This window comes from Vulcaniibacterium thermophilum (assembly GCF_007923255.1).
GTDB classification, from domain to species: Bacteria; Pseudomonadota; Gammaproteobacteria; order Xanthomonadales; family Xanthomonadaceae; genus Lysobacter_F; species Lysobacter_F thermophilum.
In genome coordinates, this window is sequence record NZ_VOHJ01000002.1 from 1 (window position 1) to 54,626 (window position 54,626).

The 54,626-nt window shown below is 71.3% G+C and carries 56 protein-coding genes and 4 tRNA genes (1 of these 60 running past the window's edge); 27 read left to right on the forward strand and 33 right to left on the reverse strand.

The window, feature by feature from the left end; translation table 11 throughout:
- Positions 1-283 precede the first annotated feature (283 nt).
- Positions 284-850, forward strand: a complete 567-nt coding sequence (gene yeiP, locus FQY64_RS01065; protein ID WP_146471858.1) for an elongation factor P-like protein YeiP — start codon at positions 284-286, stop codon at positions 848-850.
- A 15-nt stretch (positions 851-865) separates the two neighbouring features.
- On the opposite strand, the gene FQY64_RS01070 is transcribed toward yeiP, so the two are convergent.
- Entirely contained in the window at positions 866-1,420 is a 555-nt protein-coding gene (locus tag FQY64_RS01070) for an NUDIX hydrolase (protein ID WP_146471859.1), read from the reverse strand.
- Positions 1,421-1,576: 156 nt separating this feature from the next.
- Between FQY64_RS01070 and FQY64_RS01075 the strand changes: the two genes are divergently transcribed.
- From FQY64_RS01075 to mtnC, 4 genes are all read left to right on the forward strand, one after another.
- The gene (locus FQY64_RS01075; RefSeq protein WP_146471860.1) at positions 1,577-3,115 is read left to right on the forward strand and encodes an amino acid permease; all 1,539 of its coding nucleotides are present in this window, start codon (positions 1,577-1,579) and stop codon (positions 3,113-3,115) included.
- 99 nt (positions 3,116-3,214) lie between these two features.
- Positions 3,215-3,850, forward strand: coding sequence for a methylthioribulose 1-phosphate dehydratase (locus FQY64_RS01080; RefSeq protein WP_146471861.1), 636 nt, complete (start codon positions 3,215-3,217; stop codon positions 3,848-3,850).
- Complete coding sequence (locus tag FQY64_RS01085) at positions 3,847-4,404, forward strand: 1,2-dihydroxy-3-keto-5-methylthiopentene dioxygenase (protein WP_146471862.1); 558 nt, start codon at positions 3,847-3,849, stop codon at positions 4,402-4,404. Before FQY64_RS01080 ends, FQY64_RS01085 begins: the two co-directional genes overlap by 4 nt.
- 82 nt (positions 4,405-4,486) lie before the next feature.
- Positions 4,487-5,197, forward strand: coding sequence for an acireductone synthase (gene mtnC / locus FQY64_RS01090; protein WP_146471863.1), 711 nt, complete (start codon positions 4,487-4,489; stop codon positions 5,195-5,197).
- A gap of 265 nt (positions 5,198-5,462) precedes the next feature.
- Here the strand turns inward: mtnC and FQY64_RS01095 are convergent, their stop codons facing one another.
- The 10 genes from FQY64_RS01095 to FQY64_RS01140 all read right to left on the reverse strand — a co-directional run bounded on the left by FQY64_RS01095 (position 5,463) and on the right by FQY64_RS01140 (position 14,700).
- Positions 5,463-7,004, reverse strand: a complete 1,542-nt coding sequence (locus FQY64_RS01095) for a calcineurin-like phosphoesterase C-terminal domain-containing protein (protein ID WP_146471864.1) — start codon at positions 7,002-7,004, stop codon at positions 5,463-5,465.
- Positions 7,005-7,270: 266 nt separating this feature from the next.
- On the reverse strand, positions 7,271-7,897 hold the full coding sequence (gene hisIE, locus FQY64_RS01100; RefSeq protein ID WP_386112561.1) for a bifunctional phosphoribosyl-AMP cyclohydrolase/phosphoribosyl-ATP diphosphatase HisIE: 627 nt from the start codon (positions 7,895-7,897) through the stop codon (positions 7,271-7,273).
- Positions 7,879-8,667, reverse strand: coding sequence for an imidazole glycerol phosphate synthase subunit HisF (gene hisF, locus FQY64_RS01105; RefSeq protein WP_146471866.1), 789 nt, complete (start codon positions 8,665-8,667; stop codon positions 7,879-7,881). Before hisF ends, hisIE begins: the two co-directional genes overlap by 19 nt.
- Positions 8,664-9,401, reverse strand: a complete 738-nt coding sequence (gene hisA / locus FQY64_RS01110) for a 1-(5-phosphoribosyl)-5-[(5-phosphoribosylamino)methylideneamino]imidazole-4-carboxamide isomerase (RefSeq protein ID WP_146471867.1) — start codon at positions 9,399-9,401, stop codon at positions 8,664-8,666. The genes hisF and hisA overlap by 4 nt, the downstream gene beginning before the upstream one ends.
- On the reverse strand, positions 9,398-9,997 hold the full coding sequence (gene hisH / locus FQY64_RS01115) for an imidazole glycerol phosphate synthase subunit HisH (RefSeq protein WP_146471868.1): 600 nt from the start codon (positions 9,995-9,997) through the stop codon (positions 9,398-9,400). Before hisH ends, hisA begins: the two co-directional genes overlap by 4 nt.
- A complete protein-coding gene (hisB, locus tag FQY64_RS01120) occupies positions 9,994-11,070 on the reverse strand; it encodes a bifunctional histidinol-phosphatase/imidazoleglycerol-phosphate dehydratase HisB (RefSeq protein ID WP_146471869.1) in 1,077 nt (358 codons plus the stop codon). The genes hisH and hisB overlap by 4 nt, the downstream gene beginning before the upstream one ends.
- A complete protein-coding gene (gene hisC / locus FQY64_RS01125; RefSeq protein ID WP_146471870.1) occupies positions 11,067-12,158 on the reverse strand; it encodes a histidinol-phosphate transaminase in 1,092 nt (363 codons plus the stop codon). Before hisC ends, hisB begins: the two co-directional genes overlap by 4 nt.
- Positions 12,155-13,456, reverse strand: a complete 1,302-nt coding sequence (gene hisD, locus FQY64_RS01130) for a histidinol dehydrogenase (protein ID WP_146471871.1) — start codon at positions 13,454-13,456, stop codon at positions 12,155-12,157. The genes hisC and hisD overlap by 4 nt, the downstream gene beginning before the upstream one ends.
- The gene (hisG, locus tag FQY64_RS01135; RefSeq protein WP_146471872.1) at positions 13,453-14,367 is read right to left on the reverse strand and encodes an ATP phosphoribosyltransferase; all 915 of its coding nucleotides are present in this window, start codon (positions 14,365-14,367) and stop codon (positions 13,453-13,455) included. The genes hisD and hisG overlap by 4 nt, the downstream gene beginning before the upstream one ends.
- Positions 14,368-14,394: 27 nt before the next feature.
- Positions 14,395-14,700 carry a YerC/YecD family TrpR-related protein gene (locus tag FQY64_RS01140; protein WP_146471873.1) on the reverse strand — a complete coding sequence of 102 codons (306 nt, stop codon included), beginning with the start codon at positions 14,698-14,700 and terminating at the stop codon, positions 14,395-14,397.
- Positions 14,701-14,916: 216 nt separating this feature from the next.
- Between FQY64_RS01140 and FQY64_RS01145 the strand changes: the two genes are divergently transcribed.
- Positions 14,917-16,734: a sensor domain-containing diguanylate cyclase gene (locus tag FQY64_RS01145; RefSeq protein WP_186760819.1), complete on the forward strand. Its 1,818-nt coding sequence runs from the start codon at positions 14,917-14,919 to the stop codon at positions 16,732-16,734.
- Positions 16,735-16,743: 9 nt separating this feature from the next.
- On the opposite strand, the gene FQY64_RS01150 is transcribed toward FQY64_RS01145, so the two are convergent.
- Entirely contained in the window at positions 16,744-18,636 is a 1,893-nt protein-coding gene (locus FQY64_RS01150; RefSeq protein ID WP_146471875.1) for an HAL/PAL/TAL family ammonia-lyase, read from the reverse strand.
- A 10-nt stretch (positions 18,637-18,646) separates the two neighbouring features.
- Positions 18,647-20,032: a histidine--tRNA ligase gene (hisS, locus tag FQY64_RS01155; RefSeq protein WP_146471876.1), complete on the reverse strand. Its 1,386-nt coding sequence runs from the start codon at positions 20,030-20,032 to the stop codon at positions 18,647-18,649.
- A 116-nt stretch (positions 20,033-20,148) separates the two neighbouring features.
- On the opposite strand from hisS, the gene FQY64_RS01160 reads away from it, so the two are divergent.
- The 3 genes from FQY64_RS01160 to FQY64_RS01170 all read left to right on the forward strand — a co-directional run bounded on the left by FQY64_RS01160 (position 20,149) and on the right by FQY64_RS01170 (position 22,654).
- A tRNA-Pro gene (locus FQY64_RS01160) sits at positions 20,149-20,225 on the forward strand.
- 240 nt (positions 20,226-20,465) lie between these two features.
- The gene (locus FQY64_RS01165) at positions 20,466-21,770 is read left to right on the forward strand and encodes a glycosyltransferase family 2 protein (protein WP_229814933.1); all 1,305 of its coding nucleotides are present in this window, start codon (positions 20,466-20,468) and stop codon (positions 21,768-21,770) included.
- The gene (locus FQY64_RS01170; RefSeq protein WP_146471878.1) at positions 21,767-22,654 is read left to right on the forward strand and encodes a hypothetical protein; all 888 of its coding nucleotides are present in this window, start codon (positions 21,767-21,769) and stop codon (positions 22,652-22,654) included. Before FQY64_RS01165 ends, FQY64_RS01170 begins: the two co-directional genes overlap by 4 nt.
- A gap of 10 nt (positions 22,655-22,664) precedes the next feature.
- Here FQY64_RS01170 and FQY64_RS01175 read toward each other — a convergent pair whose 3' ends face one another.
- Together FQY64_RS01175 and FQY64_RS01180 are read right to left on the reverse strand one after the other, a co-directional pair.
- A complete protein-coding gene (locus FQY64_RS01175) occupies positions 22,665-23,249 on the reverse strand; it encodes a glutathione S-transferase family protein (RefSeq protein ID WP_146471879.1) in 585 nt (194 codons plus the stop codon).
- Positions 23,250-23,349: 100 nt separating this feature from the next.
- Complete coding sequence (locus tag FQY64_RS01180; protein WP_146471880.1) at positions 23,350-23,691, reverse strand: HesB/IscA family protein; 342 nt, start codon at positions 23,689-23,691, stop codon at positions 23,350-23,352.
- A gap of 103 nt (positions 23,692-23,794) precedes the next feature.
- On the opposite strand from FQY64_RS01180, the gene asnS reads away from it, so the two are divergent.
- From asnS to FQY64_RS01265, 17 genes are all read left to right on the forward strand, one after another.
- Complete coding sequence (gene asnS, locus FQY64_RS01185; RefSeq protein ID WP_146471881.1) at positions 23,795-25,195, forward strand: asparagine--tRNA ligase; 1,401 nt, start codon at positions 23,795-23,797, stop codon at positions 25,193-25,195.
- Between the two features lie 58 nt (positions 25,196-25,253).
- Positions 25,254-25,559, forward strand: coding sequence for a hypothetical protein (locus FQY64_RS01190; protein ID WP_146471882.1), 306 nt, complete (start codon positions 25,254-25,256; stop codon positions 25,557-25,559).
- Positions 25,556-25,861, forward strand: coding sequence for a hypothetical protein (locus FQY64_RS01195; RefSeq protein WP_146471883.1), 306 nt, complete (start codon positions 25,556-25,558; stop codon positions 25,859-25,861). The genes FQY64_RS01190 and FQY64_RS01195 overlap by 4 nt, the downstream gene beginning before the upstream one ends.
- On the forward strand, positions 25,861-26,481 hold the full coding sequence (locus FQY64_RS01200) for an FMN-binding negative transcriptional regulator (RefSeq protein ID WP_146471884.1): 621 nt from the start codon (positions 25,861-25,863) through the stop codon (positions 26,479-26,481). Before FQY64_RS01195 ends, FQY64_RS01200 begins: the two co-directional genes overlap by 1 nt.
- Before the next feature lie 38 nt (positions 26,482-26,519).
- Entirely contained in the window at positions 26,520-27,305 is a 786-nt protein-coding gene (locus FQY64_RS01205; RefSeq protein ID WP_146471885.1) for an SDR family oxidoreductase, read from the forward strand.
- 199 nt (positions 27,306-27,504) lie between these two features.
- Entirely contained in the window at positions 27,505-28,923 is a 1,419-nt protein-coding gene (locus FQY64_RS01210; protein ID WP_146471886.1) for an aldehyde dehydrogenase, read from the forward strand.
- On the forward strand, positions 28,920-29,582 hold the full coding sequence (gene can / locus FQY64_RS01215; RefSeq protein ID WP_146471887.1) for a carbonate dehydratase: 663 nt from the start codon (positions 28,920-28,922) through the stop codon (positions 29,580-29,582). Before FQY64_RS01210 ends, can begins: the two co-directional genes overlap by 4 nt.
- Positions 29,579-30,004 (forward strand): RidA family protein, encoded by a 426-nt coding sequence (locus FQY64_RS01220; RefSeq protein WP_146471888.1) that lies wholly within the window; start codon positions 29,579-29,581, stop codon positions 30,002-30,004. The genes can and FQY64_RS01220 overlap by 4 nt, the downstream gene beginning before the upstream one ends.
- A gap of 2 nt (positions 30,005-30,006) precedes the next feature.
- Positions 30,007-30,537 carry a 3-hydroxyanthranilate 3,4-dioxygenase gene (locus tag FQY64_RS01225; RefSeq protein WP_146471889.1) on the forward strand — a complete coding sequence of 177 codons (531 nt, stop codon included), beginning with the start codon at positions 30,007-30,009 and terminating at the stop codon, positions 30,535-30,537.
- A gap of 117 nt (positions 30,538-30,654) precedes the next feature.
- A complete protein-coding gene (locus FQY64_RS01230) occupies positions 30,655-30,867 on the forward strand; it encodes a hypothetical protein (RefSeq protein ID WP_146471890.1) in 213 nt (70 codons plus the stop codon).
- 142 nt (positions 30,868-31,009) lie between these two features.
- Positions 31,010-32,020: an amidohydrolase family protein gene (locus FQY64_RS01235; RefSeq protein ID WP_146471891.1), complete on the forward strand. Its 1,011-nt coding sequence runs from the start codon at positions 31,010-31,012 to the stop codon at positions 32,018-32,020.
- 115 nt (positions 32,021-32,135) lie between these two features.
- Positions 32,136-33,413, forward strand: a complete 1,278-nt coding sequence (gene kynU, locus FQY64_RS01240) for a kynureninase (RefSeq protein WP_146471892.1) — start codon at positions 32,136-32,138, stop codon at positions 33,411-33,413.
- Positions 33,414-33,643: 230 nt separating this feature from the next.
- Positions 33,644-35,029 (forward strand): FAD-dependent oxidoreductase, encoded by a 1,386-nt coding sequence (locus tag FQY64_RS01245; RefSeq protein WP_146471893.1) that lies wholly within the window; start codon positions 33,644-33,646, stop codon positions 35,027-35,029.
- Positions 35,030-35,475: 446 nt separating this feature from the next.
- Positions 35,476-36,957 (forward strand): exodeoxyribonuclease I, encoded by a 1,482-nt coding sequence (sbcB, locus tag FQY64_RS01250; protein ID WP_146471894.1) that lies wholly within the window; start codon positions 35,476-35,478, stop codon positions 36,955-36,957.
- A 160-nt stretch (positions 36,958-37,117) separates the two neighbouring features.
- Positions 37,118-37,804 (forward strand): DUF2461 domain-containing protein, encoded by a 687-nt coding sequence (locus FQY64_RS01255; RefSeq protein WP_146471895.1) that lies wholly within the window; start codon positions 37,118-37,120, stop codon positions 37,802-37,804.
- Between the two features lie 89 nt (positions 37,805-37,893).
- Positions 37,894-38,451, forward strand: a complete 558-nt coding sequence (locus FQY64_RS01260; protein WP_146471896.1) for a DUF2939 domain-containing protein — start codon at positions 37,894-37,896, stop codon at positions 38,449-38,451.
- Between the two features lie 98 nt (positions 38,452-38,549).
- Positions 38,550-39,056, forward strand: a complete 507-nt coding sequence (locus FQY64_RS01265; RefSeq protein ID WP_146471897.1) for a CHRD domain-containing protein — start codon at positions 38,550-38,552, stop codon at positions 39,054-39,056.
- Here the strand turns inward: FQY64_RS01265 and FQY64_RS01270 are convergent.
- The 6 genes from FQY64_RS01270 to rpsF all read right to left on the reverse strand — a co-directional run bounded on the left by FQY64_RS01270 (position 39,053) and on the right by rpsF (position 43,291).
- Complete coding sequence (locus FQY64_RS01270) at positions 39,053-39,961, reverse strand: 5'-nucleotidase (RefSeq protein ID WP_146471898.1); 909 nt, start codon at positions 39,959-39,961, stop codon at positions 39,053-39,055. The genes FQY64_RS01265 and FQY64_RS01270 overlap by 4 nt on opposite strands.
- A gap of 42 nt (positions 39,962-40,003) precedes the next feature.
- A complete protein-coding gene (locus FQY64_RS01275; RefSeq protein WP_146471899.1) occupies positions 40,004-40,219 on the reverse strand; it encodes a KTSC domain-containing protein in 216 nt (71 codons plus the stop codon).
- A 218-nt stretch (positions 40,220-40,437) separates the two neighbouring features.
- Positions 40,438-41,850 carry a replicative DNA helicase gene (locus tag FQY64_RS01280; protein WP_146471900.1) on the reverse strand — a complete coding sequence of 471 codons (1,413 nt, stop codon included), beginning with the start codon at positions 41,848-41,850 and terminating at the stop codon, positions 40,438-40,440.
- A 220-nt stretch (positions 41,851-42,070) separates the two neighbouring features.
- On the reverse strand, positions 42,071-42,523 hold the full coding sequence (gene rplI, locus FQY64_RS01285) for a 50S ribosomal protein L9 (protein WP_146471901.1): 453 nt from the start codon (positions 42,521-42,523) through the stop codon (positions 42,071-42,073).
- A 109-nt stretch (positions 42,524-42,632) separates the two neighbouring features.
- Complete coding sequence (rpsR, locus tag FQY64_RS01290; RefSeq protein ID WP_146471902.1) at positions 42,633-42,863, reverse strand: 30S ribosomal protein S18; 231 nt, start codon at positions 42,861-42,863, stop codon at positions 42,633-42,635.
- An 11-nt stretch (positions 42,864-42,874) separates the two neighbouring features.
- Entirely contained in the window at positions 42,875-43,291 is a 417-nt protein-coding gene (gene rpsF, locus FQY64_RS01295) for a 30S ribosomal protein S6 (RefSeq protein ID WP_146471903.1), read from the reverse strand.
- 190 nt (positions 43,292-43,481) lie between these two features.
- Between rpsF and FQY64_RS01300 the strand changes: the two genes are divergently transcribed.
- The gene (locus FQY64_RS01300) at positions 43,482-43,850 is read left to right on the forward strand and encodes a hypothetical protein (RefSeq protein WP_146471904.1); all 369 of its coding nucleotides are present in this window, start codon (positions 43,482-43,484) and stop codon (positions 43,848-43,850) included.
- Positions 43,851-43,964: 114 nt separating this feature from the next.
- Here the strand turns inward: FQY64_RS01300 and FQY64_RS01305 are convergent.
- From FQY64_RS01305 to FQY64_RS01360, 12 genes are all read right to left on the reverse strand, one after another.
- A tRNA-Leu gene (locus FQY64_RS01305) sits at positions 43,965-44,051 on the reverse strand.
- A gap of 101 nt (positions 44,052-44,152) precedes the next feature.
- A tRNA-Cys gene (locus FQY64_RS01310) sits at positions 44,153-44,226 on the reverse strand.
- Between the two features lie 111 nt (positions 44,227-44,337).
- Positions 44,338-44,413: transfer RNA gene (locus tag FQY64_RS01315), tRNA-Gly, on the reverse strand.
- A 61-nt stretch (positions 44,414-44,474) separates the two neighbouring features.
- Positions 44,475-45,047, reverse strand: coding sequence for a CDP-diacylglycerol--glycerol-3-phosphate 3-phosphatidyltransferase (gene pgsA, locus FQY64_RS01320; protein WP_146471905.1), 573 nt, complete (start codon positions 45,045-45,047; stop codon positions 44,475-44,477).
- Positions 45,044-46,903 carry an excinuclease ABC subunit UvrC gene (gene uvrC / locus FQY64_RS01325; RefSeq protein ID WP_146471906.1) on the reverse strand — a complete coding sequence of 620 codons (1,860 nt, stop codon included), beginning with the start codon at positions 46,901-46,903 and terminating at the stop codon, positions 45,044-45,046. Before uvrC ends, pgsA begins: the two co-directional genes overlap by 4 nt.
- A 146-nt stretch (positions 46,904-47,049) precedes the next feature.
- Entirely contained in the window at positions 47,050-47,532 is a 483-nt protein-coding gene (locus FQY64_RS01330; RefSeq protein ID WP_146472004.1) for a low molecular weight protein-tyrosine-phosphatase, read from the reverse strand.
- A gap of 10 nt (positions 47,533-47,542) precedes the next feature.
- Positions 47,543-48,307, reverse strand: coding sequence for a 3-deoxy-manno-octulosonate cytidylyltransferase (gene kdsB, locus FQY64_RS01335; RefSeq protein ID WP_146471907.1), 765 nt, complete (start codon positions 48,305-48,307; stop codon positions 47,543-47,545).
- A 56-nt stretch (positions 48,308-48,363) separates the two neighbouring features.
- Complete coding sequence (gene lpxK / locus FQY64_RS01340; RefSeq protein ID WP_146471908.1) at positions 48,364-49,386, reverse strand: tetraacyldisaccharide 4'-kinase; 1,023 nt, start codon at positions 49,384-49,386, stop codon at positions 48,364-48,366.
- On the reverse strand, positions 49,383-51,140 hold the full coding sequence (gene msbA, locus FQY64_RS01345; RefSeq protein WP_146471909.1) for a lipid A export permease/ATP-binding protein MsbA: 1,758 nt from the start codon (positions 51,138-51,140) through the stop codon (positions 49,383-49,385). The genes lpxK and msbA overlap by 4 nt, the downstream gene beginning before the upstream one ends.
- Complete coding sequence (locus FQY64_RS01350) at positions 51,137-51,574, reverse strand: ExbD/TolR family protein (protein ID WP_146471910.1); 438 nt, start codon at positions 51,572-51,574, stop codon at positions 51,137-51,139. Before FQY64_RS01350 ends, msbA begins: the two co-directional genes overlap by 4 nt.
- 3 nt (positions 51,575-51,577) lie before the next feature.
- Complete coding sequence (locus FQY64_RS01355; RefSeq protein ID WP_146471911.1) at positions 51,578-52,228, reverse strand: MotA/TolQ/ExbB proton channel family protein; 651 nt, start codon at positions 52,226-52,228, stop codon at positions 51,578-51,580.
- A gap of 120 nt (positions 52,229-52,348) precedes the next feature.
- A protein-coding gene (locus FQY64_RS01360; protein WP_146471912.1) for a DNA internalization-related competence protein ComEC/Rec2 crosses the window boundary here: on the reverse strand, positions 52,349-54,626 show its 3' portion. It continues 71 nt past the right edge of the window; the window shows 2,278 of its 2,349 coding nt (coding positions 72-2,349); the start codon falls outside the window, past its right edge — the gene reads right to left on this strand; it ends in the stop codon at positions 52,349-52,351.

A 54,626-nucleotide genomic window follows, 5' to 3' on the forward strand; every position in this document is an offset into this window, starting at 1 on the left:
CTCCCGACTCCCGACTCCCGACTCCCGACTCCCGACTCCCGACTCCCGACTCCCGACTCCCGACTCCCGACTCCCGACTCCCGATTCCCGATTCCCGATTCCCGATTCCCGATTCCCGATTCCCGATTCCCGATTCCCGACTCCCGACTCCCGACTCCCGACTCCCGATTCCCGATTCCCGATTCCCGATTCCCGATTCCCGACTCCCGACTCCCGACTCCCGATTCCCGATTCCCGATTCCCGATTCCCGATTCCCGCCCCCCATTCCCGATTCCCACCCCCATGCGCGCCTCCGAAATCAAGAAAGGCAACGTCGTCGAGCACAACGGCGCCGTCTACCAGATCCGCGACATCGAACGCAGCGCGCCGCAGGGGCGCGGCGGCAACGTGCGCTTCCGCTTCACCATGTACAGCGTGCCGGGCGGCAACAAGCTCGATGCCAGCTTCGATGCCGATGACGAGCTGCGCGAGGTCGATCTCACCCGCCGGCAGGCGACGTTCTCGTACAAGGACGGCGACGCGTTCGTGTTCCTCGACGACGAGGACTACACGCCGTACGCGCTCGATCCGGACGCGGTGGGCGATGCGGCGGGCTACATCGTCGACGGCCTGGGCGGCTGCTATGTGGCGCTGATCGACGATGCGCCGGTGGCGGTGCAGCTTCCCGCGAGCGTGGCGATCGAGGTCGTGGACACGCCGCCCGAGCTGAAGGGCGGCACCGCCACCAAGCGTCCGAAGCCGGCGCGGCTGGCGACCGGTATCGAGATCATGGTGCCGGAGTACATCCGCACCGGCGAGCGCGTGCTGGTGAACACCACCACCGGCGAGTACGCCGGACGCGCCGACTGAGCGCGCGGCGCGTCCTCAGCGGCGCGCCCGCCACTTCAGCGCCATGCGGCGGATCGAGGCGTCGATCGCCGGATCGTCCGGCAACGAGGCGATCGGCCGCCAGGCGAGCGCGTGCGACTCGTCGCTGACGGCGAACGCATCGCCGCCGAGCGCGCGCACCACGTAGCGCACGTCGTAATGCCAATGCCCGGGCACGCCCTTGTGCTCGGGAATCCAGTGGCGGTCCAGATCGAAGATCACCGGTTCCACCACCAGGCCCTGCAGACCCGATTCCTCCTCGGCCTCGCGCAGCGCCACCCGCGCCAGATCGCGGTCGCCGTCGGCATGGCCGCCCAACTGCAGCCAGCGGTCGAGCTTGCGGTGATGCGTCATCAGCAGGCGCTCGCCTTCCGCATCCACCAGCCACGCCGAGGCGGTGAAGTGGCCGCCGAGCCGCTCACGCACGAACGGATCCTGCGCATCGCGCAGCAGTGCGGCGAACTCGCAGGCGAGCGGGCTTTCCTCCGGCCAGCGCAGTCCGTATTCGCGCAGCGCCTCGGCGAGCGGTTGGACGTGTGCGAGCGTGGTCATTTGTGCGGCGCACCAGCGAGGAAGGGGGCGCATTATCGCCTCCGCCACCCATCGCGCGGCGCTTGTGCGTCCGTCGCCCAGCGGGGTAAGGTCGCGCGGTTGCACTGGCGGCCGCCCGGCCGTCGCCCGCCCGCGTTTCCCCTGGGGAGAGACTCAATGCTGTTCTGGCGCGTCAAGCCGCTCGAAAAGATCCTGGAAACCGCCGAGAAGAAGTCGCTCAAGCGCCAGCTCGGCGCGTTGCAGCTTACGCTGCTCGGCATCGGCGCCATCATCGGCACCGGCATCTTCGTGCTGACCGCGGAGGCGGGCCAGAAGGCCGGTCCGGCGATGATGGTGTCGTTCGTCATCGCCGCGGTGGTGTGCGCGCTGGCCGCGCTGGCCTATGCGGAACTGGCGTCGATGCTGCCGGTGTCCGGCTCCGCCTATACCTATACGTACGGCGTGCTCGGCGAAGGCCTCGCCTGGGTGGTGGGCTGGGCGCTGGTGCTGGAGTACGCGATCGCCGCGGGCGCGGTATCGGTGGGCTGGTCGGGCTACATGAACGGTCTGCTCGCCAGTGCGGGCCTCGAGCTCCCCGGCGCGCTCAAGGCCGGTCCGATGGACGGCGGCAGGTTCAATCTGCTCGCGTTCCTCATCGCGCTGGTGATCACCGCGCTGCTGGTGATCGGCACCTCGAAGTCGGCCAAGGTCAACGCGATCCTGGTGGCGATCAAGGTCGCGGCGCTGACCGCCTTCATCGCGCTGGCCATCCCGGCCGTGCAGGACGAGAACTTCAAGCCGTTCTTCCCGACCGGCTGGGGCAGCCCGCTCGGCGGCGTCGGCGTGCTCGGCGCGGCGGCGTCGATCTTCTTCGCCTACGTCGGCTTCGACGCGGTCTCCACCGCCGCCGAGGAAACCAAGAACCCGAACCGCAACATCCCGATCGGCCTGATCGGCTCGCTCGGCGTGTGCACGCTGTTCTACCTGCTGGTCAGCTACGCCGCGGTCGGCGCGATGGGCTCGCAGCCGATGCTGGGCCCGGACGGCATGGCGCTGCATCCGGGCACCCCGGAGCTGGCGGCCGCGTGCAAGGGCAGCGAAGCCCTGGTCTGCAGCCGCGAGCCGCTCGCGCACGTGCTGCGCGTGATCGGCTGGGAGTGGTGGGGCAACATCATCGGCCTGGCTGCGGCGCTCGCGCTGCCGTCGGTGATCCTGATGATGATCTTCGGGCAGACCCGCATCTTCTTCACCATGTCGCGCGACGGTCTGCTGCCGGAGTTCCTGTCGAAGGTGCATCCGCGCTTCCACACCCCGCACGTCATCACCATCATCACCGGCCTGTTCGTCGCCGCCTTCGCCGCGCTGTTCCCGGTCGGCATCCTGGCGGACATCTCCAACTCGGGCACGCTGTTCGCGTTCGTCGCGGTGGCCTTCGCGGTGATGGTGCTGCGCGTGCAGCAGCCGAACCGGCCGCGCCCGTTCCGCACGCCGCTGGTCTGGATCGTCTGCCCGCTCGCCGTGCTCGGCTGCCTGCTGCTGTTCCTGAACCTGTCGATGTACACGCTGAGCATGTTCCTCGGCTGGACGGTGATCGGCCTGCTGCTCTACGCGGTGTACGGCTACCGCCGCAGCCACATGGCGCCCGGCAACCAGCCGACGCCGCCGGCGCCGAAGATCGAACCGGAGCCGCGCTTCCACGAAGGCCCGCAGGCCTGAGACCGAGGCCCGGTGGTCCCCGGACGGCGCGCTTCGGCGCGCCGTCTGCGTTTCGGCGGCGTGCATGATCGGCCTGCCGCGATCCGATAGACTGCGGCCATGACTTCCCTCCCCTTCGACCCGCAGCGCCTCGCGCACTGCGCCGGCGAGATCATCGTGAGCGTGCGCGAACTCGCGGCGCGCGGCTGGACGCCGGCCACGAGCAGCAACTTCTCGATGCGGCTGGACGATGCGCACGCGGCGATCACCGTGTCCGGGCGCGACAAGGGCCGCCTGACCGAGGGCGACATCATGGTGGTCGACCTCGACGGCCGGCCGGTGGCCACCGAGCATCGCCCGTCCGCGGAGACGCTGCTGCACACCCAGCTCTACCGCCGCTTTCCGCAGATCGGCTGCGTGCTGCACACGCACTCGCTCAACCAGACCGTCGCTTCGCGCCTGTACGCCGGCGTCGGCCACGTGCGGCTGGAAGGCTACGAACTGCTGAAGGCGTTCGCCGGCCAGACCACGCACGAAACCGCGATCGACCTGCCGGTGCTGCCGAACAGCCAGGACATGCGCACGCTCGCCGCGCAGGTCGATGCACTGCTCGACCGCCAGCCGATGTGGGGCTATCTGATCGACGGCCACGGCCTGTACGCCTGGGGCCGCGACATGGCCGAGGCGCGTCGTCATCTGGAGGCGTTCGACTTCCTGCTCGCCTGCGAACTTGAACTCAGGAGACTGGCGCGATGAGCCGACTGCGCATCTTCAACGACAGCGACCCCGCAGCCCCGCTGCTGGCCACCGAGGACGGCGAGGCGATCGCGCGCGAGCTGGCGCGCATCGGCGTGACGTTCGAGCGCTGGCAGGCGGCCCAACCCGTGGTGCCCGGCGATCCGCCGGAGAAGATCATGGCCGCGTATCGCGCCGACATCGATCGGCTGGTGGCCGAGCGCGGCTTCCGCACCGTCGACGTGGTCAGCATCGCGCCCGACAATCCGAACCGCGAGGAGATGCGGAAGAAGTTCCTCGACGAGCACTTCCACAAGGAGGACGAGGTGCGGTTCTTCGTCGCCGGCTCGGGCCTGTTCACCCTGCACGTCGGCGACAAGGTGTACGAGATCAAGTGCGAGCAGGGCGATCTGATCGCCGTGCCGGACGGCACCACGCACTGGTTCGACATGGGTCCGGAACCGAACTTCGTCGCGATCCGCTTCTTCACCGAACCGGACGGCTGGGTCGGCCACTTCACCGGCACCGACATCGCGCAGAAGTTTCCGCGCTACGAGCCCGGCCAGGCCGGCTGAATCGCCGGAGCGGCATCGGCCGCGCTCCGGGTCCATCGAAACCGATCCGTCGCGGCTGAAGCCGCTCCCCCAGGCGACGTTCCTGTCCATGCCCATCCGCGCCATCGTCACCGACATCGAAGGCACCACCAGCAGCATCTCGTTCGTCAAGGACGTGCTGTTTCCCTACGCGCGGCGTGCGCTGCCGGCGTTCGTGAAGGCGCGCGGCCAGGAGCCGGCGGTACGGCGCTGGCTCGATGCGGTGGCGACCGAAGTCGGCGGCGCGTGCAGCGATGCGACCGTCGTCGAGGTGCTGCAGGGCTGGATCGACCAGGACCGCAAGCACACCGCGCTGAAGGCGCTGCAGGGCATGATCTGGGCCGAAGGCTACCGCCACGCCGACTTCACCGCGCACATCTATCCGGATGCCGCCGCCGCGCTGCGCCGCTGGCGCGACGCCGGCCTCCCGCTGTACGTGTATTCCTCCGGCAGCGTGCCGGCGCAGCGTCTGTTCTTCGGCCACAGCGACGCCGGCGATCTGACGCCGCTGTTCTCCGGCTGGTTCGACACCGAGATCGGCGGCAAGCGCGAGGCCTCGAGCTACGCGCACATCGCCGAGGCGATCGGCCTGCCGTCGGAACGGATCCTGTTCCTGTCCGACGTGATCGAGGAGCTCGACGCCGCGCGCGACGCGGGCCTGCATACCACCCTGGTCGACCGTCGCGAGGATTACCCGCAACCGCGCCTCGGCGAGGCGACGCACGGGCATCCGCGGGTGGAGTCGTTCGCCGATGTGGCGCTGGCGCGCGACTGAGTCGCGCCGGAGGTGCGAAGCCCCGGCGTCCTTCGCCCGCCGCAGAAGCGGCTTTGCCGCGACATCGATGGCGGGATCGCGGGTCGCGGCTGGAGCCGCTTGTGTCTTTCGATCCCGCTAGATTTCCAAGGTGAGAGCGGAGTGCGGCAGGTCGCTAAGCCGCGGTGCCGCGAGCACGAGCAGGAGCATGGACCGCCGCACTCCGTGCTCTCGCCCCAAGCCCGAACAGTTGATCGAGTCGGAGCTCCTGCACCTGCGCCTGCGCTTACGGCGCCGCTTCCTGCAGGCGGTACACCGCGCTCGCGCGCTGCTCGCCATGCCAGCGGTCGAACGCGCGCACCTCGATGCGATGCTCGCCGGGCGCCAGGTCGGTCGGCAGCGCGCCGCGCCAGAGATGGGCGGACGGCGCGGCCTCCGGCGAGCGGTCGTATCCGCGCAGCGCGTCGGCCTCGTCGTCGCGGACGTTCTCGGCGAGCACGCGCGGATCGGGCCGCTCGACGCGGCGCATCGGCTGCCACGCGCCGTCGTCGATGCGGTACTCCACGCGGGTGTCGTCCATGCCCATGAACACGTTCGCGTACACGCCGTACGCCGGATAGGCGCCGCGCCGCAGCACCTTCGGCGCGTGCAGCGCCATAGCGGCGGTGAACGCGGGATCGCCCGGCGGCAGGCGCGCGGGGTGCCAGGCCAACGCGTAGCCGCCCTCGCGCGGCAGGCGCAGCGTGGCGTGGCCGTTCGGCGTGCCGTCGCTCATCGTCGCATCCGGCATTCCCTCGGCGTCCTTCACACCCGACCAGAACGCGCCGCACACGGCACCGACGTTGTACTCGTGCAGCGGCTTCGCGCCGTGCCAGCCGTCGTCGGCGTCGTGGAAATGGTGCCGCTGCGTGTGCGAGTGGCCGCTCAGCACCAGCACATCGGCGAACGGCCGCAGCAGGGCGAACAGGCGCTCGCGGTCGGCGCGACGGAACGTCTCGCGACCGCCGGCGTCGAACAGCGGGATGTGCAGGCCGATCACCAGCCGGGCCTCTTTCGGCACGCCGGCGAGGTAGGCCTCGAGGAACGCGAACTGGTCCTCGCGCAGGCCGCCGACGTAGCGCATGTCGCCGAGGTGGATGACATCGTCGAGCAGGACGAAGCGGGCGCCGCCCTCCTCGACCGCGAACGTGTCGGGCCCGAACACCCGGCGCCAGGTGGCGAGCGAATCCTCGTCGCCCGCGGCACCGGCGTCGAGATCGTGGTTGCCGGGCACGTGGAACCACGGCACGCCGAGTTGCGCGGTCGCTGCGTTCAAGGCCGGATACAGCGTCGGATCGTCGTTCACCACATCGCCGAGGGTGATGCCGAAACGCGCGCGATGGCGGCCGGCGAGCGGTTCGACGATGTCGCGGCGGTAGTACCCGATGTCGGCCGCGTTCTTCACCTGGGTGTCGGCGAACACCAGCACTTCGGCGTCGTGACGTGCGGGGCGATCGCGCAGCAGCGCGAAGTCGCGGCCTGTGCCGGCGGTGAACCAGAAATCCGGCAGGCCGTCGGCGCGCGCGGCGAAGCGGTAACCGTCCGGCTTGATCGCGAACACGATGCGGCCGTCGGGCACGGCTTCCAACCGGTAGCGGCCGTCGGCGCCGCTGCGGACGATGCGGCGACCGTCCGAGACCTGCACGCCGGGCAGCGCGGGATCGCCCGCGCCGCGCCCCGGGCGGCCGTCGGTCTCGAGGTAGACCACGCCGGTCACGGCGCGGTCGCGGGCGTGGGAAGTCGAAGCCGCGGCCAGCAGGGCGGCGGCGAGGCAGAGGATCAGGCGCATGGGGGCATGGTAGCGCCGGCGGACGAGGGTCTGCCGTCGCCCGTCGCACCCTCACCCCAACCCCTCGTCCGGCCCGCCGCAGCGCGGCGGGCGTTCGTCGGCGCGCGGGCCTGCGGCTCGCAAGCGGGAGAGGGGCTTCGCACAGAGTGCCGTAGGTTGGGCTGAGCGCAGCGAAGCCCAACATCACGTTGCGGAGCCGACGTTGGGCTTCGCCTTCGGCTCAGCCCAACCTACGGGCTGATCCCCTTAACGGCGGCGTCGGAAGGTCAGCGCCGATGACGCGCTTCCAGCTCCCGCGCCACGTCCGCGAGCGAGAGACCGCGCGCGCGCAGCAGGACCAGCAGGTGGAACAGCAGGTCGGCCGCTTCGCCGGCGAACGCGGCGTCGTCTTCGGTGACGGCGGCGATGGCGGTTTCGACGCCCTCCTCGCCGACCTTCTGTGCGATCCGTGCCGTGCCGGCCTCGAACAGCGCGGTGGTGTAGCTGCCGCCCGGCCGCTCGCACTCGCGGGTGGCGATCAGGCGGTCCAGTTCGGCGATGAAGTCGGCGGGCGCGGACGGGAAGCAGCTCGGCCGCTGCAGGTGGCAGGTCGGCCCGCGCGGGCGCGCGAGCACCAGCAGCGTGTCGCCGTCGCAATCGGATTCGAGCGCCACCAGTTCGAGCACGTGGCCGGAGGTCTCGCCCTTGGTCCACAGCCGCTGCCGGCTGCGGCTGAAGAACGTGACCTTGCCGGTGTCGCGCGTGGCGGCGAACGCGGCGCGGTCCATCCAGCCCAGCATCAGCACGCGCAGGCTGTCGGCGTCCTGCACGATCGCGGGCAGCAGGCCGCCCTGCTTGTCCCAATCGAGCCTGTCGAACGCGGCGGAATTGGACGTCACGACGCCGCCTCCCAAGGGCGGACCGCGATGCCGGCCGCGGCCAGCGCGCGCTTGAGCGCCGGAATGCGCACCGCGCCCAAGTGGAACACGCTGGCGGCGAGCGCGCCATCGACGTCCGCTTCGCGGAACACGTCGACGAAGTGCTCCGCGGTGCCCGCGCCGCCGGAGGCGATCAGCGGCACCGCGCACGCCGCGCGCACCGCGCGCAACTGATCGAGGTCGTAACCCGTGCGCACGCCGTCGTGGCCCATGCAGTTGAGCACGATCTCGCCGGCGCCGAGGCGCTGCGCTTCCACCACCCAGTCGAGCGTGCGGCGCGGCAACGCGCGCATCCGCGACGGATCGCCGGTGTACTGACGCACGCGCCATTCGCCGTCGGCGTCGCGCAGGCTGTCGATGCCGACCACCACGCACTGCACGCCGAACGCGTCGGCGAGTTCGGCGATCAGCGCCGGCCGCTCGAGCGCCGGCGTGTTGACCGAGACCTTGTCCGCGCCGGCGAACAGGATCGCGCGCGCGTCCTCGACCGAGCGGATGCCGCCCGCCACGCAGAACGGGATGTCGAGCACGCGCGCCACGCGTTCGACCCAGGCGCGGTCCAGGCGCCGCCCTTCCGGACTTGCGGTGATGTCGTAGAACACCAGTTCGTCGGCGCCTTCGTCGCGGTAGCGCAGCGCCAGTCCGACGATGTCGCCCATGTCGACGTGGTCGCGGAAGCGCACGCCCTTGACCACGCGGCCATCGCGCACGTCCAGGCACGGAACGATGCGGCGCGCGAGGCTCATGCGGCTTCCCGCAGCGCGTCGTCGAGCCGCAGGCGCCCTTCCAGCAGCGCGCGTCCCAGCACCGCGCCAGCGCAGCCGGCATCGCGCAGCGCGCGCACGTCGGCGGCGTCGCGCACGCCGCCGGAGCCTTGCACGGCAACGGCCGGCACGCGCGCCAGGACGCGGCGGTAGAGGCCGAGGTTGGGGCCGGCGAGCATGCCGTCGCAGGCGATGTCGGTGCACAGCAGATGACGCAGGCCGGCGTCGGCATAGCGCGCCAGCAGCTCGTCGAGCCGCGCGCCGCTGTCGGCGGTCCATCCGGCGACCGGCAGCCGCCATTCGCCGTCGACCTCGCGCGCATCGAGCGCGACGGTCAGGCGCTCGGCACCGAACCGCCCCAGCCAGCGCGCGACCCGCGCCGGCTCGCGCACCGCGAGCGAACCGACCACCACCCGCGCCGCGCCCGCGTCCAGGATCGCCTCGACATCGGCCTCGCTGCGCACGCCGCCGCCGGTCTGCACGCGCAATCCGGTCTGCGCGCGGATCTCGTGCAGCAGCGGCGCCAGCGTGTAGCCGCCGACGCGCGCGGCGTCCAGATCCACCAGATGCAGCCACCTGGCGCCAGCTTCGGCGTGCGCGCGCGCGGCCGCCAGCGGTTCGTCGGCATACCGCGTCTCCTGCGCGTAGTCGCCCTGCCGCAGGCGCACGACGCGGCCGCCGCGGATGTCGAGGGCCGGATAGAGCTCGAAGGTCACGATGCGTTCTCGATGAAGTTGCGCAGCAGGCGCGCGCCGACCGCGGCCGAGCGCTCGGGATGGAACTGCGCGCCGAAGCGCCGCCCCTGTCCGACCACCGCGGCGAACGCGACGCCGTGGGTGCACGCGGCGAGCGCGCATTCGCCGGGCGGAACCGCATAGCCGTGCACGAAGTACGCCTGCGCGCCGTCGGCGATGCCGTCGAGCAGGGGGACGTCGCGCACGTCGTGCAGCGCGTTCCAGCCCATGTGCGGAATGCGCGCGTCGGCGCCCGGGACCAGCCGCTGCACCCGGCCGGGCAGCAGGCCCAGGCATTCGACATCGCCCTCGTCGGAGCGCTCGAACAGCAACTGCATGCCGAGGCAGATGCCGAGCAGCGGCTGCGTCAGCGTGCGCAGCACCGCATCGAGCCCCACCTGGCGCAGGCGCGCCATCGCCGGCGCCGCGGCGCCGACGCCGGGCAGGATCACGCGGTCGGCCGCGCGGATCGCCCCGGCATCCGCCGTCACCTCCGGCGTCACGCCCAGTCGTTCCAGCGCGTACACCACCGAACCGACGTTGGCCACGCCGGAGTCGATCACGGCCACCCGTGTCACAGGACCCCCTTCGTGCTCGGCAGTTCGCGGCCTTCGCGCCGGATCGCCTGCCGCAACGCACGCGCGACCGCCTTGAAGCAGGCTTCGACGCGGTGATGGTCGTTCTCGCCGCGCACGCTCAGGTGCAGGTTGAGGCCGGCGGTCTCGCACAGCGAACGGAAGAAGTGGGGGACCAGCTCGGTCGGCAGGTCGCCCACCTTTTCGCGCGCGAACCCGCCTTCGAACACGAAGTACGGCCGGCCCGAGAAATCGAGCGCCGCGCTCGCCAGGCTCTCGTCCATCGGCAGGGTGAAACCGTAGCGGCCGATGCCGCGCTTGTCGCCGAGCGCCTCGCGCAACGCCTGGCCGAGCGCGAGCGCGCAGTCCTCCACCGTGTGGTGCTCGTCGATGTGCAGGTCGCCCTCGCACTCGAGCCGCAGCGCGAATCCGCCGTGCTTGCCGAGCTGTTCCAGCATGTGGTCGAAGAAGCCGAGCCCGGTGCGCGCGACCGGATCGTCCTCGCGGTCGAGATCGATCCAGACGACGATGCGCGTCTCGCGCGTGCGCCGCTCCACCGTCACCGCGCGCGGCTGTGCGGCGAGCGCGTGGGCGATGCCCGGCCAGTCCCACTCGCCGCCGAACTGCGGCGTGCGCAACTGGAACCCGCGGATGCCGAGGTTGGCCGCGAACCGCATGTCGGTCTCGCGGTCGCCCACCATCGCCGAGCGCGACCAATCGATGTCGCGGTCCTTCAGATAGTCGAGCACCAGGCCGATGCCGGGCTTGCGGGTGATCGCGCCGTCGGCGGGCAGGCTGGAGTCGATCAGCACGTCGCGGAAGCGGATCCCCTGGCTTTCGAACACCTGCATCATCAGCGCGTGCGGGCCCTCGAAGCGCTCGCGCGGAAACGCCGGAGTACCCAGCCCGTCCTGGTTGGTGACGATGACGAATGCGTACCCCGCATCGCGCAGGCGCAGCAGCGCCGGAATCACCTCCGGCACGAAGCGCAGCTTCTCGTAGGCGTCGATCTGGAAATCCGCCGGCTCCTCGATCAGGGTGCCGTCGCGGTCCAGGAACAGGATCGGCGTGCTCATGCCGGACGCGCCTCCGCGAGCGGCGCCAGCGCATCGAGCAGCCGGCGGTTCTGATCGTGGGTGCCGACGGTGATGCGCAGCGCGTCGTGCAGTCCGGGCAGGTGGCGCATGTCGCGCACCACCACGCCCGCGCCCTGCAGCGCGTCGAGCGCGGCCTGCGCGTCGCGCAGGCGCACGAGCAGGAAGTTCGCCTGCGAGGGATACACCCGGCGCACCGCCGGCAGCGCGCGCAGCGCGGCCGCCAGGCGGTCGCGTTCGTCGCGGACGGCGGCGGCGCGCTCGGCGACGAACGCGCAATTCGCCGGCGCGAGCGCCCGCTCCGCGGTCGCCGCGCACGGCGCGGGCAACGGGTACGGCGCCTGGCATCGGCGCAGCGCGGCGACGAGTTCCGCATCGGCGACCGCGCAGCCGATGCGCGCGCCGGCCAGCGCATACGCCTTCGACAGCGTGCGCAGGATCGCAAGGTTCCGGCATTCGCCCAGGCGGCAGACCAGCGACGGCGACTGCGCGTACTCCACGTAGGCCTCGTCGACCACGACCAGCGCGCGTCCGTCGAGCGCGCGCGCCAGCGCCAGCACCTCGCCGCGCGGCAGCGCGGTGCCGGTCGGGTTGCCGGGCGAGCATAGGAACACGATCCGCGCGCCGGAGCGCAGCACCGCTTCGCGCACCGCCGCAAAATCGCAGTGGAAGCCGTCGTCCGCCTCGCGCAGGGGCACTTCGATCACCGGCGTGCCGTGCAGGCGCGCACACACCGCGTACATGCCGAACGTCGGCGGCGTCACCACCACCGCGTCGCCGCCCGGGCGGCACAAGGCGCGGACCAGCAGGTCGATCGCCTCGTCGCTGCCGCGTCCGACCAGAAGCTGCTCGGGCGCGCAGCCGTACAGCGCGGCCAGGCGCGCGCGCAGCGCCGGCGGCTGCGGATCGGGATAGCGACGCAGCACGCCGTCGGCATCGGCCGGATTCGGCCACGGCGATTCGTTGGCGTTGAGCCAGACCTCGCCCGTCCGGCGCTCGCTGCGCGCGGAGGCGTAGCCGGCGAAGTCGCGCAGGTCGGGCCGCAGCAGGTCGAGCGGGGATGCGCTCATGCGCCCACCTCGCGCAGCCGCAGCGCGACCGCCTCGCGGTGCGCGTGCAGGCCCTCCGCCGAAGCGAGCTCGACCGCGCACGGACCGATCTCACGCAGCCCGTTCGGCTGCACCTCCTGCACCGTGATGGCGATCTGGAAACTGGCGACGTTGAGGCCGCCGACGGCGCGCGCGGCGCCGGCGGTCGGCAGCACGTGGTTGGTGCCGCTGCAGTAGTCGCCGAGCGCCTCCGCCGCCCAGTCGCCGAGGAACACCGAACCTGCGGCCTGCACCCGCGGCAGCCACGCGCGCGCATCGCGCAGCGCCAGGATCAGGTGCTCGGGGGCGTAGCGGTTGCTCACCTCCAGCGCCTGGCCGATCGAGTCCACCTCGATCAGACGCGACGAGCGCAGCGCCTGCCGGGCGATCTCCGCCCGCGGCAGCCGCGCGAGCTGCTCTTCGATCCGCTCCGCGACCGCTTCGATCAGCGCACGGCTGTCGCTCACCAGCAACGCCTGCGAGTCCGGCCCGTGCTCGGCCTGCGAGAGCAGATCGGCGGCGACGAACGCGGGACTGGCGCCGGCATCGGCGATCACCAGCACTTCGGACGGACCGGCCGGCATGTCGATCGCGGCGCCGTCTTCCAGCAGCGCCACCTGGCGCTTGGCCTCGGTGACGTAGGCGTTGCCGGGACCGAACAGCTTGTCGCACTTCGGCACGCTCGCGGTCCCGAACGCCATCGCCGCGATCGCCTGCGCTCCGCCGATCCTGAACACGCGCGCGATGCCGCAGCGGCGCGCCGCGTACAGCACCGCCGGATCGGCACTGCCGTCGCGCCGCGGCGGCGTGCACAGCACCACCTGCGGGCATCCCGCAAGCTGCGCCGGCACGCCCAGCATCAGCGCGGTCGATGGCAACGGCGCCGATCCCGCCGGCACGTACAGGCCGACGCGCGCGATCGGCCGGAGGATGCGCTCGCAACGCACGCCCTCGGCGGTGTCCAGCGCGTACGGCGCGCTCATGCCGGCGCGATGGAAGGCGGCGATCCGCTCGCGCGCCTCGTCGATGGCGGCGCGCAGGGATGCGGGCAGAGCGGCTTCCGCGGCCTCGAACTCGGCTTCCGGGACCTCCAGCGCCGCGGGCGCGATGCCGTCGAAGCGCAGGCCGAGGGCGCGCACGGCATCGTCGCCTTCGGCGCGCACGCGCTCGACGATCGCCGCCACCGCGCGCGATACCTCCTCGCCCGCCCGCTGTGCGGGGCGGCGCAGCAATGCCGCCCGCGCCTGCTCGTCCAGTGCGTTCCAGTCGCAGCGCCTCACGACAGCATCCCCTCGACCGGCAGCACCATCAGTCCGCGCGCACCGGCGCGCTTGAGCTCCTCCAGCCGCTGCCAGGTCACCGCGCCGTGGCAAAGCGCCTGCAATGCGATGTCGTCGCTGCCGCCGTCCACCCGCAGCACGGTCGGCGGTTCGGCATCCGGCAGCAGCGGCAGCAGACGCGGCAACACCTCGCGCGAGGCCTGGCAGATCAGCAGCTTGCTGCGGCGGATGCGCAGCGCGCCTTCCAGCCGCCGCAGGAGCAGATCGGCCAGCTCGCCGCGCGCGTCCTCGAGCGGCTGCACCGGCCCGGCGAGCACCGCCTCGCTCTCCAGCAAGGTGGCGACCGGCTTGAGCTGATTGGCCGCGAGGGTGGAGCCGGTGGACACCAGATCGCACACCGCGTCGGCCTGGCCGAGCCGCGGGGCGATCTCGACCGAGCCGGACAGCACCACCACTTCCGCCTCCACCGCGCGCTCGCGCAGCCAGGCGGCGAGCAATGCCGGATAGCTGGTGGCGATGCGCTTGCCGCGTAGTTGCGCGGGGCCCTCCCACGCCCAGTCCTCCGGTACCGCCAGCGCCAGCCGGCAGCCGCCGAAGCCGAGCGCGCGCCACTCGCGGAACGCGGGCGGGCGGCCGCCGCGCTCGCGATCGTGCGCCTGCTCCAGCAACACGTTGCGGCCGACGATGCCGAGATCGCACACGCCCTCGGCGATCAGGCCGGGGATGTCGTCGTCGCGCACCAGCAGCAGATCGACGGCAAGCGTCTCGCCGTAGCAGAACAGGCGGTCGCGGCTCTCGCGCCACGACAGCCCGCACGAGGCCAGCAGCGCACGCGCCGGTTCCGCCAGTCGGCCGGATTTCTGGATCGCGATCCGCAGACGGTCGCGTGGCGGGGAAAGGCTGGCGGTCATTCTTGTTCCAGAGGGATCGGGAAAAACTCAGCGCGTGCGGCCGCGCCGGCGCAGCGCGGCGACGTAGCCGCCGGCGCCGCGTTCGAGCGTGCGCGCGACGCGCCCGATGGTGGTGACGCTGACCAGGGTGCGCTCGTGGATCTCGCGGTACGGCACGCCCTCGGCGAGCAACGGCACGACCTTCCAGCGATCGCTCATCGCCTCCAGCTCGGCGGGCGTGCACAGGTCTTCGAGGAAGGCGCGCAGCTCGCCGGCGTCGCGCAGGCTGCGCATGGCATCGATCAGCTCGTCGAGGGCATCGTCGACATCGACTTCGTGCGGGCGTTGCTTCACGGTCGCTCCAATGTAATAACGCGTTAATACGTTAGAGCAGACGACGGGCGGAATCAACCCGCCGTCGGTTCAGCTCCCGGACCGCCCGGCGTGCGCCGGCTGCCCTGGGCATTCGCGCCCCCATGCCCGCGCGGCCGGCTACACTGGGCCGACCCGGTGATGGGAGAGGCGGGACCGGTGGGACGCAGGGGCGTACGCGCGCGCGGATGGCCGGTCATGTTCGCCATGGCCTGCGCTGTGCTGGGCGTGTTCCTCGCATTCGCCGCCCACGCGCAGCCGCTTCTGACGCTCGACCCGCACACCCGGATGGCGGAGCTGGCGCCGCACACCCGCTACTACCACGACGTCGATGGCCGCGACGGGCTTGCCGCGGCGGTCGACGCGCTCGCCGAAGGCCGCTTCCGCCCGCTGCCCGGCGGCAGTTCGGCGCTGGGCTTCCAGCCGGAAGGCGCGTACTGGTTCCATGTCCGCCTGCTCAACCGCAACGCGCAGGAGCCGCGCTGGCTGCTGGTGCAGGAGTACGCCCTCAGCGATCTCGTCGACGTCTACACGCGCCAGCCCGACGGCCGCATCGCGCACCTGGCGGGCGGCGATCACCGCCCCTTCTCCGCGCGAAGCATCCGCTACCGCCATCCGAACTTCTGGCTGGACCTGCCGCCGGCGACGCCGGTGGACGTGTTCGTGCGCGTGCGCAGCCAGAGCTCGATGCAGGTGCCGCTGGTGCTGTACACCCCCACCGCGTTCACCGAGTTGGCGCGCGACGCGCAACTGGGCATGGGCCTGTACTACGGCATCCTGCTGGCGCTGTTCTTCTACAACCTGGTGCTGTGGCTGACCCTGCGCGACGCCAGCTACTTCTGGTACCTGCTGCACATCGGCGCGTTCGGGCTGGTGCTGTTCACGCTCAACGGTCTGGCGTTCGAGTACCTGTGGCCCGATTCGGCCTGGTTCCCCGACCACGCGGTGCCGCTGTCGATCTGCGTCTCGCAGATCACCATGCTGCAGTTCACCCGCACCTTCCTCGGGCTGGGCCAGCGCTGGCGTACCGGCGACCGCGCGGCGCTGGCGCTGATGGCCTACTTCGCCCTGCTCGGGCTGGCCGCCACCCGTCTGCCGTATCACCAGGTGACGCCGCTGGCCTCGGCATCGGTGTTCATCACCATCGGCCTGATCTTCACCGCGAGCCTTGCCACCCTGCGCGGCGGCTACCGGCCGGCACGGCTGTTCCTGCTGGCCTGGGCGATGTTCCTGCTCGGCACCGCCATGTTCGCGGCGATCGCCTTCGGCCTGCTGCCGAAGAACTTCGTCACCGAGTACGGGGTGCAGATCGGTTCGGCGCTGGAGATGCTGCTGCTGTCGGTGGCGCTGGGCTACCGCTACGCGGCGCTGCGCAACGAGAACGAGCGCATCGTCCGCGACGCCAAGCATCAACTGGAGCAGCAGGTCTATCTGCGCACGGCGGAACTGCGCAGCGCGCTGCAACAGCTCGAGGACGCCCACAGCCGTCTGCGCGACACCAGCCGGCGCGACGCGCTCACCGGGCTGTTCAACCGCAGCCATTTCCGCGACGTGTTCGAGCAGTTGCTCGCCGAGGCGCGCGGAGAGAACAAGCCGCTGTCGCTGATGATGGTCGACCTGGACCACTTCAAGACCATCAACGACCGCCACGGCCACCTGGTCGGCGATCACTGCCTGCGCTGGGCGGCGCGCATCCTCGGCCAGACGCTGCGGCCGTACAACGCGGTGCCCGCCCGTTTCGGCGGCGAGGAGTTCGTGGTGGCGCTGCCGCAGCGCACGCTGGATCAGGCGGCGGCGATCGCCGAGCTGCTATGCCACCGCCTGCGCGAGGGTCCGTGTCCGCACGGCGAAATGCTGATCGAGGTGACCGCGAGCATCGGCGTGCACCAGGTCGATCCGCAGGCCGAGGCGATCGACGCCGCGCTGCACGCCGCCGACGAAGCGCTGTACCAGGCGAAGAACGAAGGCCGCGACTGCGTGCGGCTGTGGCGCCGCCCGCAGACGGCGCCGGCCTGAGCGCGGGCGTCAGCGGGCGGCCAGCGCCTGCAGGATGCGGCCGCTGCGCACGAGTTCCACGGCACGGGCGACGTCGTGGTCGAGCGCGCGGTCGCGGCCGAGGAAGCCGATTTCCTGGCGGATGATCGCGTGCGCCGCCGCGACCGCGTGTCCCGGACGGAACTCCGGCGCCTGCGCGAGTTCGGCGCGCAGGCCTTCGACCTCGTCGAGGAAGCCGGCATGCCCGGCGTGCTCCGGCAGCGGCCCGCCCTGCACCTTGGCCGCCAGCGTGCGCGCGTCGGCACGGCGGGCGAGATCGCGCGCGGCGTTGATCATGTCGCGGCGCAGGTCGAGCGCCTGCGCGGCCACCATCAGCTCCAGCGCCAGCACCTTGCCGAGGTCGTCGGCCATCGCCAGCACGTGACGCGCCTCGTTGGCGCCCATCGAGACGTGGTCCTCGGCGTTGGCGCTGGTCGGGATCGAATACACGCTGGTCGGATGCGCGCGGCTGGCGAGGTCGTTGACGATCGCCGCCGCGGTGTACTGCACGATCATCAGCCCCGACTCGGTCGAATCCTCGTTGCCGATCAGGAACGCCGGCAGGCCGTCGTTGGTCGCCGGATCGACCAGCTTGTTGAGCCGGCGCTCGGAGATGCTGGCCAGCACCGGAATCGCCGCCTTCACGTAGCTCATCGCCAGCGCCAGCGGCATGCCGTGGAAATGGCCGGCGGAGACCACCTGCTGCTCGACGTACTCGGCCTGGGCGTCCGGGAACACGATCGGGTTGTCGGTCAGCGCGTTGAGCTCGATGTCGAGCACGCGCGCGGCCTGCGCCACCGCGTCGCGCACCGCGCCGTGCACCTGCGGAATGCAGCGCAGCGAGTAGCTGTCCTGCGGCTGGTGCTTCTTGCCGCCGCGGAACGGGCGGAAGCGGCGGTAGAACTTCTCGCGGCCGTGGCGCTGCTGGAACGGCACCCAGTCCCAGCCGATGTCGAAGCGCAGCGCCTGCGATTCCGGCGTGTCCCAGCTCCCCGGCGACCACGGGCGGAAGCGCGGCACGAGATGGTAGGGGATCTCCACCAGCGTCGAGCCGCGCAGCAGCGCGCGCAGGTTCGCCGCCACCTGCACCTGCCCCGGATGCGGGCGCAGCGCGTGCACTTCCTCGGCGAACGCGCCCATGCGACCGGCGAAGGCATCGAGCGTCATCGCCGCGGCAAGGTCGGCGACGTCGAGCAGCTTCTCCAGCGCATCCAGCGCGAGCACACCGCAGGCCAGCATCTGCGCGGTGCCGTTGTTGAGCGCAAGCCCTTCCTTGTACGACAGCCGGATCGGCGCGAGGCCCGCGCGGCGCAGCGCTTCCGCGCCCGGCAGACGCTCGCCGCGGAAGAACGCTTCGCCGCCGCCGAGCAGCACGATCGCCAGGTGCGACAGCGGCGCGAGGTCGCCGCTGGCGCCGACCGAGCCGAGCTGCGGCACCACCGGCACGATGCCGGCGTTGAGCATCGCCGCCAGCGCCTGCAGTGTTTCCACCCGCACGCCGGAGTGGCCGCGCATCAGCGTGTTGATGCGGATGCACAGCATCGCGCGCACGATCTCCGGCGCGAACGGCTCGCCGACGCAGACCGCGTGCGTCTCGATCAGGTTGCGCTGCAGCTCCTCGTGCAGCGTCTCGTTCGCGGCCGGCGCGCCCGGCAGCGCGTCGCGCAGGCGGTGCGCGCCGAGCAGGCGGTCGGCGTTGCTGCCGAAGCCGGTGGAGACGCCGTAGATCGGCTCCTCGCGGCGGACCTGCTCGGCCAGGAACGCGGCGGCGCGCGCCACCGCGGGCAACTGACGCTCGTCGAGTTCGACGGGCGTGCCGCGGGCGACGGCGACGAGCTGGGCGCGGGTGAGAGAGCGGCCGTCGAGGCGGATGGGCGGGGTCATGGGGTCTCGTTCAATTGCCACAGGCCGGCAACGCCTCCGCCTGCGCCAGCTCCACGCGCAGCGCCTTCACCAGCTCGGCGCGCGCGACTTCGAACTGGTCGTTGCGGCGCAGGTCCTTGACGGTGACGGTGCCGCGGGCGAGCTCGTCCTCGCCCAGCACCACCACGAAGCGGATGCCGGCGCGGTCCGCGTACTTGAACTGCTTCGCCAACTTGGACGGTTCGAGCACGGTCTCGGTATTGATGCCGCCATGGCGCAGCTCGCGCGCCACCTCCAGGCAATGCGGCAGGTGGGCGGCATCCATCTGCGTCACCAGCACCTGCACGGTGCTGCCGGCGGTGCGGATCAGCCCGGCCTCGCGCAACTGCCAGAACAGCCGGGTCAGACCGATGGAGATGCCGACGCCGGGCAGCTTCGACTTCGTGTAGTGGCTGGCGAGGTTGTCGTAGCGGCCGCCGGAGCAGATCGAGCCGATCTGCGGGTAGTCGTCGAGCGTGGTCTCGTACACGGTGCCGGTGTAGTAATCGAGCCCGCGCGCGATCGAGAAGTTGAGCGCGTACGCGCTTTCCGGCACGCCCATCGCGCGCACCAGTTCGAGAACCTCGCGCAGCTCGGCCACGCCTTCGCGCAGCGCCTCGTTGCCGTCGCCAAGCGCCTCGAGACGCGCGATCGCGTCGGCGTGCGAGGTCGAGCGCACGTCGACGAAGTCGAGGATGCGGGCGACCGCCTCCGGCGCGAGCGCGAAGCCCTCGCCCGAGAGCGTCTCGCGCACGTAGTCGGCGCCGCGCTTGTCGAGCTTGTCGACCTCGCGCAGCACCGCCGCCTGCAGGTCGGGATCGGCCACGCCCTGCTGCTCGAAGAAGCCACGCATCAGCTTCCGGTTGTTGAGCTGGATGGTGAACGCGCCGATGTCGAGCTCCGAGAACACCGCATGGATCACCGCCGGCAGCTCGGCATCGTGGCGGATGCTGAGCGCGTCCTTGCCGATCACGTCGATGTCGCACTGGTAGAACTCGCGGAAGCGGCCGCGCTGCTGGCGCTCGCCGCGGTAGACGCGCTGCATCTGGTAGCGGCGGAACGGGAACGCCAGCTCGTGCTCGTGCTCGGCGACGTAGCGCGCCAGCGGCACGGTGAGGTCGAAGCGCAGCGCCAGCTCCGGCCGCCCTTCGCCGCCCTTCTCCAGCGCACCGGTGGACTGCACGAAGTAGACCTGCCGCTCGGTCTCGCCGCCCGACTTGGTCAGCAGCACTTCGGAGAGTTCCATCACCGGCGTCTCCACCGGCAGGAAGCCGAAGCGCTCGAAGTTGCGGCGGATGACGTCCAGCATGCGCTGGAAGGCGATCTGGTCCGGGGGCAGCAGTTCCAGCACGCCCGGCGGGGTACGCGGCTTGATCAAAGCAGGAGGCTCCAGGGCCGAAGGCGAAGGCCGGCAAGTTTAACCCGCGCTCCGCCTCGCGCCCCCGAGCCTCTTGCCTCCCGCAGGCTGCGCTCGCTAGAATGCGCGGCCTCCGTCGGGGTGTAGCTCAGCCTGGTAGAGCGCTACGTTCGGGACGTAGAAGTCGCAGGTTCAAATCCTGTCTCCCCGACCAAAAGTTCCGCGAGTCGAAGCAACGGCCGTTCCGGCGACGGAACGGCCGTTTCTTTCGTCCGCGGCCTGCCCCCGCGCGCACGGCGACCGCGCGGGCACGGGGATTGCAGACGGGAGGCGCGCCCGGCCTCACTGGGCACGAAGCTCCCGAATGCTCCTTCAGACCTCCTCGCCTCCCGGCCCGGACACGCGGGCCCCCGGCGGAAACGCACCGCCGCCCCGGCGACGGTTCTACGTCCCCGTGCGCGCCAAATTCGCGTCGGCCACGCTGCTGGGGATCGCCTGGTGCGCGCTCAGCGTGTGGCTGTCGCAGGCGTGGCTGCACGATCTGGGCGAGCTGATCGGAGCGGCGCCCGCGCTGTTCGTGATCGCCTTCATCGCCTATGTGCCGGGCTTCATGAACGCCTTCATGGCCGGCTCGATCCTGCTCGACCGCCGGCCGCGCCGGCGCCGGCTCGCGGAATATCCGGGGGTGACGGTGCTGGTGGCCTGCTACAACGAGGCGGCCAACATCGGCGACACCCTGACCAGCCTGTTCGCGCAGGACTATCCGGGCCCGCTGGAAGTGCTGGTGCTGGACGACGGTTCGACCGACGACAGCGCGGCGATCGCCGAGCGCGCGATCGCCGCCGCGACCGTCGCGGAGCGTCACCGTTTCCGCGTCGTGCGCGGCGAGCGCAACGTCGGCAAGGCCGGCGTGCTCAACCGCGGCCTGGCGATGGCCTCGCACGAGCTGATCGTCACCATCGACGGCGACAGCTGGGCCTACCGCGACGCGCTCACCCACATCGTCGAGCGCTACCACAACGATCCGCCGCACACGCGCGCGGTCGCAGGCTCCGTGCTGGTGCGCAATTCGCGCCACAACTGGCTCACCCGCGCACAGGAGTGGGACTATTTCCACGGCATCGCCGCGGTCAAGCGCATGCAGAGCCTGTACCACGGCACCCTGGTGGCGCAGGGCGCGTTCTCGCTCTACGACCGCGCCGCGCTGCGGGACGTGGGCGGCTGGCCGGAAAGCGTGGGCGAGGACATCGTGGTGTCCTGGGCGCTTCTTTCGCGCGGCTGGCGGATCGGCTACGCCGAGGACGCGATCCTGTTCACCAACGTGCCCGACCGGCTGGGCCAGTTCGCGCGCCAGCGCAAACGCTGGTCGCGCGGGCTGTTCGAGGCGTTCCGCGCCTATCCCGGGCTGCTGGTGAAGCCGCGCATGTCGCTGATGTTCATCTGGTGGAACCTGTTGTTCCTGCCGCTGGATCTGGTCTACACCTTCGCCTTCATTCCGGGGGTGGTGCTGGCGCTGTTCGGCCACTACTGGATCGCCGGGCCGCTGACGCTGGCGGTGCTGCCGCTGGCGGTGCTGTGGAACATGGCGATCTTCCGCGTCCAGAACCGGGTGTTCCGCGCGCAGGCGCTGCGCGTGCGCCGCAACTACGGGGGCTTTTCGTTCTACGTGCTGGCCTACTCGATGATCCTGCAGCCGGTCTGCGTCTGGGGCTATGTCTCCGAGCTGCTCGGGCTGCGCAAACGCTGGGGCACCAAATGACACGCGTCGGTCTGTCCATCGCGCTGATGCTCCCGCTGGCGGCGCAGGCCGGACAGGCGGTGGGCACCGATACGTTCGCCTCGCGCGACACCGACGGCACCGAGGTCACGCGCGCGTCGCTCACCTGGGACATGCGCTTCGACGACATCGAGCGCTACCGCGGCCTCAGGTTCGAGCGCGCCGAGTTCCGCCCCGCCACCGGCGGCCGCGTGCGGGACGATCGGCTGTATCTGCGGTTCGCGGACGTCGGCGAGCGCTGGAAATGGAACGGCGCGCTGGGCACCGACGGCGATACCTGGCTGGGCGCCGCCAGCCTCTACACCGAGGAGCGTTTCCGCCAGGAGTACTTCGTCGAGCGCGAGGTGATCGAGACCCAACAGGGCCTCACGCGCGGCATCCACTACACCTTCGTCGGCGGCGCGTGGGATCTGCCGATCGACGAGCGCCAGCTCATCACCGCGATGCTCGGCGTGCAGGACTTCACCGGCGAGAACCGGCGCTACCACCTGCGCGCCCGCTACATCGCGGTGCTGCAGCCCGACTGGGGCCTGAGCGCGCAGTTGCGGGTGCGCTACGCGCACAGCACCGCGCCGGGCGAGTTCGACTACTACTCGCCGCGCTGGTACGCGGAAGCGCTGCCGACGCTGCAGATCCGGCGCTCGCGCGGCGGCTGGGTCTATCAGGGCGCGGTCGGCTGGGGCCGCCAACAGGATTCCGGTTCCGACGCGCGCCGTTCGCGGCTGGCCGAGTTCCTCGTGCAGAGCCCGCGCCGCGGCCGCGACTGGTACCTCCGCGCCGGCTTCACCTACAGCGACACGCCGACGGTGGCCGGCGCCCAGTACGGCTACCGCCAGCTCACCCTGCAGGCGCTGCGGACGTTCTGAGCCGGCGCGGTCAGACCGGCTTCGACCGCGCCGCGTACGGCAGGGCCGCCAGCGCCGTCGCGATCGCGCGCAGGCGCGGCTGGCGGAGGGGCACCAGGTCGTAGAACGCCAGGTGGTCCCACATCGCCAACAGATGGAACCCCAGGTACGTCGGCCGCTCGCCGAAGACGGCGTGATGCGTCTCCAGCCAGTCGAGCCCCTGCCCGATCGCGGCGCGCATCTTGCCGAAGCGGCGGTGCCCGGTGTCCAGGCCGGTGCGCGCGGCGAGGACGAGCTCGACCTCGGTGGCCATGATGCCGTTGAGGACCGCGCGCGCGTTGAGCACGTCCGCGTCCGTGGTCAGCACCTCGAAGCGGTCGGCCGGATCGCGCGTGCGCGCCACGTGGGCGGCGATGTGATCGGACTCGAACACCGCGCGCGCGCCGTCCAGCAGCGTCGGCACCTTCATCAGCGGATGGGGGCCGAACGCGCGCGCGTCGTCGTCGGCGACGTTGCCGGCATCGAGCAGTTCGATCGGCTCGCCGAGCGCGTCGAGCAACAGCCGCACCTTGCGCGAGAAGTGGGACCGGGGCGTGCAGATCAGTCGCAGGGTCATGGCGCACGTGCAGCCGGCAAAGGAGACGGTTCACTCCAGCCCGGCCGCAGGTACCGGTCCAGCCCGATCGATGGAACGCTGTGTTGGCCTGCCGCCACGGCTACGCCGCGCGCTCGGCCTCGGTGGTGAAGCTCTCGCCGCAGCCGCATTCCGCCTTGACGTTGGGGTTGCGGAACACGAACGCCTCGCCGAGACCCTGCTTCACGAAGTCGATCTCCGTGCCGTCCACCAGCGGCAGACTCGCGGCGTCGACGAGGATCCGCACGCCGTCCTGCTCGAACACGGTGTCGTCGGCCGCCTGCTCGCGCGCCAGGTCGGCGAAGTGCTGCCAGCCGGAACAGCCGGCGCGCTTGACTCCGAAGCGCAACCCCAGCGCGCCCGGCGTCTCGCGGACGTAGTGCTGGACACGGGCAAGCGCGGCGGGAGCGAGGGTGACGGCCATGGATGCGGAACTCGGCGGGGGGATCAAGTATAGGCGCGGCGGCGGACGCGTCCGGTAAACTGCCGCATTCCCGATATCGGTCCAGACGGCCAGGATTCAAGGCATGACGGTGGTCAGCGTGCAGCAGGCGCTGGCGGGACAGGTGCCCGTCGGCGGTGAGGTGACGGTGCGCGGCTGGGTGCGCACCCGGCGCGACTCCAAGGCAGGCGTGAGCTTCGTCAACGTCAGCGACGGTTCGTGCTTCGCGCCGATCCAGGTGGTCGCGCCGGCCGATCTGCCGAACTACGAAAGCGAGGTCAGGCATCTCACCACCGGCTGCTCGGTGATCGCCAGCGGCCGTCTGGTGCCGTCGCCGGGCCAGGGCCAGTCGTTCGAGATCCAGGCCTCGTCGGTCGAGGTCGTCGGCTGGGTCGAGGACCCGCTGACCTACCCGATGCAGCCCAAGCAGCACACGCTGGAATACTTGCGCGAGTACGCCCACCTGCGCCCGCGCACCAACCTGTTCGGCGCCGTCACGCGGATCCGGCACTGCCTGGCCCAGGCGGTGCATCGTTTCTTCCACGAGCGCGGGTTCTTCTGGGTCAACACGCCGATCATCACCACCTCCGATGCCGAAGGCGCCGGGCAGATGTTCCGCGTCTCCACGCTCGACCTGATGAACCTGCCGCGCACCGCCGACGGCGAGGTCGACTTCTCGCGCGATTTCTTCGGCAAGGAAGCGTTCCTGACCGTCTCCGGCCAGCTCAACGTCGAGGGCTACTGCCTGGCGCTGAGCAAGGTCTACACCTTCGGCCCGACCTTCCGCGCCGAGAACAGCCACACCACGCGCCATCTGGCCGAGTTCTGGATGATCGAGCCGGAGATCGCCTTCGCCGATCTCGACGACGACGCGCTGCTGGCCGAGGACTTCCTGAAGTACCTGTTCCGCGCGGTGCTGGAAGAGCGCGCCGACGACATGGCCTTCATCGCCGAGCGCGTGCAGAAGGATGCGGTCAGCCGGCTGGAGGCGTTCGTCAACGCGCCGTTCGAACGCATCGATTACAGCGAGGCGATCCGGCTGCTGCGGAACTCCGGTCAGAAGTTCGATTTCCCGGTCGAATGGGGGCTGGACCTGCAGACCGAGCACGAGCGCTGGCTGACCGAGGTGCACGTCGGCCGCCCGGTGGTGGTCGTCAACTACCCCGAGCGGATCAAGGCGTTCTACATGCGCCTCAACGACGACGGCAAGACCGTCGCGGCGATGGACGTGCTGGCGCCGGGCATCGGCGAGATCATCGGCGGCAGCCAGCGCGAGGAGCGGCTGGACGTGCTCGATGCGCGCATGGCGCAGTTCGGGCTCGATCCCGCGCACTATCAGTGGTACCGCGATTTCCGCCGCTACGGCACGGTGCCGCACGCCGGCTTCGGTCTCGGCTTCGAGCGGCTGATCGTGTACGTATGCGGGCTGGCCAACATCCGCGACGCGATCCCCTACCCGCGCGCGCCCGGCCAGGCGGAGTTCTGAGGCCGGCCATGCGCACGTCCGACGGCATTGCCGCGGCAGCGGCACGCAGGAGGCGGCCATGATGCTGTTCCTCGCGCTCGCGCTGGTCGGCGTCGCGGTCGGCGGCGCCACCGCGTTCGTGATCTTCTGGCCGCTGGCGCTGGTGCACCTGCGCGACCGCCACCCCGCCCTGCGCAGCGAACTGGGGCCGGCCGCGTTCCTGCATCCGGCCGCGCTCGGCTGGCTGCTGCGCGGCGGCTACCGGGCGGCCGGCGACCGCAACCTGGATGGCCTGGCGACCCCGGCGAAGGTGTCGCTGCTGGTGATCCTCACCAGCCTCGCCGCCTCCGGCGCGCTGTGGCTGCTATCGGAGCTGATGCCATGAACGACGCCCGCGAACAGTGGTGGCTTGCCACCCTCGGCCGCACCGTGGTCTGGGCGCGCCTGCGCGTGCTCGAGGCCGGCACCGCGGAGGTGTTCGACAGCGACGGCAACACGCTGCCGTTCGAAAGCGAGGACACCGCGCGCGCGGCGCTGATGGACGCCGAGTACGTCGAGCTCGACGGCATGGACGAGGACGACGCCGCCGCGCGCGGCTTCGCGCTCGACGAACTGGTGCCGCCGCGCGCGGACGACGATGCGGCGCTGCGCGAGCTGATGATCTGGAAGCTGCCGGCGAAGCACTGATGTACCTGCCGCGCGCCTTCGCCGAAACCGACCTCGCCGCGCTCGATGCGCTGTTCGACCGCGACGCCTTCGTCACCCTGATCACCGTGCGCGACGGTGCGCCCGAGATCGCGCACCTGCCGGTGCTGTACCGGCGCGACGGCCAGCGCATCGATCTGCAGGGCCACTGGGCCGCGGCCAATCCCCAGGCCGCCCACGCCGGCCCGGCGGTGGCCGTCGTCCACGGCCCGCACGCCTACGTCTCGGCGGGCTGGTACCCGGACAAACAGCCGGCCGCGCGCGTGCCGACCTGGAACTACGCGGTCGCCCACCTGCACGGCACGCTGGAGACGTTCCGCGAGGAGGCCGCGCTCGCCGCACTGGTGGATGCGCTGAGCGCGCATTACGAGGCGCGCGTCGGCGGCGACTGGCGCTTCGACTTCGGGCGCGAGGAGGAGCGCCGGCAGCTTCGCGGCATCGTCGGCTTCCGTCTGCAGGTGGAACGCGCGGAGCTGAAGTTCAAGCTGAGCCAGAATCATCCCGAGCCGAACCGTCGCGCCGTGGCCGAACGGCTGCAAGCGCTCGGTGGCGAAGCCGCCGAGGTCGCCGCGCTGATGCGCGAACGCGAGCGCGGCGCCTGAGCGGCGCGGCATCCTCTCCCTCACTTCGGACTGGACCCATGGACCTCGATCTCACCGGCCGGCATGCGCTCGTGTGCGGCGCTTCCGAGGGCATCGGCCGCGCGGTCGCGCACGAACTGGCGCTGATGGGCGCCGACGTCACCGTCCTCGCGCGCCGCGCCGACGCGCTGGCCGAGGTGGCTGACGGTCTGCCGCGCCACGGCGCGCAGCGGCACGGCTGGCTGGCGGCCGACGTCGCCGCGACCGACGCGCTCAGGGCGTCGGTGGAAGCGCTGGCGGCCGCGCGGCCGGTGCACATCCTGGTCAACAACACCGGCGGCCCGCCGGGCGGCCCGGCGTCGACGGCCACCGCGGCCGCCTACCTCGATGCGTTCAACCGCCATCTGATCGCCAACCACACCCTGCTGCAGAGCGTGCTGCCGGGCATGCGCTCGGCCGCGTGGGGTCGGGTCGTCAACATCGTCTCCACCTCGGTGCGCGAACCGATCCCCAACCTCGGCGTGTCCAACACCGTGCGCGGCGCGGTGGCGAGCTGGGCCAAGACGCTTTCGCGGGAACTCGCCGCCGACGGCATCACCGTCAACAACGTGCTGCCCGGCTACACGCAGACGCGCCGGCTGGAGCAGATCATCGACGACCGCGCGCGCGCCAGCGGCCAGGACGTCCAGGCGGTGGCCGAGGCGATGCGCGCCAGCGTGCCGGCGCGTCGCTTCGCCCAGCCGCAGGAGATCGCCGCGGTGGTGGCGTTCCTCTGCTCGCCCGCCGCCGCCTACGTCAACGGCGTGAGCCTGCCGGTGGATGGCGGGCGGATGCAGTCGATCTAGCGAGCCCGTCGACCCGGCGAAGGCCGGGATCCGATCGTTCGACGCCGCAAATGGATCCCGGCTTGCGCCGGGATGACCAGCCGGGGCCCATTTATCCCGAGGATGCGACGGCACACCGACTGCGCCTGACTGACGCCCGCCACGCCGCTTCCGCCCGCCCCACCGCGCATCCCGCCGCGCGCTCCGGTACCCTGAATGGATGCGCCTGACCCACTGGATCGACGGCAACCCCGCTGCCTCCGGCCGCTGGCTCGAAGTCCACGAGCCGGCCACCGCGCGGCCGTTCGCGGAGGTGGCGCGCGGCGATGCGGACACGGTCGAAGCGGCCGTCGCCGCGGCCACGCGCGCGTTTCCGGAGTGGGCGGCGCTGCCCAACAGCCAGCGTGCGCGCTGGCTGGAGCGCCTGGCGGATGCGCTGGAGGCGCGACTGGAGGACTTCGCCCGCGCCGAGGCGCGCGACGGCGGCAAGCCGATCCGGCTGGCGCGCGAGGTCGAGATCCCGCGCGCCATCAGCAACCTGCGCTTCTTCGCCCACGCCACCACCCAGTTCGCGAGCGAGTCGCACCACGGTGAGGCGGGCCTCAACTACACGCTGCGCCCGCCGCTCGGCGTGGTGGCGACGATCTCGCCGTGGAACCTGCCGCTGTACCTGTTCACCTGGAAGATCGCGCCGGCGCTGGCGGCCGGCAACGCGGTGGTGGCGAAGCCCTCGGAGGTCACGCCGCTCACCGCGACGATGCTGGGCGAACTGGCGGCGGAGATCGGCTTCCCGGCCGGCGTGCTCAACATCGTCCACGGCCTTGGGCCGGAGGTCGGCGAGCCGCTGGTGACGCACCCGGCAGTGCGCGCGATCTCGTTCACCGGCAGCACGGCGGTCGGCCGCCGCATCGCCGGGCTTGCGGCGCCGATGCTCAAGAAGCTCTCGCTCGAGCTGGGTGGCAAGAATCCCACCCTGGTGTTCGCCGACAGCGACTGGCGTGCGAACCTCGACACGCTGGTGCGCTCGGCGTTCCAGAACGCCGGCCAGATCTGCCTGTGCGGCTCGCGGATGCTGGTGGAGCGCTCGATCTACCCGGCGCTGCGCGATGCGCTGGTCGAACGGGCGAGCGCGCTCACGGTCGGCGATCCGCTCGACGAGGCCACGCGGCTCGGCCCGCTGGTGTCGCAGGCGCATTTCGACAAGGTCGTCGCCGCGATCGAACGCGCGCGCGCCGAAGGCGGCCGCGTGCTGTGCGGCGGCCATGCGCTCGACCGCGCGGGCTGGTACGTGGCGCCGACCGTGATCGAGGGCCTCGGCCCGGACTGCACCACCAACCGCGAGGAGATCTTCGGCCCGGTCCTCACCCTGCAGCCGTTCGACGACGAGGATGAGGCGCTGCGGCTGGCCAACTGCGGCGACTACGGACTCGCCGCCTCCATCTGGACGCGCGACCTCGACCGCGCCCACCGCCTCGCCGCGCGTCTGCGCGTCGGCATGGTCTGGATCAACACCTGGCTGATGCGCGATCTGCGCACGCCGTTCGGCGGCGTCGGCCAGTCCGGTCTCGGCCGCGAAGGCGGCTTCGAGGCCATGCGCTTCTTCACCGAACCCAAGAACGTGGGAATCGCCCTGCAATGAGCAAGATCGACCATCTGATCGAGAACAACCGCGAATGGTCCGAACGGATCCACCGCGAGGATCCGGAATTCTTCCTGCGCCTGTCGCGCCAGCAGTCGCCCGAGTACCTGTGGATCGGCTGCTCCGACTCGCGCGTGCCCGCCAACCAGATCATCGACATGGCGCCCGGCGAGGTGTTCGTCCATCGCAACATCGCCAACGTGGTGGTGCACACCGACCTCAACTGCCTGTCGGTGATCCAGTTCGCGGTGGACGTGCTGAAGGTCAAGCACATCCTGGTGGTCGGCCACTACGGCTGCGGCGGCGTCCGTGCGGCGCTGACGCAGCAGCGGCTGGGCCTGGTGGACAACTGGATCCGCCACGTGCGCGACGTGGCCGAGAAGCACGACGGTTGCCTGCACGCCGCCGGCGACGTTGACCTGCAGCACGACCGGCTGTGCGAGCTCAACGTGCTGGAGCAGGTGGTCAACGTCGCCCAGACCACCATCGTGCTGGACGCCTGGGCGCGCGGGCAGGAGCTGACCGTGCACGGCTGGGTGTACGGCCTGAAGGACGGCCGCGTGCACGACCTGGGCCTGGACGTCGACGGCCCGGACAGGCTCGCCGAACAGTACGCCGCGGCCCTCGCGCGCATCCGCGCCGACCGGACCGACCGATGAGCGAGGCGATCCGCGCCGACGCCGCGCCTCGCCCGGTCGGCCGCTACCCTCACGCGCGGCGCGCCGGGAATCTGCTGTTCCTGTCCGGGATCGGCCCGCGCGATCCGACCACCGACGCGGTGCCGGGCAACGAGTACGACGCCGACGGCCGCCTGGTGCGACAGGACATCGTTGCCCAGTGCCATTCGGTGTTCGCCAACGTGCGCCGCGTGCTCGAGGCCAGCGGCGCGCGATGGGAAGATCTGCTGGACGTCACCGTCTACCTCACCGACATGCGGCGCGATTTCGACGCCTACAACGCGGTGTGGGCCGAGTACTTCCCCGACCCGGCCACCGCGCCCTGCCGCACCACGCTGGGCATCACCGCGTTGCCGACGCCGATCGCGATAGAACTGAAGTGCATCGCCCTCGTGAGGAGCTGACCATGCTGCCCGCCCCGCTCGACCTCAAGGCGTGGATCGACGCGCACCGCCACCTGCTGAAGCCGCCGGTGGGCAACAAATGCCTGTACGACGGCGACTTCATCGTGATGGCGGTGGGCGGGCCGAACCAGCGCACCGATTACCACGTCGACGAAGGCCCCGAATGGTTCTACCAGCTCGAGGGCGAGATGGTGTTACGGATCCAGGAAGACGGCCGCGTGCGCGACATCCCGATCCGCGCCGGCGAGACCTTCCTGCTGCCGCCGCGGGTGCCGCATTCGCCGCAGCGGATGGCGGGGTCGGTGGGGCTGGTGATCGAGCGCAGGCGCATGCCCGGCGAGCGCGACGGGCTGATGTGGTTCTGTCCGCGGTGCAACGCCAGGCTGTACGAGGAGTTCTTCGAGCTGCAAGACATCGAGCGCGATTTCCCGCCGGTGTTCGACCGCTTCTACCGCTCGCGCGCGCTTCGCACCTGCCGGCAGTGCGGCGAGCTGCATCCGGCCCCGGCGCGCTACGACGAGGCCGCGCGCTGAACCATTCATGCCCGTGCGGACTTTCGCGCGCCGTCACACGCGCGAAGCGGAATCTCCACGGGTTTTGCACATCCTGGCGGCAAGAATGCGCTCGAATTTCCCGAGGACGCGCCCGCCATGATGTACCCCACCCCTTACGACGTGTTGCCGATGGCTGCCGGCGAGACCTACGGCGCAGCGACCGTCATCGACGGCCAGGGCACCTGCGGCGTGCAGGCCCAGCGCGATCCGGACGGCGGCTGGCGCGACGTGCAGGTCGTGGTCGGCATGGCCTGGGAGGACCTCAATTCAGGTCAGTCGCGGCTGACTGCCTACGGCGCAGCCCGCTGACCGGCGGTGGCCGGGCGGCAGGATGCCGCCCGGCCGGGCACCGTGATTCCAGGGCGCCTGCGGGCGCCTTTTTCGTGCCCGCGCCGCACGCCGGGGGATTCGGCGACAATGCCGGCTTCGCCTGTCGGACCGCACCCCGCCCGTGCTGAAGATCGACGTCCACGCCCACTACCTGCCGCGCGACTGGCCCGACCTCGCCCGCAAGTACGGCGATCCGCGCTTCCCGGTCATCCACCACACCGACGACGGCCGTCACCGTATCTACAAGGACGGCAAGTTCTTCCGCGAGATCCGCTCCAACACCTGGGATCCGGCCGAACGCGTCGAGGAGTACGCGCGCTTCGGCGTGCAGGTGCAGGTGCTGTCCACGGTGCCGGTGATGTTCAGCTACTGGGCCAAGCCGCATCACGCGCTGGAACTGCACCAGGCGCTCAACGACCACATGGCCGAGGCGGTGCGCGCCTACCCGCGCCACTTCGCCGGAATCGGCACGGTGCCGTTGCAGTCGCCGCGGCTGGCGATCCAGGAGCTGGAACGCTGCATGGATCAGCTCGGCCTGCAGGGCGTGCAGATCGGCTCCCACGTCAACGACTGGAACCTCGACGCCCCGGAGCTGTTCGAGTTCTTCCAGGCCGCCGCCGAACTGGGCGCGGCGATCCTGGTGCACCCGTGGGACATGATGGGCGCGGCTTCGATGCCGAAGTACTGGCTCCCCTGGCTGGTGGGCATGCCCGCCGAGCAGTCGCGCGCCGCCTGCTGCCTGATCTTCGGCGGCGTGCTCGAACGCCTGCCGAACCTGCGCGTCTGCATGGCGCACGGCGGCGGCAGCTTCCCGTACACCATCGGCCGCATCGAGCACGGCTTCAACATGCGCCCGGACCTGGTCGCCACCGACAACCCGCGCAATCCGCGCGAGTACCTCGACCGTCTCTACTTCGACTCCTGGGTGGCCGACGCCCGCGCGCTGCGCTACCTGCTCGACACCGTCGGCGTATCGCAGGTGATGCTGGGCACCGACTACCCGTTCCCGCTCGGCGAGCAGACGCCCGGCGGCCTGATCGACCAGTTGGGGCTGGACCCGAGCGAGCGCGCCCGCCTGTTCCACGGCACCGCGCTCGAATGGCTCGGCCTGCCGCTGTCGCGCTTCGCCTGACGTTCTCCCTCCCCTTCAAGGGGAGGGCCGGGGTGGGGATGGTGTTCCCGCGCCGGCCACACCATCCCCTCCCAAACCCTCCCCTTGAAGGGGAGGGCTTACAGCACCGGAACCGATGACCGCCAGCCTCCTTTCCGAAGACCACGCCCGCGCGCTCGACGCCGCCGATCCGCTGCCCACCCTGCGCGGCGAGTTTCGGGTGCCGAAGCACGGCGCCGACGAGCAGGCCTACTTCGTCGGCAATTCGCTCGGCCTGCAACCACGCAAGGCCCGCGCCTACGTCGAGGAAGTGCTCGACAAGTGGGCGCTGGAAGGCGTGGAAGGCCACTTCCGCGGCCACGCGCAGTGGGTGAGCTACCACGCGCTGGTGCGCGAGGCGCTGGCGCGCACGGTCGGCGCGCAGCCGGAGGAAGTGGTGGCGATGAACTCGCTGACCGCCAACCTGCATCTGATGATGGTCAGCTTCTACCGGCCCACGGCCGAGCGGCCGGCGATCCTGATCGAGGCCGGCGCGTTCCCGTCGGACCGCTACGCGGTGGAATCGCAGATCCGCTTCCACGGCTTCGATCCGGCGCGCGACCTGATCGAAGTCGAAGCCGACGAACCGAACGGCACGATCTCGATGGCCGCGCTCGAGCGCGCGATCGCCGAGCACGGCCCGCGGCTGGCGCTGGTGCTGTGGCCGGGCGTGCAGTACCGCACCGGACAGGCGTTCGATCTTGCCCAGATCGCGCGTCTTGCGCATGCGCAGGGCGCGCTGTGCGGGTTCGACCTCGCGCACGCGGTCGGCAACCTCGATCTTGCGCTGCACGACAGCGGTGCCGACTTCGCCGTCTGGTGCCACTACAAGTACATGAACGCAGGTCCCGGCGCGGTGGCCGGCTGCTTCGTGCATGCACGCCACGCGCACACCGACCGCCCGCGTTTCGCCGGCTGGTGGGGCCACGATCCGGAGACGCGCTTCCGCATGGGTCCGAACTTCGCGCCGACGCCGGGCGCGGACGGCTGGCAGCTCAGCAATCCGCCGATCCTCGCCATCGCCCCGCTGCGCGCCTCGCTGGAACTGTTCGACCGCGCGGGCATGGCGGCGCTGCGCGCCAAGTCGCTGCGACTCACCGGCTTCCTCGAGACGGTGATCCGCGCGCACCTCGCCGACACGCTGGAGATCGTCACCCCGGCCGAGCCCGAGCGCCGCGGCGCGCAGCTCTCGATCCGCGTGATCGGCGGCCGCGAACGCGGACGCGCGTTGTTCGAGTACCTCTGCACGCACGGCGTGCTCGGCGACTGGCGCGAGCCCGACGTCATCCGCATCTCGCCCGCGCCGCTCTACAACACCCACCTCGACATCGTCCGCTTCGCGCGAGCGGTGCTGGCGTGGCGGGAAGGTGCGTGATCCCGCCACGGATTCCGCACGGATGAACACCGACACGGGTCGACGATCGTTTGGGCGTTGCCGTTAGCAAGGCGCGGCGCGGCTTGGCATCATCCCCCTCTCCCCAACGGCACCGCCGTTGGGGGAGAGGGTCGGGGTGAGGGGGCGCGCCGCAGGCGCGTGATCGTTTCCGCCCGAATCCGCGCGCTTCCGCGAGAATCCGTGGCCAAGAACAGCCGACAGGGAACCCCATGACCGTGCAAGGCAAGCACATCACGATCATCGGCGCCGGGCTCGCCGGCGCGTTGCTGGGCACCCTGCTCGCGCAACGCGGCTGGCAGGTGGACGTGTACGAGAAGCGCGGCGATCCGCGCCTGCGCGGCTACGAAGGCGGGCGCTCGATCAACCTCGCGCTCGCCGAGCGCGGCCGCCACGGCCTGCGCCTGGCCGGCGCGCTGGACGCGGTGATGGCGCAGGCGGTGATGATGCGCGGCCGCATGGTGCATCCGCTCGACGGCCCGGTGAACCTCCAACGCTACGGCCGCGACGACAGCGAGGTGATCTGGTCGGTGCACCGTGGTGAGCTGAACATCGTGCTGCTCGACATCGCCGAGCGCGCCGGCGTGCGCCTGCACTTCGACCGTCGCCTCGACGGCGTGGACTTCGACGCGCGCACCGCCCGCTTCGCGAACGACCGCGACGGCAGCGCCGAGGCGGTGTCGTTCGTCTCGCTGGTCGGCGCCGACGGCGCGGGCTCGGCGCTGCGTGCGGCGATGAAGCCGCACGTCGAGCTCGGCGAACGCACCGAGTTCCTCGGCCACTCCTACAAGGAGCTGGAGATCCCGCCGGCGGAGGACGGCGGCTTCCGCATCGAACCCAACGCGCTGCACATCTGGCCGCGCGGGCGCTACATGTGCATCGCGCTGCCGAACGACGAACGCACCTTCACCGTCACCGTGTTCCTGCCCAACGCGGACGATCCCGAAAAGGGCGGCCCTTCGTTCGCCTCGGTACGCACCGGCGCCGACGCCCGCGCCCTGTTCGCGCGCGACTTCCCGGACGCGCTGCCGTTGATCCCACGCCTGGAGCACGACTGGGAACACAACCCCACCGGCCTGCTCGCCACGCTCTACCTCGACCGCTGGTTCCTCGACGAGCGTGCCGTGTTGCTGGGCGACGCCGCGCACGCGATGGTGCCGTTCCACGGCCAGGGCATGAACTGCGCGTTCGAAGATTGCGTGGCGCTGGCCGAACATCTCGACCGCACCACCGACCGCGCGCGAGCGTTCGCCGATTTCCAGGCCGAACGCCTGCCGAACTCGCGCGCGATCCAGCGCATGGCGCTGGAGAACTACCTCGAGATGCGCGACCGCGTCGACGATCCGGACTACCTGCTGCAGCGCGCGCTGGAACTGAAGCTCGCCGAACGGCACCCCGACCGCTTCATGCCCCGCTACAGCATGGTGACCTTCCGCCGCCTGCCGTACGCGCTGGCGTTCGAACGCGGCCAGATCCAACGCCGCCTGCTGGCCGAACTGACCGCCGGCCACGACAGTCTCGATTCCCTCGACTGGAACGCCGTCGACGCCGCCGTTCGCGGTGCGCTGCCGCCGCTGCCGGTGGAGGCGGGGGTCTGATCAGCCACGGATTTGCGCGGATGCAGGCGGATCCTCCATTGCGTGCTTGGCAGGCGGGCGTCGGATGTGGCTGGGTCGCCGGCCACTCCCTCTCCCCCAAACGGTGCGCCGTTTGGGGGAGAGGGTCGGGGTGAGGGGGCGCGCCGAAGGCGCGTGCCAGCAACTTTCGGATCATGCGCCCGGTCGGAACCTCCCTGCCAACCACTCTCGTCGCCGCGGCGTCCTTCGCCCCTTCGACAAGCTCAAGGCTCGGGATGAGCGAACGGCGCCCATTGTCGAGGCCGGCAAAATGGGCCCGGCTCGTTCATCCTGAGCTCGGACGAAGGGCGCCGGGACGACGCCGCGGGAAGGTCGAGTCAACCTCTCCCCGATGCGCATTCATCCACACCAATCCGTGGCCGACACCCGTCCCACCTCCTGAGACCGCCCACCGCTACCCTTGCCCCATGCCCGCCAGCTTCCTGTTCTACGACCTGGAAACCTTCGGCGCCGATCCCCGCGGCTCGCGCATCGCGCAGTTCGCTGCGATCCGCACCGACCTCGACCTGAACCCGGTCGAGGAGCCGATCGATTTCCTGGTCAAACCGGCCGACGACCTGCTGCCCTCCCCCGGCGCCACGCTGGTCACCGGCCTTACGCCGCAACGTGCCGAAGCGGAGGGCGTGATCGAGGCCGAGGCGTTCGCGCGCATCCACGAAGCGATGGCACGGCCGGAGACCTGCACGCTGGGCTACAACTCGCTGCGCTTCGACGACGAGTTCGTGCGCTGCGGCCTGTACCGCAACTTCTACGATCCGTACGAGCGCGAGTGGCGCGGCGGCAACTGCCGCTGGGACCTGCTCGACGTGTTCCGCCTCGCCCACGCCCTGCGCCCCGACGGGCTGGTCTGGCCCACGCGCGAGGACGGCGCGCCCTCGTTCAAGCTGGAGCATCTGGCCGACGCCAACGGCGTGCGCGAGGGCGAGGCGCACGAGGCGTTGTCCGACGTGCGCGCGCTGATCGCGCTGGCGCGCCGGCTCAGGCAGGCGCAGCCGCGGCTGTGGGACTACGCGCTGAAGCTGCGCGACAAGCGCTTCTGCGCATCGCTGCTGGACACCATCGCCATGCGCCCGGTGCTGCACGTCTCGCAGCGCTTCGCCGCCAGCCGCCTGTGCGCGGCGCCGGTGCTGCCGCTGGCCCGCCATCCGCGCATCGACAGCCGCGTGATCGTGTTCGACCTCGAGCAGGACCCGGAGCCGCTGTTGGCGCTCGATGCGGAGGCCATCGCCGCCCGCCTCTACACGCCCGCCGAGCAGCTCGCCGAGGGCGAAGCGCGCATCGCGCTGAAGGAAGTGCACACCAACCGCTGCCCGGTGCTGGTGGAGTGGGCGCATCTGCGCGACGCCGACCACGCCCGGCTGCGGATCGACCGCGCCACCGTCGAGGCGCGCGCGGCCCGTCTTCGCAACGCCGGGCCGCAGTTGGCGGAGAAGGTGCGGCGCGTGTTCGCCGACCGCGCCGAGCGCGTGGCCGCCGATCCCGACGGCGCGCTGTACGACGGCTTCATCGGCGATGCCGACAAAGCCCTGTTCGCGAAGGTGCGCAGCACGCCGCCGGAGGCGCTCGGAAGCGCACCGTTCGCCTTCCGCGACCCGCGCCTGCCGGAGCTGCTGTTCCGCTACCGCGCGCGCAACTGGCCGCACACGCTGGGCCCGGAAGAGCGCGAGCGCTGGGACGCGTTCCGTCGCGCACGGCTGACCACCGAAGGCGCCGGTGCCGAGTACACCTTCGCCCGCTTCCGCGCCGAACTGGCCGAACAGCGCCAGGCGGTCGCCGACGATGCGCGCAAGCGCGCGCTGCTGGATGCGCTCGACGCCTGGGGCCGGCGCATCGCCGGATCGCTCGGGCTGGCGTGCGAGCCGGTTGCGGCCACGGAGTCGCGCGGATGAAGGCGGATCCTGTCGGCTCCACATTCCGTCGCCCCGGCGAAGGCCGGGCGCCGTATCGCGGCTGAAGCCGCGACCGCGCGGCAGCATCGGGCCATCCGCCCCGTAATGTCCGCCCTCGACCCGCACGCATCCGCGTCCATCCGTGGCTTGATCGCCCCCCATGCCCACCTACTTCACCGACGCCAGTTTCCGCTTCCTGCGCGCCCTCGCCCGCCACAACGAGCGCGCGTGGTTCCAGGCGCACAAGGCCGACTACGAGGCGCACGTGCGCGCGCCGTTCCAGCGCCTGCTGACCGACCTGCAGCCGGCGCTGGCGTCGATCAGCCCGCACTACCGCGCCGACCCGAAACCGCTCGGCGGTTCGCTGTTCCGCATCCAGCGCGATACGCGCTTCGCCAACGACAAGTCGCCGTACAAGACCTGGCAGGGCGCGCGGCTGTTCCATGCGCGCGGGCGCCAGGTGGAGGCACCGTCGTTCTACCTCCACCTGCAGCCGGGCGAATGCTTCGTCGGCGCCGGCCTGTGGCATCCGCAGCCGGACACGCTGCGCCGCGTCCGGCATTTCCTCCTCGACAACCCGGGCGGCTGGCGCGCCGCCGCGCACGCGCCGGCGTTCCGCAAGCGCTTCGACCTGGACGACAGCGAGACGCTCGCCCGCATCCCGCGCGGTTTTCCCGCCGACTCCGAATTCGCCGACGACCTGCGCCGCCGCAACTTCGTCGCCTTCCGCGCCCTCGACGACGCCACCATGACCGGCCCGCGCCTGCGCACGATGCTGGAGGCGGACCTGGCCGCACTGGCGCCGTTCGTCGACTATCTGTGCGCGGCGCTGGACCTGGAGTTCTGAGCGTGGACGCCCGCGCGGGGAGGCACTACCGCGCCGTTCGCCCTGCTCCCCTACGATCGCCGCCTGCGTATGCGCCGACGGGAGTGATCATGAAGAAGGTGCTGGTGCTGCTGCTGATCGCACTGCTCGCCCTGGCCGGGTACGTCGCCGCCGGGCCGTTCCTCGCCATCCGCGGCATCCGCGCGGCGCTCGAGCGCCGCGACGTCGCCGCGCTCGACGAGTACGTCGACTTCGCCGCGGTGCGCGCCAGCCTGCGTGCGCAGATCGAGGACGCCATCGCCCGTCATGCGGGCCCGGACGCGCAGGCCGATCCGTTCGCCGCGTTCGGCCTGAAGCTGGCGTCCACCGCCGCCGGTTCGCTCGCCGATGCGGTGGCGACGCCGGCCGGCATCGCCGCCGTGCTCGAAGGCCGCAGCGTGCTGCGCAGGCTCGGCGGCGGCGGTTCGCGCGATGCGCGGGCGGGCGTCGGACACGAGCGCTGGCTCGACGATCTGCATTACCGCTACGAATCGCCCTCGCGTTTCACCGCCACCGTGCGCAATGCCGACGGCGAGCCGGTTGTGTTCGTGTTCGGCCGCGACGGCCTGCGCTGGACGCTGGTCGACGTGCGCCTGCCGCCGGGCCTGCTCGACGGCCGGTCGCGCTAGACGATCACGTCGCATTCGCGCGTCTTTCGCCGCTCACCCACCCGCGCCGGTGCACGGTTCCGCGCGGGCGCGAGCCGCGCCCGCTCCGGAGAGCCGTCATGAAACGCATCGCCATGCTGGCGTTGGCGGTCTGTCTCCCCCTCGCTCCGGCCAATGCCATCGACAACGAGTTCACCGGCAGGCTGGCCGGGGCCAAGGAGGTCCCCGCCATCTCGACCGTGGCGCGCGGCGAGTTCCGCGCCTACGTGTCGGGCAACACCGTCCATTTCCTGCTGCGCTACGACCGTCTGGAGGGCACGGTCACGCAGGCCCACATCCACCTCGGCCAGCCGGGCGTCAACGGCGGCGTGATCGTGTGGCTGTGTTCGAACCTGCCCAGCCCACCCACACCGCCCGGCGTGCAGCCCTGTCCCGCCGCGCCGGCGACGGTCACCGGCATCATCACCGCCGCCGACGTCGTCGGCCCCGGCGCGCAGGGCATCGACCCGGGCGAATTCGCCGAGCTGGTCCGTGCGCTGCGCAACGGCGTGACCTACGCCAACGTGCATACCGAGCGGTTCCCGACCGGCGAGATCCGCAGCAAGATCCACCCGCCGGCCCCCTAGACGGCGTTCGACACGCCGTGCGGTACGTGCCCGGCAGCGACGTGCTGCCGGGCCGAATCGATGTTGTGCAGGGAATCGTCGAAGAAGATGTCGGCGCCGAACGCCTCGAGGAACGGCCCCTTCGGGCGGCCGCCGAGAAACAGCGCCTCGTCCAGACGGATGCCCCACTCGCGCAAGGTGCGGATCACGCGCTCGTGCGCGGGAACCGAGCGCGCGGTGACCAACGCGGTGCGGATCGGCGCCTGCGGCCCGGACGGGAACGCCGCCTGCAACCGGTGCAACGCATCCAGAAATCCGCGGAACGGGCCGCCGGAGAGCGGCCGCAGCTTGTGTTCCAGCTCGTGCGCGGCGAACGCGTCGAGCCCGCCCTGGCGCGAGACCCGTTCGCCCTCGTCGTCGAAGATCACCGCGTCGCCGTCGAACGCGATGCGCAACTGATCGTGCCGCTGCTCGGGCGCGCGCGCGGGCAGCAGCGTCGCCGCCGCCACGCCCGCCGCGATCGCCGCGCGCACGTCGTCGCCGTTGGCCGACAGGAACAGGTCCGCGCCGAACGGTTTGACGTAGCGGAACGGCGGCGCGCCATTGCTGAAGGCGGCGCGCTTGATGCCAAGGCCGTAGTGCGCGATCGAATTGAAGATTCGCAGCCCGGTGTCCGCCGAATTGCGCGAGATCAGGATGACCTCCACGTGCGGCGCCTCGGGCGGCGCGTCCTTGTTCAGCGCCAGCAGCTTGCGCACCAGCGGGAAGGCGATGCCGGGCGGCAGGATGTCGTCCTCGTGGCTGCGCTGGTAGGCGGCATAGGCGTCGATGCCTTCGGCCTCGAACAGCGCGTGGCTGTCCTCGAGATCGAACAGGGTCCGCGAGGAAATCGCGACGATCAGCGGATCGGCATTCGCATCGGGCATGCGCACATTGTGCCGCGGATGCGTCGCAGGTGCCGAGACGGCTCAGCGCAGCCGCTCGAACCGGAAACCGGCGTCGCGGATGTGGGCGCTGAACCAGGCGCCATGCGACTCGGCCGTCATCAGCCCCGCGTACAGCCGCTCCGGCACGTCGAAGTAGCGGTAGACCGCACCGCCCGCGAATTCGATCTCCAGCACCCGCGCCCGTGGGTCGTAGCCCACGCTGCGCATCGCTTCCGACTCGACCTTCCGCCGCCGCATGCCGGCGATGGGAGCCGGGGCGGCGTTGGCGTGCCGTCAAAGAGTCGCGCGTCCGGCCAGTGCCGCCTGTCCGCGACGCATAGGGGCGCATCGAGTCGGGCGCGCAGCCACCTCCGCTCGTGGTGAGCTGTCGAACCCCAAGCGGGGCCCGCCACATAGCACACACCGGCATGCACAGCCGGACCCGACGCCGCTCGCGGCACGCCGCCGGCTACCGCCTACTCGAACGCGCCGTAGCCGTCGTGCGCCAGATTGTCGAAGCGCGTGTACTCGCCGAAGAACTTCAGCTTGATCGAACCGGTCGGACCGTTTCGCTGCTTGCCGATGATGACTTCGGCCAGGCCTTTGTCCGGCGAGTTCTCCTTGTTGTAGTACTCGTCGCGGTAGATGAAGATGATCACGTCCGCGTCCTGCTCGATCGCGCCCGACTCGCGCAGGTCGGCCATCACCGGACGCTTGTCGGTACGGGTTTCCAGCGAGCGGTTGAGCTGCGACAGCGCGATCACCGGCACGTTCAGTTCCTTCGCCAGCGCCTTCAGCGAGCGCGAGATCTCGGAGATCTCGGTCGCGCGGTTCTCGCTGTTGCCCGGCACCTGCATGAGCTGCAGATAGTCGATCACGATCAAGCCGAGGTCGTGCTCGCGCTTGAGGCGGCGCGCCTTGGCGCGCAGCACTTCCGGCGACAGCGCGGGGGTGTCGTCGATGAAGATCTTCACTTCCTTGAGCTGGCGGATCGCGCTGGTGACGCGGCTCCAGTCCTCGTCCTCGAGCTGGCCGGTGCGCAGCCGCGCGGCGTTGATGCGGCCGACCGAGGAGATCAGGCGCAGCGCGAGCTGGCTGGCCGACATTTCCATCGAGAACACCGCCACGGCCTTCCTGCTCTTGAACGCCGCGTACTCGGCCATGTTGAGCGCGAGCGTGGTCTTGCCCATCGACGGTCGCGCCGCGAGGATGATCAGGTCGGTCGGCTGCAGGCCGGCCGTCATCTCGTCGAACTCGGTGTAGCCGGTCGGCAGGCCGGTGACGCTGCCGCCGTTCTCGTAGCGCGTCTGCAGGACGTCGAACGCTTCCTTCAGCGCATCGTTCACCGCGACGAAGTCGCTGCGCCCCTTGGCGTCCGCCTCGGCGATCGCGAACACCTCCTGCTCGGCCTTCGCCAGGATCTCGCCGCTCTCGCGGCCGTTCGGCTGGAAGGCGTCGTTGACGATGCCGGTGCCGACCTCGATCAGTTTGCGCAGGATCGCCTTGTCGCGAACGATGTTGGCGTAGGCCTCGATGTTCGCCGCCGAAGGCGTGGTGCTGGCCAGCTCGATCAGGTAAGCGCCGCCGGCGACCTGTTCGGACAGGCCCTGCGAATCGAACCATTCGGTCAGCGTGACCGCATCGAACGGCCGGTTGCGGTCGGCCAGCTCGCGGATCGCGCGGTAGATGAGCTGGTGGTCGCGGCGATAGAAGTCGGACTCCGCCAGCAGCGAGGCGACGGTGTCGAACGCCTCCGGCGCCAGCATCAGGCCGCCGAGCACGGCCTGCTCGGCCTCGATCGACTGCGGCGGGATGCGGAGCTGTTCGACGCGGGCGTCGCTGCGGGTGTCGAAACGCTTGTCGGTTCGGTAGTCCGGGCGTGCGCTCATCGCGGTCTTGGCTCCCCTGGCAGGCGTCCGCGTCCTGCCTCAATGGACGGCCATCCTAGGCACTGCGGCTGTGGGTCCGCGACGAAAGATCCTGTGGAGCTCCTGTGGATAACCATCCTGCCCGCGGCCGGTCGCACCGGCTGAGATGGCACCGCCCGCACGCAAAAAGAACGGCGCCATCGCTGGCGCCGTTCCGGACCGCGGACGATGTGCCGTCGCGTCAGGCGGCTTCGCCTTCCACGATCACCTTGACGGTGGTTTCCACGTCGGCGTGCAGGTGCACGGTGACCTCGAACTCGCCGGTGCGGCGGATCGGGCCCTCGCCCATGATGACTTCCGACTTCTGGACCGGCGCGCCGGCCTTGGTCAGCGCCTCGGCGATGTCGCGCGGGCCGACCGAGCCGTACAGCTTGCCCTCGGTGGAGGCGTTGGCGTACACGGTGACGGTCATGCCTTCGAGCTTGGCCTTGCGCTGTTCGGCGTCCGACAGCAGGGCCTGCGCCTTGGCCTCGTACTCGGCGCGACGCTTCTCGAATTCGGCGACGTTGGCCGGCGTGGCCGGCACCGCCTTGCCCTGCGGCACCAGGAAGTTGCGGCCGTAGCCCGGCTTGACGGTGACCTTGTCGCCCAGGTTGCCCAGGTTGGTCACCTTCTGCAGAAGAATCAGTTCCATTGCGAAAACTCCGGATTCGTTAGCAGGCCCATGCCTGCAACTGGATCAGCTGTCCGAACGGACGGGGCGCGCGACGCCGGCTCCGCGGACGCGCCGCGGAGCACGGGAATCACGCGCGGTGGTTGTCGGTGTACGGGATCAGCGCGAGGTAGCGCGCGCGCTTGACCGCGGTGGCGAGCTGGCGCTGGTACTTCGACTTGGTGCCGGTGACGCGGCTCGGCACGATCTTGCCGGTCTCGGTGAGGTACTGGCGCAGCGTGTTGAGATCCTTGTAGTCGATCTCTTTCACGCCCTCGGCGGTGAACTTGCAGAACTTGCGGCGACGGAAGAACTTGGACATGGGTGCGATCCTCAGGCGGCTTCGGCGGTGTCTTCGGCGGACTCGGTGGTCTCGCCCTCGTCGTCGCGGCGGCGGCGCTCGCCACGCTCGGCCTTCTCGCCCTTCTCGTCCTTCGACTTCATGATCGCCGACGGTTCGGTCTCCGGGCCGTCGCGCTTGATGACGAGGTGGCGCAGCACCGCGTCGTTGAAGCGGAAGTTGTCGACCAGCTCGTTCAGCACGGCCTGGCTGCACTCGATGTTGAGCAGCACGTAGTGCGCCTTGACCAGGTGCTGGATCGGATAGGCCAACTGACGGCGGCCCCAGTCCTCCAGACGGTGGATCTTGCCCTCGCCGCCCTCGATCAAGCCCTTGTAGCGCTCGATCATGGCCGGCACCTGCTCGCTCTGGTCCGGATGGACCAGGAACACGATCTCGTAATGACGCATGGTGGTTTCCTTGTGGATGACGGCCGGGTCGCCCCGGCGGTTCAGCCCCCCGCGGCGACGCCACGGTGGAGCAAGGGCCCGTCCGGCGGACGGGAGCCGCAAATTATGGCAGTCCGGCGCGGCGACGGCAAACGGCAAGGGCGCTCACGTCGCGTACCGACGCCGGTCCGTAAGCTGGGACGCGATTCCCATGAGCAGTCCCATGTTCAACCTGAACGGCTTCCTGATCCGCCCCGACCGCGTCTGCCTCATCGCCCCGGTCAAGCAGGTCCCCGGCCAGGCCGAGTTCGCGTTCCGCGTCGTGCTCGACGGCGGCTACGAACACGTCTGCATCTGCTCCAGCCAGGAAGTGGCGGTCCGCTCGCGCCTTGCGCTGGTGGCCGCCTGCACCCGCGACGGGCCACAGGCCGAGCTGCCGGCGCCGCCCGCCTACGCCGCCCCAGCGGCCCGGCCCGCGATCGCCGCCGCCCCCGCCGCGCCGGTCCAGGCGGCGCACGGGACGGCTCCCGCGCGCACGCGCGGCAAGCCCCCGCGCCGCGCCGGCGCCCGGGTGAACTGAACCCAAGCGACCCCTGCGGTCGCTCCGCGCGCTTGCGAGCCGCCCTGCCGCGCGGCGCACGCGCTTCGTCCGCGGCACGACGCACCCGACGCCCGGAAGCGCAGCAACGGCCGGTGGTGCCCGGAGTGGGGATCGAACCCACATGGCCTTGCGGCCGAGGGATTTTAAGTCCCTTGCGTCTGCCAGTTCCGCCATCCGGGCGCGTGCATAGCCTGCATCAAGCGCGCGGTCGACTCCACCGCGGCCGCGACGCCGCCGCAAAAACGGACAAGCCGCGCGGCGCGCGGCTTGTCGTGTCGTGCTGGAGGCCTGGGTCGGAATTGAACCGGCGTACGCGGATTTGCAGTCCGCTGCATAACCACTCTGCCACCAGGCCGGTGACTGGTCGTCGTGGAAGACGCGAATGCATTCTTCCACAACCGTCCGCGTTCGGCACGCGCCTGCCGCAGACATGACAAGGCCCCGATACCGGGGCCTGTCGGAACACTGGAGCGGGAAACGAGACTCGAACTCGCGACCCCGACCTTGGCAAGGTCGTGCTCTACCAACTGAGCTATTCCCGCCTGGGACTGCACATTCTACGGATGGGCCGAACGCTGTCAACACTTGCTGCGCGTTCGGCGCTCACTCCGCCGATGCGCGCTCGGCGCGCAGCGTCGGCCACGCCGCGTAAAGATACGCGAAGCCGGACCACAGCGTCAGCAGCGCGGCGCCGGCGAGCAGCCATTCGCCGATGTAGAAGACCGGCAGGTTCGCGAACGGCTCGCGATACAGCAGGCAGACGAGCGCCACCATCTGCACGATGGTCTTGATCTTGCCGATGGTGGCGACCTTCACCTTCGCGCGCTGGCCCAGCTCGGCCATCCACTCGCGCAGCGCCGACACCGCGATCTCGCGGCCGACGATCACCGCCGCCCACAGCGCCATCCATTTGGTCGGATGCTGCTGCACGATCAGCAGCAGCGCGACCGCGACCATCAGCTTGTCGGCCACCGGGTCGAGGAACGCGCCGAACGCCGAGTACTGGTTGAAACGGCGCGCGATCCAGCCATCGAGCCAGTCGGTCACCGAGGCCAGCGCGAACACCGCGGCGGCGGCGAAGTTGGTCCACTTGTAGGGCAGATAGACGACCAGCACGAGCACGGGGATCAGCACGATCCTCAGCAGCGTCAGCAAAGTGGGTACGGTCAGCCTCATCCTTCGCTCCGTGCGCCCTGCGGGATGTCCAGTCCGTGCAGGGTCGCGTAGATCCGCTCGGCGAGCGCGGCATTGACGCCTTCGACGCGGGCGATCTCCTCCACGCCCGCCGCCTTCAGGCCCGCCAGACCGCCGAAATGCCGCAACAGGTTAGCGCGCCGGCGCGGGCCGATTCCGGGAATGTCTTCCAGACGGCTGGTCGCGCGCGCCTTCTGCCGCTTGCCGCGGTGGCCGGTGATGGCGAAGCGGTGCGCTTCGTCACGCACCTGCTGGATCAACTGCAGGGCAAGCGACTCGGGGCCGGGCCGGACGGTGCGCCCGTCGGGCAGCAACAGTTCCTCCTCGCCGGCCTTGCGCGCGGGCCCCTTGGCGACGCCCACCAGTGCGATGCCCTGGACGCCGTAGCCCTCCAGCACCGCCCTCGCCTGCGCGACCTGGCCGGCGCCGCCGTCGATCAGCAGCACGTCGGGCAGCACGCCGTTCTCCTCGACCGCGCGGCGGAAGCGTCGCTCGAGCGCCTGGTGCATCGCGGCGTAGTCGTCGCCGGGCGTGATGCCGGTGATGTTGTAGCGGCGGTACTGGCCGCGAACGGGGCCGTCGGCGTCGAACACCACGCATGAGGCGACGGTGGCCTCGCCCATCGTGTGGCTGATGTCGAAACATTCGATGCGCTGGGCGACGTCGGACAGTCCCAGCAGATCGCGCAGCGCTTCGGCGCGCGCGCGCTGCGCGGCGTGGCTGCCGCGCTCGGTGGCGAGCGCGATCTCGGCGTTGCGCCGCGCCAGGTCGACGTAGCCGGCGCGGTCGCCGCGCACGTTGCATTTGATCTGCACGCGCCGGCCGGCGGTGGCGGAGAACGCCTCTTCGAGCAGTTCGCGATCGGGGATGTCGCGATCGAGCACGATCTCGCGCGGCGGCGTCTGCCCGACGTAGTACTGGGAGACGAACGCCGCCAGCACTTCGGCCGGGTTGTCGCTGCCGTTGGTGCGCGGGAAGAACGCGCGCGTGCCGAGATTGCGGCCGTCGCGGAAGGCCAGCAGCATCACGCACGCCGCGGCGCCCTGCATCGCCACCGCGAGCGCATCGAGATTGGCGGCGCGGCCGTCGACGTACTGGCGCGCCTGCAGGGTGCGGATCGAACCGATCAGGTCGCGCAGGCGCGCGGCCTGTTCGAACTCGAGCTGTTCGGCGGCGCGCTCCATGGCGCGGCCGAGCTCGTCGGTGAGTTCGTCGCTGCGGCCGTCCAGCAGCAGGCACGCGCGGCGCACGCTCTCGGCGTACTCCGCAGGCCCGACCAGGCCCACGCACGGCGCCGTGCAGCGTCCGATCTGGTGCTGCAGACAGGGCCGCGAGCGGTTGCGGAACACGCTGTCCTCGCAACTGCGCAGCTTGAACAGCTTGTGCATCAGGTTGAGCGTCTCGCGCACCGCGGTGACGCTGGCGTAAGGCCCGAAGTAGCGTCCGGGAATCGCGCGCGGGCCACGGTGCATGGCGATGCGCGGCCATGCCTCGTTGGTCAGCAGCACGTACGGGTAGCTCTTGTCGTCGCGCAGCAGCACGTTGTAGCGCGGCTTGAGCGACTTGATCAGCTCGTTCTCCAGCAGCAGCGCCTCGGCCTCGGTGCGGGTGACCGTGACCTCCATCCGCGCGACCTGCGCCAGCATGGCCATGATGCGGGTGGGTTTGGGCGTGGCGTTGAAGTAGCTGGCGACGCGGTTCTTCAGCGCGCTCGCCTTGCCGACGTAGAGCACGCTGCCGTCGGCGGCGATCATGCGGTACACGCCCGGCGCGGTGCTGAGCGTGCGCACGAACGCCTTGCCGTCGAACGGCGGTTCGGCAGGCGGGGATTCGCTCATGCGCGCGGCCTCGGGCGGCGGCGCGGAAGGACCGGTCGGTGCATCGGGCATATCGCGCGTCAATGGCGGCGATTATGCGTCAGCGCAAGGGGACGGCCGTTCAGGTTCGATGCCGGCGCCGGATCGCGCGGGCACGCGCGGCGCGTTCAGACGAAGCGGCCGTCGAGCTCGCGCTGGAGGCGCCGCACGACGCCGTCGGCGGCGCGGTCCAGCAGGCCCCAGACGTGTTCGAAGTCGCGCAGTTCGCCGGTGTAGGGATCGGGCACTTCGCCGTCGGGCTCGACGCCGGCCCAGTCGAGCAGCAACGCGCTCTGCGCGCGCGCGTCGGCGGGCGTGCGGGCGCGCACCGCGCGCAGGTTGGACTTGTCGGCGCACAGCAGCCAGTCGAAGTTGCGGTAGTCCTGCGGCCAGAGCTGGCGGCCGCGCAGGCCGCTGATGTCCACGCCGTGGCGGGCGGCGGTGGCGATCGCGCGCGGGTCCGGCGGATCGCCGACGTGCCAGTGGCCGGTGCCCACCGAGTCGACCTTGACCCGCCCTGCCAGCGGCGAGGCCTCGATGCGGGCGCGGATGACGCCCTCGGCCATCGGCGAGCGGCAGATGTTGCCCAGGCAGACGATCAACAGTCGCATGTCAGGCATGTCAGATCGGTTCCTCTCGAAGACGGGCTTCGGCGCGGGCCAGGTCCTCCGGCGTGTCCACGCCCGGCGGGAACGGCGCCGGCGTCGGCGCCACCGCGATGCGCAGACCGGCTTCCAGCACGCGCAGTTGCTCGAGCGCCTCGATCCGTTCGAGGCGGCCCGGCGGCATGGCCGCGAAGTGTCGCAGGAAGCCGGCGCGGTAGGCGTAGATGCCGATGTGCCGCCACCAGTGGCCGCCCGCGGGCAAGGCGTCGCGGCTGCGCATGAAGGCGTCGCGCGGCCACGGCATCGGCGCGCGGCTGAAATAGAGCGCCTCGCCGCGCGCGTTCCAGACCACCTTGACCGCGTTCGGGTCGAGCAGGGTTTCGGCATCCGCGATCGGGCTGGCCAGCGTCGCCATCTCCGCGCCGCTGGCGGCCAGCAGTCCGGCGACCGCGCGGATGCCCGCGGCGGGCGCGAACGGCTCGTCGCCCTGCAGGTTCACCACCAGGGTGTCGTCCGCCCAGCCGGCGATGCGCGCGCACTCGGCGAGCCGGTCCGTGCCCGAGGCGTGCGCGGGCGAGGTCATCGCCACCCGCACGCCGTCCATGCGCACGGCCTCGGCGATGCGCTCGTCGTCCGCGGCCACCCACACCTCGCGGGCGCCGGCGGCGAGCGCGCGCCGCGCCACGTGCACCACCAGCGGCTCGCCGCCCAGCGGCCGCAGGGGTTTCCCCGGCAGGCGCGAGGCGGCGTAGCGGGCGGGAATGGCGACGACGAACTCCATGGGCGGCGGTCGGGCTGCGGAGGGCCCGCGAGTGTCGGGCAAACCGGCCGCCGCCGTCACCTGCCCGCAGCGGAGGCGCTGCGCTCGACCTCGCGCAGCCGGCCCAGCAGGGCGACCCAGAACGCTTCCGGCAACACCGCCCGCACCGGCACGCTGTAGAACGGACGGTGGCCGGCGAACGCCGCGCATTTCACCGCGTCCTTCTCCGTCATCAGCACCGGCAGCGGACTGCCGAAGGCGAGGTCGTCGGCGACGAAGGCGTGATGATCGGGAAACGCGTGCGGCACGATCGCGATGCCGAACCCGCGCAGCAGCGCGAAGAAGCGGTCCGGATCGCCGATCCCGGCCACGGCGTGCACCCGCTGCCCGGCGAAATCGGCCAGCGCGCGCGCACGCCCGCCCTGCACCGGCAACGCCTGATCGGCGATCAGCCGCAGCGGCCACACGCCGAAGCCGGCCTGCGCGCTGGCGTCGGCGCCGAGGTTCAGGACGCGGAAGTCGCAGCGTTCGGCGCGCTCCACCGGCTCGCGCAGGGGCCCGGCGGGCAACAGGCGGCCGTTGCCGTAGCGGCGGCGCGCGTCGACCACCTCGATCTCGATGTCGCGCGCGAGGCGGTAGTGCTGCAGACCGTCGTCGCACACCACCACGTCGCAGCCGGCCTGGCGCAGGGCGACGGCGGCGGCGGCGCGGTCGCGATCGACGCGCACGGGCGCGCCGGTGCGTCGCGCGATCAGCAGCGGCTCGTCGCCCACTTCCGCAGGGACGCTTTCGCGCTCCACCCAGCGCGGTTGCGCATCGACGGTGCGGCCGTAGCCGCGCGTGGCCACGCCCGGCGACCAGCCTTCCGCGCGCAGCCGCTCGACCACGGCGATGGTGAGCGGCGTCTTGCCGGTCCCGCCGGCGACCACGTTGCCGATCACCACCACCGGCACGCCCGGATGCCGCGCGCGCAGCAGACCGCGCGCGTACAGGGCGCGACGCAGCGCGGCCAGGCCGCCGTACGCCCCGGCGAGCGCACGGGCCGTCACCGGCACCGGCCCGGGCTGGTACCAGTAGTCGGGCGGACGCGCGTCCTTCACGCGGTCTGGCTCTCCCGGAACTGCATGCGGTGCAGGTGCGCGTACAGCCCGCCCTGCGCGAGCAGTTCGGCGTGCGTGCCGCGCTCGACGATGCGGCCGGCATCCATCACCAGCACCTGGTCGGCGTGCTCGATGGTCGACAGCCGGTGCGCGATGACCAGCGTGGTGCGGTCCGGCATGAGACGGTCGAGCGCGTCCTGCACCAGCCGCTCGGATTCGGTGTCGAGCGCCGCGGTGGCCTCGTCCAGGATCAGGATCGGCGCGTCCTTGAGCATCGCGCGCGCGATCGCGATGCGCTGGCGCTGGCCGCCGGAGAGCCGGCCGCCGCGCGCGCCGACCGGGCTGTGCACGCCGTCGGGCAGTTTCTCCACGAACTCCATCGCGTTGGCGCCGCGCACCGCGCGCTCCAGCGCGGCCGCGTCGACGTTCTGCATCTGGCCGTAGGCGACGTTGTCGGCGATGCTGCCGTCGAACAGCATCACCTGCTGCCCCACCAGCGCGATCTGCCGCCGCAGGTCCGCCAGCCGGTAGTCGCGCAGCGGATGGCCGTCGAGCAGGATCTCGCCCGACTCGGGCTCGTAGAAGCGCGGGATCAGCTTGATCAGGGTCGATTTGCCGCTGCCGGAGCGGCCGACGATGGCCGTCACCGTGCCGGGCCGCGCCACGAAGCTCACGTCCTCCAGCGCCGGCGTCGACTGGCCGGGATAGCGCGCACTGACGTGGCGGAATTCGATCTCGCCGCGCGCGCGCGCGAGCGTGCGGGTGCCTTCGTCGCGCTCGTCCTGGGCGTCCAGCACCACGAACAGGCGCTCCGCCGAGGCCACCCCCTTCTGCAGCATGTTCTGCACCGTGGTGAGCTGCTTCAGCGCCGGGATGATCGCCATCATCGAGGTCATCAACTGGACGAAGTTGCCGGCCGACAGGCGCCCGGCCATCGCCTCGCGCGCGGCGACCCACAGCAGCACCGCCAGCCCGATCGCGCCCATCACCTGCACCAGCGCCGAGGAGATGCTGCGCGTGGCCTCGACCTTCAGCGCCAGCCGCAGATGGGTGTCGGCCTGGGCGCGGTAGCGCATCATCTCGGCGTCCTGCGCGCCGTACACCTTCACTTCCTGATGGCTGCTCAGCGCCTGGTCGGCGTGCTGCAGCAGTTGCGCGCCGCTTTCCTGGATGCGGTGGGTGATCCGCCGGTAGCGCTTGCCGACCCGGTCCATCACCCAGGCCAGCGGCGGCGCCAGCAGCAGGATCGACAGCGTCACCTGCCAACTGATCCACAGCATCACCGCCAGCATCGCCACGACCTGCATCGACTGCTGCAGCATCACCTTCGCCGCGTCCACCGCGGCCTGCGCGACCTGGTCGCTGTCGGAGCCGAGGCGGATCAGCATCTGCGAGACCGGCTCGCGGTCGAAGTACGCGCCGGGCATGCGCAGCAGCTTCGACAGCACCGCGACCCGCTGGTCGCGCGCGATGCTGCGGCCCGCGCGCGCCATGCTGGTGTCGGTGAGGTAGCCGGCGATGCCGCGCACGAGGAACAGGCCGACGATCGCCAGCGGCAGCCACACCCCCACGCGCGGATCGCGCTCGACGAAGGTGCCGTCGACGATCGGTCCCATGAGGTAGGTGAACGCGCCGCCGGCCGCCGCCTCGATCAGCATGCCGAGCAGCGCCAGCGCGAGGAACGCGCGGTACGGCCGCGCGAAGCCGAGCACGCGGCGGTACGTCCGCCAGGGCGAGCCGCTTGCGGTCGTCACGGCGCGCTGCCGCCTGTGCGGACGTCGGGGGCGGTGGCGATCAGCACCCGCCGGAAACCGAGCTGGCCGAGCGCGTCGTAGGCGGTGACGACCGCCTGGTGCGGCGTGCGCGCGTCGGCGCGCAGCAGCACGGGACGATCGCGGTCGCTGCCGGCGACTTCGGCGAGCGTCGCCTTCAGCGACTCGGTGTCGCTGCGCAGGACCTCGCGATCCTCGACGAAGTAGTCGCCGTTCGCATTGACCAGCACGCTGAGCGCGCGCGTGTTCGCCGGCGCCGGCTCGCCGGTGGCGCGCGGCAGCTCCAGGCGCAGGATCGAGCGCGCATCGAACGTGGTGGTGATCACGAAGAAGATGATCAGCACCAGGATCACGTCGATCAGCGGGACCAGGTTGATCTCCGGCTCGTCGTCGCCGCGGTGGTCGCGGATGCGCATGGGTTACTCGAGCACCGGCTGCGGCTGCGGGACCGGACGCGCCACCGGGCGCTGCACCGGGTCGAGCACGTCGAGAAGCTGGATCGCCTCGTGCTCCATGTCGACGATGTAACCGGCGATGCGGCCGCGCAGCCAGCGGTGCGCCATCAGCGCCGGCACGGCGACGATCATGCCGGTCGCGGTGCACACCAGCGCCTTGCCGATACCGCCGGCGAGCTGGTTCACGTCGCCCACGCCGTGATCGAGGATGCCGAGGAACATGTCGATCATGCCGACCACGGTGCCGAACAGGCCGAGCAGCGGACCGGCGGCGGCGATCGTGCCGAGCGCGTTGAGGAAGCGCTCCATGCGGTGCACCAGGTGGCGGCCGGTGTCCTCGATGCGCTCGCGGATCACCTCGCGCGGGCGGTTGCGCACGTCGAGCGCGGCCGCCAGCAATGCGCCGAGCGGCGAGGTCGCGCGCAGGGATTCGATATGGGCCGGATCGAGCCGGCCGGTGCCGGCCCAGGCGCGCACCTCGCGGCCGAGGTTGGGCGGCAGCACGGCCACGCGCCGCAACGTCCAGGCGCGTTCGACGATGATCGCCAGCGCCGCGACCGCCAGCAGCAGCAGCGGGATCATCGGCCAACCGCCCGCCTTCACGAGTTCAAGCACTGCAACCTCCGGCCCGGCCTTACAGAGTCGGCCGATAGGATAGCCCAGCGTCCGCGCCCCACCCGTTCCGCCGGCGCACCGGCCCGGGCGCGACGTGTTCAGCGTACGCGACGCACGCGATCACGATTCCGGGGACGTTGGCGCCGCCCCGTCCGGCCGATCCGCCCGCCGCGCCGCGTCCCACCACCTCGGCGCGTGCCGCCGCTCGCCGGTCGCCGCCACGCCGTCGGCACCGACGCGCACGCGCACCGCACCTTCCCGCGCGGTATCCCACGTCGCCGCTCCGGTCGCGCGCCAGCGGGCGACGACGTCCGGCCGCGGATGGCGGAAGCGGTTGCCGAACCCGGTGGAGAGCAGCGCGAGCCGCGGCCGCACTGCGGCCACGAACGCCGGATCCGACGAGCCCGCGCTGCCGTGGTGCGGGACCAGCGCCACGTCGGCGCGCAGCGGTGCGCCCGCGCGCACGAGCGTGCGCTCGACCACATCGCCGATGTCGCCGGTCAGCAGCGCGCTGCCGTGGCGCCCGTCGATGCGCAGCACGCAACTGGACTCGTTGCGCAGGTACGGGAACGACGCGGGCGGATGCAGCACGCGGAAACGCACGCCGTCCCAGGTCCAGGCGTCGCCCGCGCGGCACGGGCGGGCGGCGTCGATACCGGCGCCGTCCGGCGCGCTCACCGCGGGCGCTGCGAACGCGCGCCGGACCGCGGGCCAGCCGCCGGCGTGGTCGTTGTCGGCGTGGCTGACCATCGCCAGGTCGAGCCGCCGCACGCCGAGCCCGCGCAGCGCGGGCACCACCGCGCGCTCGCCGGCATCGAAGCCGTCCTCGACCGCCGGGCCCATGTCGTACAGCAGCGTGTGGCCGGCGGTGCGGACGAGCACGGACAGCCCCTGCCCGACGTCGATCGCGACCACGTCGAACTCGCCTTGGGCGGGGAGCCGGCGGTCCGGCCACAGCAGCGGCAACCAGAGCAGGGTCGCCAGCACCTTGCCCGGCGTGCCGCGCGGCAGCAGCCACCAGAACGCCGCCAGCATCGCCAGCGGCAGCGCGAACGCGCGCGGCTCCGGCAGCCACCACACCGACAGCGGCGAGGCCGCGAGGCGCTCGAACAGCGGCCAGGACAGCTCGAAGCACCCTACCGCCGCCTGCCACGCCCAGGCGCCGAGCCCGGCGTGGATCGACTCCAGCCCCAACCCGAGCAGCGACAACGGCACCACGACCAGGCTCCACCACGGCACCGCGACGAGATTGGCGAACGGGCCCGCCAGCGACGCCTGCCCGAACAGCATGGCCGTCAGCGGCAACAGGCCCAGCGTCGCCACGCCCTGCGCCGACAGGAAGCCGCGCACCGGCGACTGCACGCCGGGCAGGCACCACAACAGCCAGGCGACCCCGAGAAAACTGAGCCAGAAGCCGGCGCCCAGCACCGCAAGCGGATCGGCCAGCAGCACGGCGATTGCCGCCAGCGCCAGCGTCTGCGACGCCGGCACCGCGCGCCGCGCCAGCCGCGCCGCGGCCACCACCGCGATCATCAGCAGCGTGCGCACGGTCGGCAGCGCGAAGCCTGCGACCGCGGCGTACGACAGGGCACCGCATGCAGCGCCGACGGCGGCCGCGATGGGCCGCCGCAGCCGGCGGCCCAGCGCGGGCCACGCCCACCAGACGCCGCGCACCGCCAGCGCGAACAGCCCCGCCACCAGCCCCACGTGGAAGCCGGAAATGGCGATCAGGTGGGTGAGGCCGTTGGCGCGCAGGACATCCCAGTCCTCGTCCGCGAGCGCGCGGGTATCGCCCAGCGCGAGCGCCTGCACGAAACGGCCGCGGCCTTCCGGCAGCGCGGCATCGATGCGCGCGGACATCGCATCGCGCCAGCCCTGCAGCCCCTGCGCCGGTTGCAGGCGCCGCGCCCGGTCGGGCCGACGCACATAGCCGGTGGCGGCGATGCGCTGGGCCGCGGCGTGCTTCTCGGAGTCGACGCCGCCGGGGTTGCGCAGGCCGCGGGGTGCGCGCACGCGCGCGTGCAGCGTCCAGCGCTCGCCCGCCCGCACGGCGGGCGCCGGTCCGTCATGGCCGTCGTACCACGACAGCCGCAGCACGCGGCCGCGCAGCGGCGGCGGCTGGTCGTCGGCGTCGTCCACCTCGAACACGAACCGCACGCGGCGCGCCTCGCGAACCGGCAATTCCACGACCGTGCCGCGCAGGGCGAGCTCACGGCGCTCCCAGTCGTGCGGGAGCTGCTGCGAAAGCGCGTGCGCGCCGTGCAGCGCGGCCCACCCCAGCCCGAGCAGCAGCGCGCCGGCGACGCGCGGCGCGCCGTGGCGGCGCAGCAGCGCGATGGCGACCGCGAGCGCCAGCAGCGCCATCCACGGCGGCGGCAGGCGCGGCAGCAGCATGCAG

What these genes read in the sequence shown, in the direction of transcription:
- hisC (WP_146471870.1), bottom strand. Translation starts at nt 12,158, where the DNA reads ATGAGCGCATCCCCGCTCGACCTGCTGCGGCCCGACCTGCGCGACTTC.
- FQY64_RS01170 (WP_146471878.1), top strand. Translation starts at nt 21,767, where the DNA reads ATGACACGCGTCGGTCTGTCCATCGCGCTGATGCTCCCGCTGGCGGCG.
- FQY64_RS01260 (WP_146471896.1), top strand. Translation starts at nt 37,894, where the DNA reads ATGAAGAAGGTGCTGGTGCTGCTGCTGATCGCACTGCTCGCCCTGGCC.
- pgsA (WP_146471905.1), bottom strand. Translation starts at nt 45,047, where the DNA reads ATGAGGCTGACCGTACCCACTTTGCTGACGCTGCTGAGGATCGTGCTG.
- hisF (WP_146471866.1), bottom strand. Translation starts at nt 8,667, where the DNA reads ATGAGCCTCGCGCGCCGCATCGTTCCGTGCCTGGACGTGCGCGATGGC.
- FQY64_RS01255 (WP_146471895.1), top strand. Translation starts at nt 37,118, where the DNA reads ATGCCCACCTACTTCACCGACGCCAGTTTCCGCTTCCTGCGCGCCCTC.
- FQY64_RS01210 (WP_146471886.1), top strand. Translation starts at nt 27,505, where the DNA reads ATGCGCCTGACCCACTGGATCGACGGCAACCCCGCTGCCTCCGGCCGC.
- FQY64_RS01085 (WP_146471862.1), top strand. Translation starts at nt 3,847, where the DNA reads ATGAGCCGACTGCGCATCTTCAACGACAGCGACCCCGCAGCCCCGCTG.
- FQY64_RS01245 (WP_146471893.1), top strand. Translation starts at nt 33,644, where the DNA reads ATGACCGTGCAAGGCAAGCACATCACGATCATCGGCGCCGGGCTCGCC.
- FQY64_RS01270 (WP_146471898.1), bottom strand. Translation starts at nt 39,961, where the DNA reads ATGCCCGATGCGAATGCCGATCCGCTGATCGTCGCGATTTCCTCGCGG.
- FQY64_RS01280 (WP_146471900.1), bottom strand. Translation starts at nt 41,850, where the DNA reads ATGAGCGCACGCCCGGACTACCGAACCGACAAGCGTTTCGACACCCGC.
- FQY64_RS01080 (WP_146471861.1), top strand. Translation starts at nt 3,215, where the DNA reads ATGACTTCCCTCCCCTTCGACCCGCAGCGCCTCGCGCACTGCGCCGGC.
- FQY64_RS01330 (WP_146472004.1), bottom strand. Translation starts at nt 47,532, where the DNA reads ATGCGACTGTTGATCGTCTGCCTGGGCAACATCTGCCGCTCGCCGATG.
- rpsF (WP_146471903.1), bottom strand. Translation starts at nt 43,291, where the DNA reads ATGCGTCATTACGAGATCGTGTTCCTGGTCCATCCGGACCAGAGCGAG.
- FQY64_RS01095 (WP_146471864.1), bottom strand. Translation starts at nt 7,004, where the DNA reads ATGCGCCTGATCCTCTGCCTCGCCGCCGCCCTGCTGGCCGCGGCTTCG.
- asnS (WP_146471881.1), top strand. Translation starts at nt 23,795, where the DNA reads ATGACGGTGGTCAGCGTGCAGCAGGCGCTGGCGGGACAGGTGCCCGTC.
- kynU (WP_146471892.1), top strand. Translation starts at nt 32,136, where the DNA reads ATGACCGCCAGCCTCCTTTCCGAAGACCACGCCCGCGCGCTCGACGCC.
- FQY64_RS01230 (WP_146471890.1), top strand. Translation starts at nt 30,655, where the DNA reads ATGATGTACCCCACCCCTTACGACGTGTTGCCGATGGCTGCCGGCGAG.
- hisB (WP_146471869.1), bottom strand. Translation starts at nt 11,070, where the DNA reads ATGAGCACGCCGATCCTGTTCCTGGACCGCGACGGCACCCTGATCGAG.
- FQY64_RS01145 (WP_186760819.1), top strand. Translation starts at nt 14,917, where the DNA reads ATGTTCGCCATGGCCTGCGCTGTGCTGGGCGTGTTCCTCGCATTCGCC.
- FQY64_RS01180 (WP_146471880.1), bottom strand. Translation starts at nt 23,691, where the DNA reads ATGGCCGTCACCCTCGCTCCCGCCGCGCTTGCCCGTGTCCAGCACTAC.
- FQY64_RS01205 (WP_146471885.1), top strand. Translation starts at nt 26,520, where the DNA reads ATGGACCTCGATCTCACCGGCCGGCATGCGCTCGTGTGCGGCGCTTCC.
- FQY64_RS01220 (WP_146471888.1), top strand. Translation starts at nt 29,579, where the DNA reads ATGAGCGAGGCGATCCGCGCCGACGCCGCGCCTCGCCCGGTCGGCCGC.
- FQY64_RS01300 (WP_146471904.1), top strand. Translation starts at nt 43,482, where the DNA reads ATGAGCAGTCCCATGTTCAACCTGAACGGCTTCCTGATCCGCCCCGAC.
- FQY64_RS01150 (WP_146471875.1), bottom strand. Translation starts at nt 18,636, where the DNA reads ATGACCCCGCCCATCCGCCTCGACGGCCGCTCTCTCACCCGCGCCCAG.
- can (WP_146471887.1), top strand. Translation starts at nt 28,920, where the DNA reads ATGAGCAAGATCGACCATCTGATCGAGAACAACCGCGAATGGTCCGAA.
- rpsR (WP_146471902.1), bottom strand. Translation starts at nt 42,863, where the DNA reads ATGTCCAAGTTCTTCCGTCGCCGCAAGTTCTGCAAGTTCACCGCCGAG.
- hisG (WP_146471872.1), bottom strand. Translation starts at nt 14,367, where the DNA reads ATGACCGCCAGCCTTTCCCCGCCACGCGACCGTCTGCGGATCGCGATC.
- FQY64_RS01195 (WP_146471883.1), top strand. Translation starts at nt 25,556, where the DNA reads ATGAACGACGCCCGCGAACAGTGGTGGCTTGCCACCCTCGGCCGCACC.
- rplI (WP_146471901.1), bottom strand. Translation starts at nt 42,523, where the DNA reads ATGGAACTGATTCTTCTGCAGAAGGTGACCAACCTGGGCAACCTGGGC.
- FQY64_RS01225 (WP_146471889.1), top strand. Translation starts at nt 30,007, where the DNA reads ATGCTGCCCGCCCCGCTCGACCTCAAGGCGTGGATCGACGCGCACCGC.
- FQY64_RS01190 (WP_146471882.1), top strand. Translation starts at nt 25,254, where the DNA reads ATGATGCTGTTCCTCGCGCTCGCGCTGGTCGGCGTCGCGGTCGGCGGC.
- FQY64_RS01350 (WP_146471910.1), bottom strand. Translation starts at nt 51,574, where the DNA reads ATGCGCATCCGCGACCACCGCGGCGACGACGAGCCGGAGATCAACCTG.
- uvrC (WP_146471906.1), bottom strand. Translation starts at nt 46,903, where the DNA reads ATGAGCGAATCCCCGCCTGCCGAACCGCCGTTCGACGGCAAGGCGTTC.
- sbcB (WP_146471894.1), top strand. Translation starts at nt 35,476, where the DNA reads ATGCCCGCCAGCTTCCTGTTCTACGACCTGGAAACCTTCGGCGCCGAT.
- FQY64_RS01200 (WP_146471884.1), top strand. Translation starts at nt 25,861, where the DNA reads ATGTACCTGCCGCGCGCCTTCGCCGAAACCGACCTCGCCGCGCTCGAT.
- FQY64_RS01265 (WP_146471897.1), top strand. Translation starts at nt 38,550, where the DNA reads ATGAAACGCATCGCCATGCTGGCGTTGGCGGTCTGTCTCCCCCTCGCT.
- FQY64_RS01070 (WP_146471859.1), bottom strand. Translation starts at nt 1,420, where the DNA reads ATGACCACGCTCGCACACGTCCAACCGCTCGCCGAGGCGCTGCGCGAA.
- FQY64_RS01075 (WP_146471860.1), top strand. Translation starts at nt 1,577, where the DNA reads ATGCTGTTCTGGCGCGTCAAGCCGCTCGAAAAGATCCTGGAAACCGCC.
- FQY64_RS01275 (WP_146471899.1), bottom strand. Translation starts at nt 40,219, where the DNA reads ATGCGGCGGCGGAAGGTCGAGTCGGAAGCGATGCGCAGCGTGGGCTAC.
- FQY64_RS01175 (WP_146471879.1), bottom strand. Translation starts at nt 23,249, where the DNA reads ATGACCCTGCGACTGATCTGCACGCCCCGGTCCCACTTCTCGCGCAAG.
- yeiP (WP_146471858.1), top strand. Translation starts at nt 284, where the DNA reads ATGCGCGCCTCCGAAATCAAGAAAGGCAACGTCGTCGAGCACAACGGC.
- kdsB (WP_146471907.1), bottom strand. Translation starts at nt 48,307, where the DNA reads ATGGAGTTCGTCGTCGCCATTCCCGCCCGCTACGCCGCCTCGCGCCTG.